The 54,250-nt window shown below is 49.7% G+C and carries 71 protein-coding genes (1 of these 71 cut by a window edge); 61 read left to right on the top strand and 10 right to left on the bottom strand.

What is annotated here, in order from left to right; genetic code table 11:
- Positions 1-1,177, bottom strand: partial view of a PBP1A family penicillin-binding protein gene (locus tag BZG78_RS02750; RefSeq protein WP_077660322.1) — the start only. It extends 1,322 nt beyond the left edge of the window; 1,177 of the gene's 2,499 nt are visible here — the first part of the coding sequence; it begins with the start codon at positions 1,175-1,177; its stop codon lies beyond the left edge, outside the window.
- A 141-nt stretch (positions 1,178-1,318) separates the two neighbouring features.
- Here BZG78_RS02750 and pilM point away from each other — a divergent pair, with 141 nt between their 5' ends.
- The 9 genes from pilM to BZG78_RS02710 all read left to right on the top strand — a co-directional run bounded on the left by pilM (position 1,319) and on the right by BZG78_RS02710 (position 9,964).
- Positions 1,319-2,233 (top strand): pilus assembly protein PilM, encoded by a 915-nt coding sequence (gene pilM, locus BZG78_RS15265; RefSeq protein WP_108743348.1) that lies wholly within the window; start codon positions 1,319-1,321, stop codon positions 2,231-2,233.
- On the top strand, positions 2,230-2,808 hold the full coding sequence (locus tag BZG78_RS02745) for a PilN domain-containing protein (RefSeq protein ID WP_158011779.1): 579 nt from the start codon (positions 2,230-2,232) through the stop codon (positions 2,806-2,808). Before pilM ends, BZG78_RS02745 begins: the two co-directional genes overlap by 4 nt.
- The gene (gene pilO, locus BZG78_RS02740; protein WP_077660320.1) at positions 2,808-3,413 is read left to right on the top strand and encodes a type 4a pilus biogenesis protein PilO; all 606 of its coding nucleotides are present in this window, start codon (positions 2,808-2,810) and stop codon (positions 3,411-3,413) included. Before BZG78_RS02745 ends, pilO begins: the two co-directional genes overlap by 1 nt.
- Positions 3,414-3,487: 74 nt before the next feature.
- Complete coding sequence (locus BZG78_RS02735; RefSeq protein WP_158011778.1) at positions 3,488-3,934, top strand: pilus assembly protein PilP; 447 nt, start codon at positions 3,488-3,490, stop codon at positions 3,932-3,934.
- A gap of 12 nt (positions 3,935-3,946) precedes the next feature.
- A complete protein-coding gene (gene pilQ, locus BZG78_RS02730) occupies positions 3,947-5,692 on the top strand; it encodes a type IV pilus secretin PilQ (protein WP_077660318.1) in 1,746 nt (581 codons plus the stop codon).
- Positions 5,693-5,836: 144 nt separating this feature from the next.
- Positions 5,837-6,355, top strand: coding sequence for a shikimate kinase AroK (gene aroK / locus BZG78_RS02725; RefSeq protein WP_025739049.1), 519 nt, complete (start codon positions 5,837-5,839; stop codon positions 6,353-6,355).
- Between the two features lie 19 nt (positions 6,356-6,374).
- Positions 6,375-7,454: a 3-dehydroquinate synthase gene (aroB, locus tag BZG78_RS02720; RefSeq protein WP_077660317.1), complete on the top strand. Its 1,080-nt coding sequence runs from the start codon at positions 6,375-6,377 to the stop codon at positions 7,452-7,454.
- Between the two features lie 11 nt (positions 7,455-7,465).
- The gene (locus tag BZG78_RS02715; RefSeq protein ID WP_077660316.1) at positions 7,466-9,061 is read left to right on the top strand and encodes an AAA family ATPase; all 1,596 of its coding nucleotides are present in this window, start codon (positions 7,466-7,468) and stop codon (positions 9,059-9,061) included.
- A gap of 72 nt (positions 9,062-9,133) precedes the next feature.
- Positions 9,134-9,964: a Dam family site-specific DNA-(adenine-N6)-methyltransferase gene (locus BZG78_RS02710; RefSeq protein ID WP_077461556.1), complete on the top strand. Its 831-nt coding sequence runs from the start codon at positions 9,134-9,136 to the stop codon at positions 9,962-9,964.
- A gap of 20 nt (positions 9,965-9,984) precedes the next feature.
- Here BZG78_RS02710 and BZG78_RS02705 read toward each other — a convergent pair whose 3' ends face one another.
- Positions 9,985-10,173: a DUF2970 domain-containing protein gene (locus tag BZG78_RS02705; protein ID WP_077461557.1), complete on the bottom strand. Its 189-nt coding sequence runs from the start codon at positions 10,171-10,173 to the stop codon at positions 9,985-9,987.
- Between the two features lie 150 nt (positions 10,174-10,323).
- Here BZG78_RS02705 and rpe point away from each other — a divergent pair, with 150 nt between their 5' ends.
- The 9 genes from rpe (at position 10,324) to BZG78_RS02660 (ending at position 20,966) form a co-directional block, all read left to right on the top strand.
- Entirely contained in the window at positions 10,324-10,998 is a 675-nt protein-coding gene (gene rpe, locus BZG78_RS02700; protein ID WP_025744259.1) for a ribulose-phosphate 3-epimerase, read from the top strand.
- Positions 10,999-11,007: 9 nt separating this feature from the next.
- A complete protein-coding gene (locus tag BZG78_RS02695) occupies positions 11,008-11,688 on the top strand; it encodes a phosphoglycolate phosphatase (protein ID WP_077660315.1) in 681 nt (226 codons plus the stop codon).
- A gap of 60 nt (positions 11,689-11,748) precedes the next feature.
- Positions 11,749-12,762: a tryptophan--tRNA ligase gene (trpS, locus tag BZG78_RS02690; protein WP_199877157.1), complete on the top strand. Its 1,014-nt coding sequence runs from the start codon at positions 11,749-11,751 to the stop codon at positions 12,760-12,762.
- A gap of 222 nt (positions 12,763-12,984) precedes the next feature.
- The gene (locus tag BZG78_RS02685) at positions 12,985-15,330 is read left to right on the top strand and encodes an ExeM/NucH family extracellular endonuclease (RefSeq protein WP_077660313.1); all 2,346 of its coding nucleotides are present in this window, start codon (positions 12,985-12,987) and stop codon (positions 15,328-15,330) included.
- A 96-nt stretch (positions 15,331-15,426) separates the two neighbouring features.
- Entirely contained in the window at positions 15,427-16,005 is a 579-nt protein-coding gene (locus BZG78_RS02680; RefSeq protein ID WP_077660312.1) for an aminodeoxychorismate/anthranilate synthase component II, read from the top strand.
- A 406-nt stretch (positions 16,006-16,411) separates the two neighbouring features.
- Complete coding sequence (locus tag BZG78_RS02675) at positions 16,412-17,629, top strand: aspartate aminotransferase family protein (RefSeq protein ID WP_077660311.1); 1,218 nt, start codon at positions 16,412-16,414, stop codon at positions 17,627-17,629.
- A 29-nt stretch (positions 17,630-17,658) separates the two neighbouring features.
- Positions 17,659-18,681: an arginine N-succinyltransferase gene (gene astA, locus BZG78_RS02670; protein ID WP_077461564.1), complete on the top strand. Its 1,023-nt coding sequence runs from the start codon at positions 17,659-17,661 to the stop codon at positions 18,679-18,681.
- A 1-nt stretch (position 18,682) separates the two neighbouring features.
- Entirely contained in the window at positions 18,683-20,164 is a 1,482-nt protein-coding gene (astD, locus tag BZG78_RS02665) for a succinylglutamate-semialdehyde dehydrogenase (protein WP_077646905.1), read from the top strand.
- Between the two features lie 10 nt (positions 20,165-20,174).
- Positions 20,175-20,966, top strand: coding sequence for a DUF1338 domain-containing protein (locus BZG78_RS02660; RefSeq protein ID WP_077646906.1), 792 nt, complete (start codon positions 20,175-20,177; stop codon positions 20,964-20,966).
- Positions 20,967-21,084: 118 nt separating this feature from the next.
- On the opposite strand, the gene crp is transcribed toward BZG78_RS02660, so the two are convergent.
- The 6 genes from crp to BZG78_RS02630 all read right to left on the bottom strand — a co-directional run bounded on the left by crp (position 21,085) and on the right by BZG78_RS02630 (position 26,627).
- A complete protein-coding gene (crp, locus tag BZG78_RS02655) occupies positions 21,085-21,717 on the bottom strand; it encodes a cAMP-activated global transcriptional regulator CRP (protein WP_025673251.1) in 633 nt (210 codons plus the stop codon).
- Positions 21,718-21,966: 249 nt separating this feature from the next.
- Positions 21,967-22,836, bottom strand: a complete 870-nt coding sequence (locus BZG78_RS02650; RefSeq protein WP_025744265.1) for a phosphoribulokinase — start codon at positions 22,834-22,836, stop codon at positions 21,967-21,969.
- 56 nt (positions 22,837-22,892) lie between these two features.
- Positions 22,893-23,111 carry a YheU family protein gene (locus BZG78_RS02645; RefSeq protein ID WP_025744266.1) on the bottom strand — a complete coding sequence of 73 codons (219 nt, stop codon included), beginning with the start codon at positions 23,109-23,111 and terminating at the stop codon, positions 22,893-22,895.
- A gap of 144 nt (positions 23,112-23,255) precedes the next feature.
- Complete coding sequence (locus BZG78_RS02640; RefSeq protein ID WP_101494534.1) at positions 23,256-24,224, bottom strand: hydrolase; 969 nt, start codon at positions 24,222-24,224, stop codon at positions 23,256-23,258.
- Positions 24,211-24,690 (bottom strand): TIGR02444 family protein, encoded by a 480-nt coding sequence (locus BZG78_RS02635; protein ID WP_108743347.1) that lies wholly within the window; start codon positions 24,688-24,690, stop codon positions 24,211-24,213. Before BZG78_RS02635 ends, BZG78_RS02640 begins: the two co-directional genes overlap by 14 nt.
- 8 nt (positions 24,691-24,698) lie before the next feature.
- Positions 24,699-26,627: an ABC transporter ATP-binding protein gene (locus tag BZG78_RS02630; RefSeq protein WP_077660308.1), complete on the bottom strand. Its 1,929-nt coding sequence runs from the start codon at positions 26,625-26,627 to the stop codon at positions 24,699-24,701.
- A 193-nt stretch (positions 26,628-26,820) separates the two neighbouring features.
- Between BZG78_RS02630 and kefG the strand changes: the two genes are divergently transcribed.
- The 4 genes from kefG to slyD are packed head-to-tail and all read left to right on the top strand — an operon-like array spanning position 26,821 to position 29,949.
- Positions 26,821-27,405, top strand: a complete 585-nt coding sequence (gene kefG / locus BZG78_RS02625; protein WP_077660307.1) for a glutathione-regulated potassium-efflux system ancillary protein KefG — start codon at positions 26,821-26,823, stop codon at positions 27,403-27,405.
- Positions 27,395-29,194 (top strand): glutathione-regulated potassium-efflux system protein KefB, encoded by a 1,800-nt coding sequence (gene kefB / locus BZG78_RS02620; RefSeq protein ID WP_077660306.1) that lies wholly within the window; start codon positions 27,395-27,397, stop codon positions 29,192-29,194. Before kefG ends, kefB begins: the two co-directional genes overlap by 11 nt.
- A gap of 9 nt (positions 29,195-29,203) precedes the next feature.
- Complete coding sequence (locus BZG78_RS02615) at positions 29,204-29,407, top strand: YheV family putative zinc ribbon protein (protein ID WP_025744269.1); 204 nt, start codon at positions 29,204-29,206, stop codon at positions 29,405-29,407.
- A gap of 50 nt (positions 29,408-29,457) precedes the next feature.
- A complete protein-coding gene (gene slyD, locus BZG78_RS02610; protein WP_077660305.1) occupies positions 29,458-29,949 on the top strand; it encodes a peptidylprolyl isomerase in 492 nt (163 codons plus the stop codon).
- 114 nt (positions 29,950-30,063) lie between these two features.
- Here the strand turns inward: slyD and BZG78_RS02605 are convergent, their stop codons facing one another.
- Both BZG78_RS02605 and BZG78_RS02600 read right to left on the bottom strand, forming a co-directional pair.
- Positions 30,064-30,285 carry a SlyX family protein gene (locus BZG78_RS02605; RefSeq protein ID WP_025744270.1) on the bottom strand — a complete coding sequence of 74 codons (222 nt, stop codon included), beginning with the start codon at positions 30,283-30,285 and terminating at the stop codon, positions 30,064-30,066.
- Between the two features lie 12 nt (positions 30,286-30,297).
- On the bottom strand, positions 30,298-31,281 hold the full coding sequence (locus BZG78_RS02600; RefSeq protein WP_077660411.1) for a hypothetical protein: 984 nt from the start codon (positions 31,279-31,281) through the stop codon (positions 30,298-30,300).
- Between the two features lie 126 nt (positions 31,282-31,407).
- On the opposite strand from BZG78_RS02600, the gene fkpA reads away from it, so the two are divergent.
- From fkpA to rplQ, 39 genes are all read left to right on the top strand, one after another.
- A complete protein-coding gene (gene fkpA, locus BZG78_RS02595) occupies positions 31,408-32,190 on the top strand; it encodes an FKBP-type peptidyl-prolyl cis-trans isomerase (protein WP_077660304.1) in 783 nt (260 codons plus the stop codon).
- Between the two features lie 129 nt (positions 32,191-32,319).
- Complete coding sequence (locus tag BZG78_RS02590; RefSeq protein ID WP_025744272.1) at positions 32,320-33,042, top strand: transcriptional regulator; 723 nt, start codon at positions 32,320-32,322, stop codon at positions 33,040-33,042.
- Positions 33,039-33,431: a sulfurtransferase complex subunit TusD gene (gene tusD, locus BZG78_RS02585; RefSeq protein ID WP_077660303.1), complete on the top strand. Its 393-nt coding sequence runs from the start codon at positions 33,039-33,041 to the stop codon at positions 33,429-33,431. Before BZG78_RS02590 ends, tusD begins: the two co-directional genes overlap by 4 nt.
- A gap of 9 nt (positions 33,432-33,440) precedes the next feature.
- Positions 33,441-33,794, top strand: a complete 354-nt coding sequence (gene tusC / locus BZG78_RS02580; RefSeq protein ID WP_077660302.1) for a sulfurtransferase complex subunit TusC — start codon at positions 33,441-33,443, stop codon at positions 33,792-33,794.
- Positions 33,795-33,803: 9 nt separating this feature from the next.
- Positions 33,804-34,094 (top strand): sulfurtransferase complex subunit TusB, encoded by a 291-nt coding sequence (gene tusB, locus BZG78_RS02575; RefSeq protein ID WP_025744275.1) that lies wholly within the window; start codon positions 33,804-33,806, stop codon positions 34,092-34,094.
- A 177-nt stretch (positions 34,095-34,271) separates the two neighbouring features.
- Positions 34,272-34,646: a 30S ribosomal protein S12 gene (rpsL, locus tag BZG78_RS02570; protein WP_025673238.1), complete on the top strand. Its 375-nt coding sequence runs from the start codon at positions 34,272-34,274 to the stop codon at positions 34,644-34,646.
- A 97-nt stretch (positions 34,647-34,743) separates the two neighbouring features.
- Positions 34,744-35,214, top strand: a complete 471-nt coding sequence (gene rpsG / locus BZG78_RS02565) for a 30S ribosomal protein S7 (RefSeq protein ID WP_025673237.1) — start codon at positions 34,744-34,746, stop codon at positions 35,212-35,214.
- A gap of 75 nt (positions 35,215-35,289) precedes the next feature.
- Positions 35,290-37,386 carry an elongation factor G gene (gene fusA, locus BZG78_RS02560; protein ID WP_025744278.1) on the top strand — a complete coding sequence of 699 codons (2,097 nt, stop codon included), beginning with the start codon at positions 35,290-35,292 and terminating at the stop codon, positions 37,384-37,386.
- Between the two features lie 100 nt (positions 37,387-37,486).
- Positions 37,487-38,671, top strand: coding sequence for an elongation factor Tu (gene tuf, locus BZG78_RS02555; RefSeq protein WP_021024460.1), 1,185 nt, complete (start codon positions 37,487-37,489; stop codon positions 38,669-38,671).
- A 185-nt stretch (positions 38,672-38,856) separates the two neighbouring features.
- Positions 38,857-39,048 (top strand): bacterioferritin-associated ferredoxin, encoded by a 192-nt coding sequence (bfd, locus tag BZG78_RS02550; RefSeq protein WP_021024461.1) that lies wholly within the window; start codon positions 38,857-38,859, stop codon positions 39,046-39,048.
- A 74-nt stretch (positions 39,049-39,122) separates the two neighbouring features.
- Positions 39,123-39,611, top strand: a complete 489-nt coding sequence (bfr, locus tag BZG78_RS02545; RefSeq protein WP_021024462.1) for a bacterioferritin — start codon at positions 39,123-39,125, stop codon at positions 39,609-39,611.
- 355 nt (positions 39,612-39,966) lie between these two features.
- Complete coding sequence (gene rpsJ / locus BZG78_RS02540) at positions 39,967-40,278, top strand: 30S ribosomal protein S10 (RefSeq protein ID WP_002541412.1); 312 nt, start codon at positions 39,967-39,969, stop codon at positions 40,276-40,278.
- Between the two features lie 13 nt (positions 40,279-40,291).
- Positions 40,292-40,921, top strand: coding sequence for a 50S ribosomal protein L3 (gene rplC / locus BZG78_RS02535; RefSeq protein WP_021024463.1), 630 nt, complete (start codon positions 40,292-40,294; stop codon positions 40,919-40,921).
- 16 nt (positions 40,922-40,937) lie between these two features.
- The gene (gene rplD / locus BZG78_RS02530; RefSeq protein ID WP_021024464.1) at positions 40,938-41,540 is read left to right on the top strand and encodes a 50S ribosomal protein L4; all 603 of its coding nucleotides are present in this window, start codon (positions 40,938-40,940) and stop codon (positions 41,538-41,540) included.
- The gene (gene rplW / locus BZG78_RS02525) at positions 41,537-41,839 is read left to right on the top strand and encodes a 50S ribosomal protein L23 (protein ID WP_021024465.1); all 303 of its coding nucleotides are present in this window, start codon (positions 41,537-41,539) and stop codon (positions 41,837-41,839) included. The genes rplD and rplW overlap by 4 nt, the downstream gene beginning before the upstream one ends.
- Before the next feature lie 19 nt (positions 41,840-41,858).
- The gene (rplB, locus tag BZG78_RS02520) at positions 41,859-42,683 is read left to right on the top strand and encodes a 50S ribosomal protein L2 (protein WP_021024466.1); all 825 of its coding nucleotides are present in this window, start codon (positions 41,859-41,861) and stop codon (positions 42,681-42,683) included.
- Positions 42,684-42,703: 20 nt separating this feature from the next.
- A complete protein-coding gene (rpsS, locus tag BZG78_RS02515) occupies positions 42,704-42,982 on the top strand; it encodes a 30S ribosomal protein S19 (protein WP_021024467.1) in 279 nt (92 codons plus the stop codon).
- 10 nt (positions 42,983-42,992) lie between these two features.
- Positions 42,993-43,325: a 50S ribosomal protein L22 gene (rplV, locus tag BZG78_RS02510; RefSeq protein ID WP_021024468.1), complete on the top strand. Its 333-nt coding sequence runs from the start codon at positions 42,993-42,995 to the stop codon at positions 43,323-43,325.
- Between the two features lie 19 nt (positions 43,326-43,344).
- The gene (gene rpsC, locus BZG78_RS02505) at positions 43,345-44,034 is read left to right on the top strand and encodes a 30S ribosomal protein S3 (protein WP_021024469.1); all 690 of its coding nucleotides are present in this window, start codon (positions 43,345-43,347) and stop codon (positions 44,032-44,034) included.
- An 11-nt stretch (positions 44,035-44,045) separates the two neighbouring features.
- Positions 44,046-44,456 carry a 50S ribosomal protein L16 gene (gene rplP / locus BZG78_RS02500; RefSeq protein WP_021024470.1) on the top strand — a complete coding sequence of 137 codons (411 nt, stop codon included), beginning with the start codon at positions 44,046-44,048 and terminating at the stop codon, positions 44,454-44,456.
- Positions 44,456-44,647: a 50S ribosomal protein L29 gene (gene rpmC, locus BZG78_RS02495; RefSeq protein WP_021024471.1), complete on the top strand. Its 192-nt coding sequence runs from the start codon at positions 44,456-44,458 to the stop codon at positions 44,645-44,647. Before rplP ends, rpmC begins: the two co-directional genes overlap by 1 nt.
- Positions 44,647-44,901 (top strand): 30S ribosomal protein S17, encoded by a 255-nt coding sequence (gene rpsQ, locus BZG78_RS02490; protein ID WP_021024472.1) that lies wholly within the window; start codon positions 44,647-44,649, stop codon positions 44,899-44,901. Before rpmC ends, rpsQ begins: the two co-directional genes overlap by 1 nt.
- Before the next feature lie 160 nt (positions 44,902-45,061).
- Positions 45,062-45,433: a 50S ribosomal protein L14 gene (gene rplN / locus BZG78_RS02485; protein ID WP_021024473.1), complete on the top strand. Its 372-nt coding sequence runs from the start codon at positions 45,062-45,064 to the stop codon at positions 45,431-45,433.
- 11 nt (positions 45,434-45,444) lie between these two features.
- Positions 45,445-45,759 carry a 50S ribosomal protein L24 gene (rplX, locus tag BZG78_RS02480; protein WP_021024474.1) on the top strand — a complete coding sequence of 105 codons (315 nt, stop codon included), beginning with the start codon at positions 45,445-45,447 and terminating at the stop codon, positions 45,757-45,759.
- 15 nt (positions 45,760-45,774) lie between these two features.
- The gene (gene rplE / locus BZG78_RS02475) at positions 45,775-46,314 is read left to right on the top strand and encodes a 50S ribosomal protein L5 (RefSeq protein ID WP_021024475.1); all 540 of its coding nucleotides are present in this window, start codon (positions 45,775-45,777) and stop codon (positions 46,312-46,314) included.
- A gap of 17 nt (positions 46,315-46,331) precedes the next feature.
- The gene (gene rpsN, locus BZG78_RS02470; protein WP_021024476.1) at positions 46,332-46,637 is read left to right on the top strand and encodes a 30S ribosomal protein S14; all 306 of its coding nucleotides are present in this window, start codon (positions 46,332-46,334) and stop codon (positions 46,635-46,637) included.
- A gap of 23 nt (positions 46,638-46,660) precedes the next feature.
- Positions 46,661-47,053 carry a 30S ribosomal protein S8 gene (gene rpsH / locus BZG78_RS02465; RefSeq protein WP_069362266.1) on the top strand — a complete coding sequence of 131 codons (393 nt, stop codon included), beginning with the start codon at positions 46,661-46,663 and terminating at the stop codon, positions 47,051-47,053.
- Positions 47,054-47,066: 13 nt separating this feature from the next.
- Entirely contained in the window at positions 47,067-47,600 is a 534-nt protein-coding gene (gene rplF / locus BZG78_RS02460; RefSeq protein ID WP_021024478.1) for a 50S ribosomal protein L6, read from the top strand.
- 9 nt (positions 47,601-47,609) lie between these two features.
- Positions 47,610-47,963 carry a 50S ribosomal protein L18 gene (gene rplR / locus BZG78_RS02455; protein WP_021024479.1) on the top strand — a complete coding sequence of 118 codons (354 nt, stop codon included), beginning with the start codon at positions 47,610-47,612 and terminating at the stop codon, positions 47,961-47,963.
- Between the two features lie 12 nt (positions 47,964-47,975).
- Positions 47,976-48,473, top strand: coding sequence for a 30S ribosomal protein S5 (gene rpsE / locus BZG78_RS02450; protein ID WP_021024480.1), 498 nt, complete (start codon positions 47,976-47,978; stop codon positions 48,471-48,473).
- Between the two features lie 5 nt (positions 48,474-48,478).
- Positions 48,479-48,658 carry a 50S ribosomal protein L30 gene (rpmD, locus tag BZG78_RS02445; RefSeq protein WP_021024481.1) on the top strand — a complete coding sequence of 60 codons (180 nt, stop codon included), beginning with the start codon at positions 48,479-48,481 and terminating at the stop codon, positions 48,656-48,658.
- Between the two features lie 4 nt (positions 48,659-48,662).
- Entirely contained in the window at positions 48,663-49,097 is a 435-nt protein-coding gene (gene rplO, locus BZG78_RS02440; RefSeq protein ID WP_077660301.1) for a 50S ribosomal protein L15, read from the top strand.
- Positions 49,098-49,119: 22 nt separating this feature from the next.
- Positions 49,120-50,445: a preprotein translocase subunit SecY gene (secY, locus tag BZG78_RS02435; protein WP_025674307.1), complete on the top strand. Its 1,326-nt coding sequence runs from the start codon at positions 49,120-49,122 to the stop codon at positions 50,443-50,445.
- Positions 50,446-50,472: 27 nt separating this feature from the next.
- Complete coding sequence (gene rpmJ, locus BZG78_RS02430; protein ID WP_021024484.1) at positions 50,473-50,586, top strand: 50S ribosomal protein L36; 114 nt, start codon at positions 50,473-50,475, stop codon at positions 50,584-50,586.
- A gap of 146 nt (positions 50,587-50,732) precedes the next feature.
- A complete protein-coding gene (gene rpsM / locus BZG78_RS02425) occupies positions 50,733-51,089 on the top strand; it encodes a 30S ribosomal protein S13 (RefSeq protein ID WP_021024485.1) in 357 nt (118 codons plus the stop codon).
- Positions 51,090-51,107: 18 nt separating this feature from the next.
- Positions 51,108-51,497 carry a 30S ribosomal protein S11 gene (gene rpsK / locus BZG78_RS02420; RefSeq protein WP_021024486.1) on the top strand — a complete coding sequence of 130 codons (390 nt, stop codon included), beginning with the start codon at positions 51,108-51,110 and terminating at the stop codon, positions 51,495-51,497.
- Positions 51,498-51,537: 40 nt separating this feature from the next.
- Positions 51,538-52,158 (top strand): 30S ribosomal protein S4, encoded by a 621-nt coding sequence (rpsD, locus tag BZG78_RS02415; RefSeq protein ID WP_021024487.1) that lies wholly within the window; start codon positions 51,538-51,540, stop codon positions 52,156-52,158.
- A 23-nt stretch (positions 52,159-52,181) separates the two neighbouring features.
- Complete coding sequence (rpoA, locus tag BZG78_RS02410) at positions 52,182-53,171, top strand: DNA-directed RNA polymerase subunit alpha (protein ID WP_077461926.1); 990 nt, start codon at positions 52,182-52,184, stop codon at positions 53,169-53,171.
- A gap of 35 nt (positions 53,172-53,206) precedes the next feature.
- A complete protein-coding gene (rplQ, locus tag BZG78_RS02405; protein ID WP_021024489.1) occupies positions 53,207-53,593 on the top strand; it encodes a 50S ribosomal protein L17 in 387 nt (128 codons plus the stop codon).
- Positions 53,594-54,250: the final 657 nt, after the last annotated feature.

The raw sequence follows: 54,250 nt of genomic DNA, 5'->3' as shown, positions 1-54,250 counted from the left end.
GCCCTTGACGGCTATCAGTAATGTATGGGCGCGCCCAGTCGAGTCCTTTCCAAGGCAGCTCGATATCACGACCATTAGGGCCGACAACCTGTGCCGATTGCGCTTGGACATCGATCACGACCGCAGGCTCCAAGGGGCCGTAACTGGGTTGCTTGGCAAGGTGATCAACAATACGTTGATGTTGCCAGCGTTCGCTAGGTGCTTGCCAAAGCGTGGCTACTGGGCCACGAAAACCATGGCGTCTGTCATAGGCGAGGATATTCTCTATGGCGGCGTTATTGGCCGCGCGCTGCATATCCGCATCCACACTGGTGAAAATACGTACCCCTGAGGTATAGGCGTCTTCGCCAAACTGCTCAATCGCCCAAGCCCTAGCCATTTCAGCAACATAGGGTGCTGAGAGTTCTATTTCGGCGCCATGGTAGCTGGCGACAATAGGCTCGTTTTTCGCTTGCTGGTATTCCGCATTAGAAATGTAGCCCTCATTCAACATCCGGCCGAGCACTACGTTCCGTCGCTCGGTTGAGCGTGAAAGCGAGTAAAGTGGGTTCATGGTGGAGGGCGCTTTGGGTAACCCTACGATCACGGCCATTTCGCTTAAGGTCAGTTGATCTAAGGTTTTGCCAAAATACACGTGCGCGGCTGCCCCTACGCCATAAGAGCGATACCCCAAGAAGACTTTGTTGAAATAGAGCTCAAGGATCTCTTCTTTACTGAGCAATTGTTCGATATGCACCGCGATAAAAATTTCTTTTATCTTGCGCATAATTCGCTTTTCGTTGGTCAGGAAGAAGTTTCGTGCTAGCTGTTGGGTGATGGTGCTGGCACCTTGCTTGGCACTGCCAGACATGGCGACAACCGCCGCGGCACGAACAATGCCAATAGGATCAATGCCTGGGTGTTGATAAAAGCGGCTATCTTCGGTGGCAATTAATGCATCAATCATAGGTTGAGGTATATCCTCGAGTTTGACTGGAATACGCCGTTTTTCACCGAATTGCGAGATTAACTCACCATCCGCGCTATAGACCTGCATCGGAGTTTGTAGCTTAACATCTTGCAATGTCGCCACATCGGGGAGGTCGGGTTTCACATAAAGGTAAAACCCAAAGATTGTTGTGACTCCAAGCACTGTGCAAACCAGTGCAAAGATAAGCAAACGCTTTATGAACTTCACCTGAGATTTCCCGTTTCGTTGCCGTTTAGCCGTTTAATAATCATACGTGAGTAGTATAAAGGCACCAGCATAAAAAATAACCCGTGATGAGGACAGTTTTGTAAATACTGACCTTACTCTGACGTTGGAGCCTAACACGAAATGATTCCAAGTTCGGCAGTTTTAGGTATCGCTTTGGGCCAAACGGAAAGCCACGCGATTGCGCTATGCCCGTCGTCTTCATCCCTCAAGGTTTCCGGGCATCATATCTTGACCGCTGGTGATGAAGACACCCTGACAACCATGATGAAAACGCTAAAAGACACACTATTGAGCCGAGTGTCCTGGTATCAACGTTTGTCACCGGGTGTGGTGGTAGGCGTTGAGGATGACACCGTGATCAGTAAGACCCTGATAGCAGCCGATGTGGATGATCCTCTCGAGCAGGAAGCCGTGGTCGGACAAGCATTGGGCATGGCGCTCAATATGGAAATTAGTGGTCTTTTCTTCGATTTCACCAAACAGCATGCGTTGAACCATCAGCCAGGACAGGCGCAGTACCAGGTAGTGGCCTGTCGCCAACAGACACTCACGCCAATACTTTCGGCGTTGAAAGACGTGGGATTAAAGGTAAGTGTTGTCGATACGCAGCAGCATGGGCTGCAAGCAGTTTATGATGCGTTGATAGGTCACTACCAACCACAGACTTCACCGCTATGGCTACATCTTGATGCCGGCAAGTTGACGGCGATGCGCGCGTTATCCGATGGCGGGCTGTACCAACAATCTTTGACCGTCGCAATGCCGTTAAGAGGAGCTGGCTCAGAAGGCGAGGCAACGGCGTCCTCTCGCGTTCTACAACAACATTTGGATCATGCCTATCAACGCGGGGAGAGCGAACACGCGGCGCCTATCTCAACCCTATGGCTAAGCGGTCACTGGCCCAGCGACATTCTCTGCCCCTCATCTGCCCAACGTGTGTTTATTCAACCTGGCGAACCCTTTGGCGCGCCCTCTCTAAGCCCTCATGCTTGCTCGGCGCTAGGGCTTGCGCTCCGAGGAGCGAGCGGTTCATGAGGATTAACTTACTCCCCTGGCGCGCGCAAGTGCAACGTCGACAGGCACGCCATTTTATCCTGCAAACCCTTGCGGTTGCGGGGAGCGCACTGATCATCGGAATGGGATTCATCCAGTGGCAGCATTATCAGATAGCGGGGCAGCAACACCGTAATCAACAACTTGAACAAGGCATCACGCAGTTTAAACAAACCTTAGTGCGCTTTGAGCAACAAGACACTAAACGTCGCGCTTTGCAATCACGGCTCGGGTTGGTCAATCAACTGCAAAGACAGCGTAATAATGTCACTGAGGTACTCAACTTTATACCGACGGTGATGCCTGCTGATGCCTATTTAACCCGGTTGGCACAACAAAAAGGCCATATCCGTTTAGAAGGGTGGGTGAATTCAAACGCAGAGCTCGCGCGTTTGCTGGCCGCGTTGGAAGCGCAGCAAGCGGTAGAGGCGCTCGATATCGATACCGTAGTGACGGGCGATCACACCGTCGGGCCCAATAAACGGTTTCGACTGAGCTTTTCACTGACACACTATGTTTCCCCCCAATTACCGGAGCGCGAGGAGGACGAACAGTGATGGATTCGATGGCATGGGAGTGGCGACGGCTACCGTTTGCGCCTTGGTCGGTAAAGCTGAGTTTATGGGGTGCTTTACTGACAGTGATGGGGTATGTCGGCTGGTTAGGCGCTGGACAACCAAATCAAGCGACCTTGCTTGATGCTCACCGGCAAGAGTCTCAACTGAAAGCACGTTATCGACAGTTAGCGCATGAGGTGGCTGCGTTACCCGATGTCCAGGCGCAAATAGAGACGCTTAATCAACGCTACGCAAGACTGATTCGGCAATTGCCTGAGGAAGAAGAGCTCGCGGGCCTGCTGGCTGGTGTGAACGAGGTGGGGATGCGTCACCAGTTGCAGTTTGAAACGCTCGCATGGCAGCCGAGAAAGCAAGGAAGCTGGCTAGACGCGATTCCAATCAACATTGTGCTTGAAGGCCAGTATCGAGATATTGGCGCGTTCAGTGCCGATATTGCCGCGATGACTCGCTTAGTGTCATTGCAGGACTTTGTCCTCGCGCGCGAGACCGAACAGCCGCCGTCTGCGGCGCCATTGCAATTTTCGGTGTCTGCGACGACGTATCGCTATACCGGCCGCCCCGCGCTCAATCAACCCACAAACTAGGACGCGTCATGTTAAGAGCCAGTGTATTTTTGTTGATCGTGCTCTTGAGTGGTTGTCAAAAAACGGATGATGACATGCATCAGTTTATGCGCCAGGTGCAAGCACAAGCGACGGTTACCGCGACACGCATGCCGCCGCCTAGTGTTTATCAACCTGTCCCCTTTGCAAAAGAAGCGCGCGATCCATTTGTTCTGTCGGTCTCATCGGACCCACAACGGATGTCTCCTGGTGATTGCTGGCAACCGGCCTTGCATTGGCGTGACAGTCCGCTTTCAACCTTACCTTTAGCACAACTTGAAATGAAAGGAAGCCTCACTAAAGGGGGGCAAAAACAGGCACTCATTGCTTTGCCGAATGGGATGGTCAAGCAAGTCGCACGTGGCGACCGGCTTGGTGAACACCACGGCCGAGTGATGGCGGTGACGCGTGATCATGTCGCGATAAACCAGGCACTACCTGATGGTTTAGGATGCTGGCAGCAACGGACCGTGACGCTTTCAATTGAACCTAACCTGTCGTAAAGGATAACTGTTATGATGATTTTCGCGGCGTATAACGCCCGATATACCCTTATACCGTGGTCGCTTGTGCGCGTGGCGCTGATCGTGGTGTGTTTTATGGGCGCGTCCGCTCAGGCTGCGGAGATGACAACCTTGAGCCAGTTGCAGTTAACCCGCTCTGCTCAGGGAGAGGCGCAACTGATTTTGGGCTTCGACAGCCCTGCGATCATGGCGGATTTTCGTCAGCCCAGCGCCGATCAACTCCATATCCGATTACCGCAGGTAACGATTAAACCGTCATTAATGAAGCGGATCGATACCCAAGACAGGGATTCGGCAATTACGGCGATCGATGTGTCACAATCCTCTGGACACGCAAAAATTTATCTGCAAGCGGCGCAAGCGATCGCCTTTGATTACCATCAACAAAAACAACAATTAGTGGTAACCATACAAGCCACCGAACCGACGACACCTGCATCCTTTGATCCGAATGCACCGATTTCGATCAACTTCCAAGACATTCCAGTTCGCGCTGTGCTCCAACTGATTGCTGAGCAAAATCAGTTTAATTTAGTCACCTCAGACAGTGTTCAGGGCAATATCACCATGCGGATTGACGGTGTGCCTTGGCAAGACGTGTTAGAGGTTATCTTAAGAGTGAAAGGGCTGGACAAGCGTCAACGTGGCGAGGTGATGCTTGTTGCCCCTCGTCGAGAGCTGATGGCGCAAGAAAAACAGGATTTGGAAATGGCACAGCAAGCAGAAACCTTGTTGCCGCTATCGTCGGCGGTTATCACGGTAAATTATGCCAAAGCCAGTGAGGTAGCCGCGTTAATTCGCGGTCAAACGCAAGGCGTGAGCTTGTTATCTCCAAGGGGGGCGGTGTCGCTGGATGAGCGGACCAATGCGATCATCATTCGCGATATTGACAAGAACATTGATCGTATCCGCACCTTGGTTCAGCACCTCGATGTGCCGGTTAAGCAGGTGGAAATCGAAGCGCGTATTGTCACGGTAGAGCAAGGCTCGGTCGACGAGCTTGGCGTACGTTGGGGGCTTTTGAATCGCAACGGCTCAACCACGGTGGGATCGTCGGTCGAAGGGAATATCATGTGGGATAGCGATTTGGCGCAGCAAGGCCCTGACAGCCTAAATGAAGCCGCCGGTGAGGGGAGCAGTATTGGTGATTTCCTCAATGTTAATTTAGCTGCAGTCAATCCTTCTGCCTCAAGCATGGCCTTTCAAGTGGCTAAGTTAGGCAACGATTTACTGCTCGATTTGGAGCTTTCTGCGCTCGAGAGCGAACGAAAAGCCGAAGTGGTCTCGAGCCCAAGATTAATCACTACCAATAAAAAAGCCGCCTATATTGAACAAGGGACGGAGTTGCCCTATTTAGAAGCTTCTTCCAGTGGGGCGGTGGCCGTCTCTTTTAAGAAAGCGGTGTTGAGTTTGTCGGTCACGCCTCAGATCACGCCGGATAATACGTTGGTGCTGGATTTAAAGCTGACCCAAGATATGCCGGAAAAGTCGGTCGTGGCCGGAAAAGGTGAGGCGATGTCGATCAGTACCAAACGGATCAATACCCAAGTCTTGGCGCGGAATGGCGAAACCGTGGTCTTAGGTGGCATTTTTCAGCACACGATGATCAACAAAGAAACCAAAGTGCCTCTCCTTGGGGATATTCCCTTGCTTGGAGGTTTGTTTCGACATCAGTTAAAAGACCATGCAAAACGCGAACTTCTGATCTTTGTGACCCCTAAAATCGTCACAGGGTAGGTTAGGTGTTGCCAAAGGGGTCACTGTCCTGAGATAATTTTTAATCTGATCACGAAATATCTGTGAGGAATTGGCGCCTCGGGCTTTTTACATTAAGCCTGCGGGCGGTGTTGTCTTATTTAACCGCGCGTAAAATTGCTTAAAATGGCTGAAAAACGAAACATCTTTTTGGTAGGCCCTATGGGGGCTGGTAAAAGCACAATTGGTCGTCATCTCGCTCAGCAACTTCACATGGAATTCTATGATTCTGATTCAGTGATTGAAGATCGTACTGGAGCAGACATTGCATGGGTCTTTGACGTTGAGGGTGAAGAAGGTTTCCGTAAACGCGAAGAAAACGTGATAAACGACCTCACTGAAGAGCAAGGTATCGTTCTCGCGACTGGCGGTGGCTCGATTATGAGCAAAGAAAGCCGTAATCGCCTTTCTGCTCGTGGGGTGGTGGTGTATTTGGAAACCACCATCGAAAAGCAGCTCGCACGTACCCAACGCGATAAGAAACGACCATTGTTGCAAACTGACCAACCACGTGAAGTGCTGGAGTCATTGGCAGAAGAACGTAATCCTTTGTATCAAGAAATTGCGGATTACGTTGTACGAACTGATGATCAAAGCGCTAAAGTGGTGGCAAATCAAATCATGGCGCTCTTAGAGCAGCAATAACCGACCACAGGACCCGACCATGGAACGGATAGACGTTAACTTAGGGGCACGTAGCTACCCTATCTCGATTGGTGAAGGGCTTTTAGCAGATGCGAGCCTGTTTGAGGGCGTCCATTCCCGTCGGGTTGCTGTTATTAGCAATGAGACAGTGATGCCGCTTTATGGCGCCACTCTGGTCTCAACCCTTCAGCGGGCAGGCGCAACTGACGTAGCCTGCCTTAGCTTGCCTGATGGTGAAGCGTATAAATCGCTCGAAACGTTTAACACCATCAACACCTTTCTTTTAGAAAATAATTATAACCGTGATGTCGTGCTCGTCGCCCTCGGGGGCGGCGTGATTGGCGATATTGTTGGATTTGCCAGTGCTTGTTACCAGCGCGGCGTTGATTTTATTCAAGTTCCCACGACATTACTGTCGCAAGTCGATTCGTCCGTCGGTGGGAAAACAGCAATTAATCATCCTCTTGGCAAAAACATGATTGGCGCATTTTATCAACCCAAAGCGGTGGTGATTGATACGCAGGTGCTAAGCACCTTGCCCGGTCGTGAGTTTGCTGCGGGGATGGCAGAAGTGATCAAGTATGGTGTGATTGCCGATGCCCCTTTCTTTGATTGGCTTGACAGTGAAATGGTGGCGCTGACCGCGCTCTCTCCTGATGCATTGATTTACGCGATAAGGCGTTGTTGTCAAATCAAAGCCGATGTGGTGGCCGAAGATGAAACCGAAACAGGCGTACGCGCGCTGTTGAATTTGGGGCACACGTTTGGTCATGCGATTGAAGCCGAAATGGGCTACGGCAATTGGCTTCATGGTGAAGCGGTCTCAGCTGGAACCGTGTTGGCGGCACAAGCGGCGTGCCAGCATGGCTTGATTGATGAAAAAACGGTTACTCGCATCACGGCCCTGTTACAAAGTGCACATCTTCCCGTGCAGGCTCCCCGTGAAATGGACTACGATGCTTTTATTAAGCACATGATGCGTGATAAAAAAGTGCTTTCAGGACAGTTGCGTCTGGTTTTACCAACAGCGATAGGCCAGGCTCAAGTGGTTGCAGATGTTCCACACCAGCTAATCGCTGATGTGATTGATGCCGGTTAACCATTGAATGCATGACAGACACGTTTGATACGCTAGCTCTGGATCTGGAAAGCCAAACCCAGCTCCTTTCTCGACTGCAATTTATCACTCGATTTAGCGCGAATCTGATCCAAGTCACCGGGCCTGATGGGGCGGGTAAAACCTGGTTAAGTGAGCGCTACATGGAGCAGTGGGCGGATGCCCATGTTCATGCCTTACTCGCGTGCCATACGGCACAAAGCGATGACCAACGTCGCGCTATCGTGCTACGACAAATTGTCAAAGACGGTGTTTTTAATCAAGCGGATCCGCTGCTAGATAGCTTGACGATGATGCTTGACGGGGCTGGGTGTGATGCACTCATTGTGATTGATGATGCGCATCGGCTGACTCCTGGATTACTGTCTGAGCTATGGGCGTTGGTGCAATATGCACAGCATCAAGCACACTGGCGTATCAATGTTGTACTCTTTGCCTTGCCAGGAAAGTTGAACAAGTGGCTACGTCAGGTGTCTTACGGGCACGACCAAAAGCCGCTGGAGCTCGAGATTTCGCCGCTTAATGACGGTGAAGAAGAGATGTTCATCGATGTGTTAGCCGTCACGCAACGTATTGATGCAGCGGGTAAAAAACAGTGGTTAGCCAAGCTTGCTAATCAAACCGTTTACCCCGGCACCATCATGGGAAAGGACAATCAGGAGATAGGCGCTGTGAGTAAAGACAATAAAAAGCCCGCGAAAAATAATAAACCCTTTTTAATGCTGCTGTTGGCCGTGGTGCTGATGATTGTGGGTGCCGGTGCGATCTGGTGGGCTTTTCCGAGTCAAGATGACGCCTCGTCGGCTGAGACAATGCTCCCTGACGGGTTAAAAAACTTGGATGATTTGCTCAACGAGCAGCAAGCGACCACTGACCCACAAACCCTTGATGGGCAAGTGACGGGCCAAGATAGCAACTCGGCAGTGGATCAAACCGACACCGTAGCGGGATCGAATGCAGCGGTGACCGATGATCAGGCGAATTTACCGCAGGAAGTCAACGGTGAGGGGTTAACCGTCGGTCGCAATGATGCGGGCCAGAGAGTGGTTTTACCTGATGATGTTGTCGACGCCATTATTAACGAACAAGATGCCGGTGGCGATGGCACCCAGGCGGTTGAGGAACCACTTGCTAGCGAGATTAACCAAGCGATTCCTGCGCCCGCGACACCGGATCAGCCCTCAGATCTGGCGCAATCGCAAAATACCGCCGCCTCGCCGTCTACAGAGGCAGCATCTACAGAGACAGCGTCGACAGCGGACGCGGCCAGTGATAATCGCTTATCTTTTGACGCGCAAGCTTTGCTTGATGTACCTGCCCAGCGTTATGCCCTGCAGCTCGCAGCGTTGCGTTCGCGTCAAGATGCGACAGACTTTATCGCTAACTACCAACTGAGTGATCGGGTTCAGGTGTATCAAACCCAACGCAACAATGCTGACTGGTACATGGTGTTACTGGGTGATTATGCCAGCGTCACGGATGCGCGTCGTGCGGAACTGACATTGGCGGATAATCTACGGGCGCTGCAGCCGTTTGTGAAGTCTTTTAGTCAGGTTCACCGTGAAATCAACCGCGCAAATGGGCAGTAAAATCCGCTGATTGATGAGCCAAAATAGGGTACAATCCGCCCCTTTTCACACCGCAGAGATAGATCAGGGGCAATGAGAAAGCATCGCGCGTTTCTAAAGTGGGCTGGTGGTAAATACTCGCTAGTCGATGACATTCGTCGTCATCTTCCCGAAGGGAACACGCTTATCGAGCCCTTCGTCGGTGCTGGATCGGTATTTCTAAACACCGATTACGAACATTACATTCTGGCTGACATCAACCCAGATCTTATCAATCTATACAATATTATTAAGCAAACGCCGTTGCGTTTTGTGGCGGATGCGCGCGTCTTCTTTTGCCAAGAGTACAACCAAAAAGAGCGCTATCTAGATGTCCGCCGGGAGTTTAACCTTACCACAGACCCTTATTTACGCTCGCTGTACTTTTTGTATATGAATCGTCACGGCTTTAATGGCTTGTGTCGGTACAATAAAAAAGGCGGTTTCAATGTCCCATTTGGGTCGTACAAAAAGCCATATTTTCCGGAAAAAGAGCTCGCGATCTTTGCAGAAAAGGCCCAGCGTGCAGAATTTGTATGTGAAGGGTATGGGGAGAGTTTTGCTCGGGCGACGAAAGGAACAGTGATTTATTGCGACCCTCCTTACGCGCCTTTAACTGCTACGGCGAATTTTACCACCTACGCCACCAATGGTTTTACGCTGGATGATCAAGCCTTGCTGGCTGAGCATGCTGAGCAAGCGTCGTTGGCCCAAGGGGTGCCGGTATTAATCTCCAATCACGATACGCCCTATACACGCCGTTTATATCGTGGCGCGAGTTTTAATGTGGTGAAAGTTAAGCGTACCATCAGCCGTAATGGCAATGGTCGTAATAAGGTTGATGAGCTATTGGCACTTTTTTCCCCTCAGCCATCCACGCCTTAAGCGCTGTTGCCCCAAAGCGCTCACGTCAACCAGCTCACGATCACCAGCAGCGCGCCAATGACGAGTCCGATCATGATAACGCCGGTAATGATATAAATTGCCGGTGAATCATAGCCGAAATCTCGCTCGCGATTGCGTTGTGATTGCACCCCAAACAAAGCAGCGACGACACTTGTCACTACCTGTTTTAGTCTAGGTTTTTCGCCCATCCTGCCTCCATTCTCAGCCTCTGTTTTTACTCTAGTTAATTCTCTGGCACTTGCCAGTGTTCGCTAAGATTAAGCATGGTTAAGGTAAGACTTCATGGCCGATATCGGGTAGAATTACGGCGACTTTTTGGCAATTGAGGCGACCGCACTATGAAAGATTTTTTGATTGCGCCATCGATTTTATCTGCAGACTTTGCCCGATTGGGTGAAGAAGTTGAAAACGTATTGGCGGCGGGTGCAGATGTGATTCACTTTGATGTGATGGATAACCATTACGTTCCGAACCTGACATTTGGTGCCCCGGTTTGTCAGGCTTTACGTGACTATGGGATCACCGCACCGATTGATGTTCACTTGATGGTTAAGCCGGTCGACCGCATTATTCCTGATTTTGCTAAAGCGGGCGCGAACATGGTGACGTTTCATGCTGAAGCCAGTGAGCATATTGACCGCACGTTGCAGTTGATCAAAGAGCACGGCATGCAAGCGGGTTTGGTCTTTAACCCGGCAACGCCGCTCCACCACTTAGATTATGTGATGGATAAGCTCGATATGATCCTGCTGATGTCGGTCAATCCTGGGTTTGGCGGCCAGTCTTTTATTCCCACCACCTTAGATAAACTGCGTGAGGTCCGTCAGCGTATTGATGCCAGCGGGCGAGATATTCGTCTGGAAATTGACGGCGGTGTAAAGGCCAATAACATTGCAGACGTTGCCCAAGCGGGCGCGGATATGTTTGTCGCAGGGTCGGCCATTTTTGGTCAACCGGATTATAAAACCGCAATTGAAGAAATGCGTGCCGAACTGGCAAAAGTAGAAAGGTAATGAAGTCGTATGAGCCTGCGTTATATTGCATTTGATTTAGATGGCACCTTGGTTGATAGCGTGCCCGATTTGACCCAAGCGCTGCAGATGATGCTGGCGGATTTGGACCGGCCAACAGTGAGTGTAGCCGAGGTGACCGGTTGGATAGGGAATGGTGCGGATATTATGATTCGTCGCGCATTGTCCCGTGCGCATGATCATGATCCAGCGCTTGACCCTGAGCTGGTCGCAACTGCACGCACGCGTTTTAATTACCATTATGAGCACAATGATCACGAAAAAACCGTGCTGTACCCTGGCGTGAAAGAGACCCTAACCGCATTGCACCAGCAGGGATATCAGCTGGGCGTCGTCACGAATAAACCGATCGCTTTCGTGCCCGCTATTTTAGAGGATTTAGGTTTAGCGCCCTTGTTCAGTGATGTGATTGGTGGTGATAGTCTGTCAACCAGCAAACCTGACCCAGAAGGCTTGCACCTGTTGCGCGATAAGCATGGGTTAACCAATGCCCAGATGTTGATGGTCGGTGACTCAAAAAATGATATCTTAGCAGCACACAATGCGGGAATGGCCTCCGTCGGCCTCACTTATGGCTACAACTACGGTGAGCCAATCAGTGACAGCCAACCTAGCTATGTACTGGACCATTTTAGCCAGCTAGAGGCAGTGGTGGCCAATTACTCCGCGTAACGCTTTTTACCAGCAAATAAGACCGCCCACACGGGCAACATGTAAAGGAACCGAATCATCATGAGTCAATCTTCGAAACCCATTGTATTGAGTGGTGTGCAGCCCTCAGGCGAGCTGAGTATTGGTAATTATCTGGGCGCGTTGCGTCAGTGGGAACAGATGCAAGATGATTATGATTGCCAGTACTGTGTGGTGGATTTGCATGCCATTACGGTTCACCAAGAGGCGGATGCCCTGCGCGAAGCGACTTTAGATGCGCTGGCGCTGTGTCTCGCGGTGGGAGTCAGCCCAGAAAAAAGCAACTTGTTTGTCCAGTCCCACGTGCCTGAGCATGCTCAACTCAGCTGGGTATTAAACTGCTACACCCAAATGGGTGAGTTGAATCGGATGACCCAGTTTAAAGATAAGTCGCAGCGCCATGCAGAGAACATTAACGCGGGATTGTTTAGTTATCCGGTATTGATGGCGGCAGACATTCTTTTGTATCAAACCAACCAAGTGCCGGTGGGTAACGATCAAAAGCAGCACCTTGAACTGGCGCGTGACGTGGCGACCCGTTTTAATAATCGCTATGGCGATGTGTTTGCTCTGCCTGAGCCTTACACACCCGATGTCAATGCGCGGGTCATGAGCCTGCAAGATCCGACCAAAAAAATGTCGAAATCTGACGATAACCGTAACAATGTGATCGGGCTGCTCGAAGATCCAAAAGCGATTGCGAAAAAAATCAAACGTGCGGTCACGGACTCAGAAGAGCCGCCGCGTGTCCGTTTTGATAGTGCACAAAAACCGGGTGTTTCCAACTTGCTTGGGTTATTGTCTGGGGCGACGGGTGAGTCAATTGATACGCTAGAAAAAGCGTATGAAGGCAAGATGTATGGCCACCTGAAAAAAGACACTGCAGACGCCGTCGTCGCGATGCTAGACCCGTTGCAAGCGCGGTATCATGCGTTTCGAGCTGATCGCGCAATGCTCGATAGTGTGATGCAAAAAGGGGCGGCGCATGCCTCTGCACGGGCACAAGACACCTTACGCAAAGTCTATGATGCGGTCGGTTTTGTGCCACGTGTGTAGCACGCGTTTGTAATAGTACAAACCTGGTATAATCACAAAATAAGTAAGCAGCGGGCCAGTCTCGCTGCTTTTTTGATCAAGGCTGAACCGGCCTCTCACTTCTAACGAATTCATCAATAATCGCTAGCCTCGATGCGATTCATATCACGTCATATTCTGTATCTATCATGAATAATGCACCCGATTTTCGAGTAAACACTCAATTTACGTGAAGGAACAGGTATGAAAAAGCCATTGATGTGGTCGCCCCTTGCTTTGGTGCTGGCCGGCGTTGCACTGCCCGCTGCGGCAAAAGCCCCACCCACTGAAACTTATCAATGTGGTGTGACAGCCCCAACCTCCATCTACGCGATTCAAGGTGACGGCGCGCGTAGCCCATTGGTTCCAGACGGGCAGTACCGCTCAGACAAAACTTATGCGGTACAAGGCGTAGTCACTGCCGTTACCCAAGGCTTGTATAAAGGAGTCTGGATACAAGATCCGCAAGGCGATGGTAATCGTGCCACTTCCGATGGCTTATTTGTTTACTTGCGAGGCGCTGATGACCTCAACTTGCAGCCCGGTGACACCTTATGTGCCAGTGGTTACATCAACGAGTATTACGGCCATACCCAACTGGGTGTTACCGATGAACAAGTGGCTAAGGGGGCACCTCAGGGGACGATTGCACCGACGGCACTCCGTGTTCAACCCGATGAGACTTTGCACGAGGCACTTGAGCGCTACGAAGGGATGTACGTCACCATGGACGCGGATAGCGATTTGGTGATCACGCGTAACTTTGGCTTTGACTACGATGCCTTCCGTAACAATATGGTGTTATCGCATCAATCCCCTTTATACAAACCTACGCAACAGTATCCCGGGTTAACGCCTGACGCTGAGGCATTAGCCGCGAAAAATAGCGATAACCAGCTATATATCGAGAGCGATCAAAAAGCGAAAGACGGCAAGATCCCGTATTTTCCAGGCTTAGATGCCGAGCAGGGATATCTACGTATTGGCGATCGGGTCGAGCGTTTGAGCGGTGTTATGGGTTATAGCTACGACCAATACCGACTTGTTGCAACAAACACCATCACTGCCGGTGATATTGTGCACCAAAATGATCGTCAACCGGCACCGAATAACGTGCCTGGCGCTGACATTAAGGTGGCGAGTTTTAACGTACTTAACTATTTCACCAGCGCCAGTGCGGTCGGTGGCCCACTCAACGTGACCTGTAATGATCGTGCCGATGCCGATGCGAATCGTGGCTGTAACCGTGGGGCGAAAACGGCGGCTGAGTTTGGGTTGCAACGCACTAAAATTGTCAATGCACTCACCGCGATGGACGCCGACATTGTCGGTTTGATGGAAATTGAGAATAATGGCTTTGAGGCTGGCAGCGCCATTGCTGATCTGGTGACCCATTTAAATGCGCAATTTGCCGACTCGCGTGATCATTACCAATTTGTCGAACCCAGTGACCAAGAGAAAAATCAGGGCGCCTATTTTGGCTCAGATGCGATTATGGTGGGCATGATTTATCGCCCCGCGAAGGTCAATCTCGCAGGTGAGGCGCAAGCGGTACCCATGCCAGAGCAGCATATCAGCGGCGAAAGTCCAGACGGAGAAACCAAGACACTCGACAAATACCAGCGCGATAGCCTAATTCAACGCTTTATGGTTAACGACCAGCCGCTCAGTGTGGTGGTGAATCACTTTAAATCGAAAGGCTCAGGCTGCTATGAAGACTGGATCGCGGGTGAGTTTGATACCGATACCGCGGATATGCAGGGACACTGCAATGCGTTTCGCGTGTCTGCCGCCGTTGCATTGCGTGACCATCTCAAAGCGGTCGACGGTGACGTATTAATTTTGGGTGATCTCAATGCTTATGCGCAAGAAGATCCGGTGCGGGTGCTGACTGATTATCAGCGTACTGAAGGTCAGCGCGATATTATCACCGCGGCGGGCACTGAAATTCGTGGTGTGCCTATGCATCCAACGCCAAGCGTCGTCGAGCAAGGTCTTGGTTATACCAATCTCGCAACGCAGTGGTTAGGGGATAAAGCCTACTCGTACTCATTTTCTGGGGAACTGGGCGCGTTAGATCATGCACTCGCCAATGCCAGTTTGGCGAGCAAAGTGGTCGGGGTGGAAGAGTGGCATATTAACTCGGTAGAGAGCACTCTGTTTGAGTACAGCCGACAATATAGCGGAGAATTGGTGAAATCGAGTAATCCATTCTCGTCATCCGATCACGATCCTGTGCTGATCTCACTCGATTATCCTGAGCCCGTGGTCCCCGTCTCGGTGACGATCAATAATCGCAGTTTCTTGCCTATTATCCCCTTACTTAATGGACAAAAAAGTCCGGATCATGCGTGGATGAAATGGCGCGCGACGCGCACCTTTGACCAGGCTAGCCCTTTAGTTCAATCCTTGGCGCTGCAGCCGGATGATTCGATAAGGGTATCCGTGAAAGCGCTAGGGCTGATCCCGGTTTACTGCGGCCGTGCACCTGCAGATAGCGCGATGACGGTTAAATACACCGGATTTCGCTGTCAGCTCACCCAGCCGTAATCTTATGGCGGGCAGCGAAGGTTGCTCGCACCTGGATGACGCCTATTCAGCACTGTGGTAGCATCATGCCGGTTTTCCATCGCATGGCGTAGCACAGTGCTTCTTATCATCGATAATTACGATTCCTTTACCTATAACCTTTATCAGTACTTTTGTGAGCTGGGCGCATCGGTCCATGTTGCGCGAAATGACGCCATTAGTGTGGCGGATATTGAGGTGATGGCTCCCTCGCACATCGTTATCTCCCCTGGCCCTTGTACCCCGGATGAAGCGGGGATTTCCTTAGCGGTGATTGCACACTTTGCCGGGAAAATTCCAATTTTAGGGGTTTGTCTTGGCTATCAGGCGCTGGCACAAGTATTTGGCGCGAACGTCGTGAGAGCTCGTACGGTAATGCATGGCAAAACGTCCCAAGTTACCCATCAAGGAGAAGGGGTCTTCGCTGGCCTGCCTAGCCCTGTCACTGTCACGCGTTATCATTCTTTATTAGTTGAACCTCAAAGCCTACCTCACTGTTTGGCTATCACAGCGACCGCTATCGATAACGATGGCAGTGAGATTATAATGGGGCTCAAACATCGGCAGCTGGCGATTGAGGGGGTGCAATTTCATCCGGAAAGTATTCTGACGGAGCAGGGCCATGCCTTGTTAGCCAATTTTCTTCAACAATCTTAGGTAGCGGGGCGGGCAGGTTAATATGTTCGTCTTTTGACGCCCTATCTGTGGCGGCCTCTATCGTGCAGCCTTTACCGTATGTCTTCCTTTCTTGAGTCTTTTTTTTCAGCAATGGTTGCAAAAAATAGCGATCTTTATCACTAATTTTACATTTCGCTGTTTTTAATCACTTTGTCAACGGCTGCAACCTTATGCAACTGTCGGTCTCTAGTCCGTTAATCTTGCCTTATTAGCATCATAGCCTTACTCACTTTCATCTTCTCTTTGCTCACAGTTTATGCATAACTATCTCTTTAAACTGCATGAGCTTTGTTACCATGCTGAAAACAAAACATAATCTGCTATTGCTGCGGTTAAAATAATGTAAATACTATGCCTCATAGATAAAACATAGAAGGATTGAGTGATGACAATGGAGCACAAAGTAGAACGTAAACTCTTCGATGAAGTCATGGTGCCATGTTACAACCCAATGCCGATGATTCCTGATCACGGTAAAGGGTCGCGCATTTGGGACCAAGAAGGCCGAGAGTATATCGATTTTGCCGGTGGTATCGCGGTGAGCTGTTTAGGCCATTGTCATCCGGTCATGGTTGATGCGTTAACGGAGCAAGCCCAGAAGCTGTGGCATTTGAGTAATGTCATGACCAATGCGCCCGCGTTGCGTCTGGCTAAACGCCTCACCGAACTCTCATTTGCCGACCGCGTGTTTTACGCTAACTCGGGCGCTGAAGCGAACGAAGCGGCCCTGAAACTGGCACGTCGTTGGGCAAAAGAAGAACATGGTGAGCATAAAAGTGAAATCATTGCCTTTACCAAAGGCTTCCATGGTCGCACCTTCTTTACTGTCACCGTAGGTGGTCAGCCCGCGTATTCCGATGGCTTTGGGCCTAAACCCGGCGATGTGACACACCTTCCATACAATGACATTGCCGCATTGGCCGATCATATTTCGGACCGAACCTGTGCGGTGATGATGGAGCCTTTACAAGGTGAAGGTGGGATTGTGCCGCCAGAGCCAGGTTTTCTCCAAGCCGTGCGTGAACTGTGTGATAAACACAATGCGCTTTTAGTGTTTGATGAAGTGCAAACGGGGAACGGGCGCACCGGTACTTTTTATGCTTATCAAGAGTCTGGGGTAGAGCCCGATATTTTAGCCACCGCAAAATCACTCGGTGGCGGGATCCCAATTGGTGCCATGTTAACGACCGACGCCTTGGCTGCGCATATGAAGCCGGGGGTTCATGGCTCTACTTATGGCGGTAATCCACTGGCCTGTGCGGTGGCAGAAGCGGTGGTTAATGAAGTGACCAAACCCGACGTGCTTGCCGGTGTCATAGAGCGTGAGCAATGGTTCCGTGACGGGTTAGAAGCGATCAATGATAAATATGGCATCTTCAGTGAAGTGCGTGGCAAAGGCTTGTTACTCGGTGCGGCACTGAACCAAGACTGGGAAGGCCGAGCACGCGATATCTTGGTTGCGGCAGGCGAAGAAGGCTTATTGGTTCTCGTTGCCGGGCCTAATGTGGTGCGTTTAACTCCCTCACTGGTCATTACCAAAGCGGATATTGAAGAAGGAATGGCACGCCTAGAACGTGCGATTGCCAAGGTCGTCGCAGGATAAGCGACCTGACTCACTCGGAGGGATTTGAGATGTTAGTTATTCGGCCGATCCGTGCATCAGATTTTGATGCACTGATGTTGTGTGCGGAAGCGTCCGGGCATGGATTCACCTCCTTGCCGGTCGATGCCGATTTGCTACAGGGGCGGATTAATAATTCGCTTGAGAGTTTTGCCAAACAGGTGACAGAGCCGGGGCCAGAGGGATATCTGATGGTCGCCGAAGATTTAGAAACCGGTGAAATCGCAGGGACCACGGGCATCGAAGCCGCCATTGGTCTTGATAACCCGTTTTATAGTTACCATCTGACCAAGGTGGTTCATTCATCACGCAAACTGAACGTGCACAACATTGTTGAAGTGTTGACCTTTGGCAACAACTACACGGGGGCGACAGAAATCTGCACCCTGTTTATGCGTCCAGAGTTTCGTGGCGGGTTAAACGGTAAGTTATTGTCTAAATGCCGCTTCCTAATGCTGGCGCAATTTCCAGAGCGCTTCGCTGACGTGGTGTTTGCCGAAATGCGCGGTGTGTCGGATGACGAGGGCAACTCGCCGTTTTGGCAGTGGCTAAAAGACAACTTTTTTAACATTGACTTTACCTTGGCGGATTATCTCACCGGGATTGGTGCCAAAGGGTTTATTGCCGACTTAATGCCTAAATTGCCGATTTATGTGAGCCTACTGAGTGAGGAAGCTCGTGCAGTTATCGGTCAAGTGCACCCGAATACCCGTCCAGCATTACGCTTGTTGGAAAAAGAGGGCTTTTCTTGCCGTGGTTATGTCGACATCTTTGATGCGGGCCCAACGGTAGAATGCTTACGCCCCAATATTGAGTCTGTACGTCACTCTTTCACCGCCTCAGCGCGCGTACGAGAGCACAGTAGCGCGCAGGATTATTTAATATCGAATACCGATTTTGCTGGCTTCCGTGCCACCGCGGCGAAAGCTGCGATCGATCACGAAACCAATCAAGTTGTGATTAGCCCAGCGGTTGCCGATGCATTGAATGTAAAAAACGGCGATCAACTGCGTTTGATTGCCATGGGGGGATAAAATGACAAAGCAATCAGCAGGCCATTTGATTCATGGCGAGTGGGTAAAAGGCGAGGGCGAGATCATGACCTCGCAAAACCCCTTTGATAGTCAATGTATTTGGCAAGGTGCAGAAGCGAGTCGTTCGCAAGTGGAGCAAGCGGTCAGCGCCGCACGCGACGCGTTTTTGCGTTGGCGTAATACCGATTTTTCTGAGCGCCAAGCGCTGGTGGAACGCTTTGCCGAGATAGTGAAAGCTAATACCGATGAACTGGCTCGGGTCATTGCCGAAGAAACGGGCAAACCCTTGTGGGAAACCAAAACCGAAGTCGGGGCCATGGTAGGCAAAGTGGCGATCTCCTTGCGCGCGTACCACGAAAGAACAGGCTCACGTGAAAAAGACGTCAATGGCACCCAAGCGGTATTACGCCATCGTCCACTTGGCGTTATGGCGGTATTCGGGCCTTACAATTTCCCTGGGCATCTACCTAATGGCCACATTGTTCCAGCTTTATTGGCGGGCAACAGCGTAGTATTTAAACCCTCTGAGCTGACGCCAAAAGTCGCGGAGAAGACCTTGGGCTATTGGCTCGAAGCGGGATTACCGCAAGGACTGATCAGCCTGGTACAAGGTGGGCGCAATACCGGCGAGGCGCTGGCCCAAGCTCGCGGTATTGACGGTTTATTGTTTACCGGTAGCGCCAATACGGGGCATATTCTTCATCGTCAGTTTGCTGGCCAGCCCGATAAAATGCTGGCGCTGGAAATGGGGGGCAATAACCCCTTGGTGGTGAGTGATCAGTTCGGTGATTTAGACGCCACGGTATACACCATTATTCAATCGGCCTACCTCAGTGCCGGTCAGCGGTGTACGTGTGCACGCCGCCTGCTGCTGCCTGAGGGAGAAGTGGGTGACAAGATCTTGACTCGCCTAGCACAATGGACCAAAACCGTGCGAGTGGGTGGCCAGTTTGATGATCCCGCACCTTTCATGGGCGCTCAAATTTCAATGGCTGCCGCCGAGGGGATTTTGGCCACACAACAAAAATTGATCGATCTGGGAGCTACCCCCGTCATAGAGTGCGAGCATTTACACGATGCGGTGATTTCTCCAGGGATTTTAGATGTGAGTGGCATTCAAGCGTTACCCGACGAAGAGTATTTCGGTCCGCTACTACAAGTGCAGCGCTATCAGGATATGGCTGATGCGATCACGAAGGCGAATGATACCCGCTATGGTTTGTCGGCAGGCCTTATCAGTGAAGACGAGGGCGAATGGCAATACTTCCTCGATCATATTCGCGCAGGGATTGTGAATCGTAATCGTCAGTTGACAGGGGCAAGCGGTGATGCGCCATTTGGCGGGCCAGGTGCGTCGGGTAATTTACGTCCAAGCGCTTACTATGCCGCCGATTATTGCGCTTATCCCATGGCATCAATGGAAGGGGATCAGGTGGTACTGCCTGAGACGTTCGCCCCCGGTATTCCGACTCAACAAGATTAAGGAGACCAACATGGACAGTGGCCAAGCGTTATTCGATAAATTATGGCAAGACTATATTAACCGTCTTTGCCCATCGGCACATCAGGTACATGCCTTGCTCGAAGAAGGGCAGCCTTTAATCAATGATCATATTGCCTTGCGGACATTTGGTTTGCCCAAGGTTGGGCTTGAGGTCTTGGCGCGCCCCTTCCTGGCGCTAGGCTATCAGCAAAAAGGGGACTATACCTTTGAAGCGAAAAAGCTCAATGCCTGCCATTTCGAGCACCCCGATCCTTTGATGCCGAAAGTGTTTATCAGTGAATTGATGGTCGAGCAATGCTCGCCTGCGCTGCAAGCCATTGTTCACAAGCTGGTGGCACAAGTCGATGCGTCGTCACTAACAGGGAGCGATTTTCTTCATCAGGGGCGGCTTTGGGACATCGATAGCGCCACCTATCAAGCGCTTGCTGAGGAGAGTGAATACGCGTCCTGGGTAGCCGCGCACGGTTATGGCGCGAATCATTTCACAGTGAGTGTCAATCAGTTAAAGGCTCATGATCATTGCCAATCGGTTAATCAAAAGCTGCGAGACAATGGCTTTGCAATTAACGAAGCGGGTGGGGAAGTAAAAGGGGACGCATCCGTTTATCTGGAGCAATCCTCCACCATGGCTGACCGTGTCCCTGTTGTTTTCTCTGATGGCACGCAAACCATTCCAGGTGGGTTTTATGAGTTTGCTAAGCGTTATGTGTTGCCCAACGGTGAGTTGTACCAGGGGTTTGTTGCCGCTTCAGCGGATAAAATTTTTGAGAGCACGCACTAACAAATAGTGGATATAACGAGGCCTAAACGGTTAAGGAAGAGTTCGCTCTTCCTTTTTTTTGTTTTAAAAAGAAAAACCGACGCCAGGGCGTCGGTTGGGAATACAGAGAGCGCTGTGATTAGCGGGTACCGTATACCACGATGGTTTTACCATGGGCTGAAATAAGATTTTGCTCTTCCAGCATTTTAAGAATACGTCCCACGGTTTCACGCGAGCAGCCAACGATTTGGCCAATTTCTTGACGTGTGATCTTAATTTGCATGCCATCAGGGTGCGTCATGGCATCGGGTTGCTTCGCTAAATTCAACAAGGTTTGCGCAATACGGCCCGTGACGTCCAGGAAGGCAAGATCCCCCACTTTTTGGCTGGTCACTTGCAAACGGCGCGCCATTTGTGAGGACAAACGCATCAATATATCGGGGTTAACCTGGATCAGTTGGCGGAACTTTTTGAATGAGATTTCTGCCACTTCACAAGGAGACTTAGCCCGAACCCAAGCGGTACGCTCCTGATCATCTTCGAAAAGGCCTAGCTCACCGATGAAATCACCTTGGTTAAGATAAGACAGGATCATTTCCTTGCCTTCTTCATCTTTGATTAGAACGGCGACAGACCCTTTCACGATGTAATACAAGGTCTCCGCTTTTTCGCCTGCATGAATCAGCGTGCTTTTAGACGGATACTTGTGGATGTGACAATGTGAAAGGAACCACTCGAGTGTAGGGTCTGTTTGAGGTTTTCCTGGAACCATATAACTTATTTCCTCTGCATGTGTTGCCCGGCAACAACGTCCTATCTTTGTCTGAGGGGTAACCCACCAGATCTATGCACAGAATACGAAGTCTGGGCGCGGGCTACAAGCTCACTGTATGTTAACAAGAGTGTATCTTTTTTTGTTAGCAATTTCTTGATTTTGATCTAGGCCAACCGCCTAAAAATCTGGCAAAAACGTGGCTAAGATCACGGCTTGAGAAGTAATACACGATAGATGCGCTACGCCCTAGCCAATCTTGCCTTTTTCGATTAGCTGCTGAATCAATGGACGGATGATAAGTTCCATCGCAAAGCCCATCTTACCGCCTGGCACGACGAGTGTATTATGCCGTGACATAAAAGACCCCGTGATCATTTGCAGCAGATAAGGGAAGTCGACGTTTTTCATCCCTCGAAAGCGGATCACCACAAAGCTCTCATCCAACGAAGGAATGCCTTTGGCGTTCAGTGGGTTGGAGGTATCGACCGTCGGCACCCGTTGAAAGTTAATGTGAGTGCGTGAGAATTGCGGCGTAATATAATGCAAATAATCGTCCATCGACCGCACAATCGAGTCGGTGACCGCTTCGCGTGAGTGGCCCCTATCGCGGGTATCGCGGACAAACTTCTGAATCCACTCAAGGTTGACGATTGGGACCATACCAATCAATAGGTCGACATGTTGGGCGACATTGACCTCACCATCAACCACACCGCCGTGCAAGCCTTCGTAAAATAGTACGTTGGTATTGTCGGGTAAATCCTGCCATGGTGTGAAGGTCCCTGGCATTTGATTGTAGGGCACCGCTTCATCAAAGGTATGCAAGTAGCGGCGATATTTGCCTGTGCCGAGTTCACCGTACTCACGGAAAAACTGCTCTAATCGCGGAAAATCATTGGCGGTGGGGCCAAAGTAACTAATGTGCCGTCCTTGCTCACGTGCTTTACGGATCTCGACGTCCATTTCCGGTCGCGTAAAGCGATGGAAACTGTCCCCTTCTAGCCACGCCGCTTTGATGTTCATCATCTGGAACATCTTACGGAATGCTTCGGACGTGGTGGTGGTCCCTGCTCCTGAAGAGCCGGTGACCGCGATGATTGGATGTTTAGCCGACATGACGCGCCCTGTCATTCAGTCTGAATGTGTATCGCTGTTTATTGCGTACAGCGATGCTAAGATCTGAGTGCTTCTTTACGACGAATATCCACTGTCTCGTGCAACTCAGAATACACAATCACGGCGTCGCCGGATTGCAGTTGTTGGCGAACATCCGCCACTTTTTGTGCAAAGCTGACTTCCTGCTCACCATAATCGGTTCCTTCCCGTAACACAAAGTGCTCGATTAAACGAGTCAGTGTTTCCTCAGGGACCGATTGCCAAGGAACCATCATACTACATCACCTTTTGTTGATTTATGGCTGAGACGTTAGGGTGCTTGATGCTGATATTGTGAATCAGCTCGCATTTTACCCAATCATTCAACACAATGCAGTAGATCAATGTGCGTCGGTCTTTTTTGCTTTGCTCGTCCCTTTTTAACGGGACGAGCAAAGGCGTGAGGCTAACCAGTGAGGCACCGACTGCTCCAGCCAGAACTGTGGCTGGCGCCAACTGCCGGTAACAAAACCAACATGCCCACCATGCTCGCTCAGTTGATAGTCAATATTCGCGGGCAGAGGCGAGGTTGGGATTACTGCGTCGGTCATAAAGGGATCGTCTTTCGCATGGATAATCGCAAGTGGGACCGTAATAGCGTCAAGGACAGATAAACCACTACAGCTTTGATAGTAGTGTTGAGCATCGTCAAAGCCATGCAGCGGTGCGGTGACCGTTTGATCAAACTCGAACAGAGTTTTAATCTTTGGCCGCTCCCCAGCATGCCACCGGCCCACTTTTTGGTGTCGGGTAAGTTTTTCCGATAAGGTTTGTCGCATCGACCGTAGCAAATACGCTTGATAAACACGGGAAAACCCTTGTTGAATACGGGTCGAGCACGCCGCTAAATCGAGCGGGGGAGAAATAGCACAACCACAACTGACAATCGGATCATGCTGATAGTCGGCCAGGTAGCGCACCAACATGTTTCCTCCCAAAGAGACTCCCACAGCGGCAATCTCATTGTTCGGGTAGGTCTGGCGTAAATAGGTCAAAAATGCCCGAGCGTCCTCCGTTTCGCCGGAATGATAAGTCCGCGGCGCGCGATTAAGACGGCCACTGCAACCGCGAAAATGCATCACCACACCGCACCAGCCTTGCTGTTTAAAAGCGGCCAATAATCCATTGGCATAAGGGCTATCAAAGCTTCCTGCCAGGCCATGAAACAAGACAATAATAGGCTGTCCTACCTCGGGATGATGCGTCCATGCAAGATCGACAAAGTCACCGTCAGGCAGATCAAACGCTTGCCAAATAGGCGCAAAAAGCGGTTGCCGGCGCAGCAGGCGTGGCAGTAAGGTTTGCAGATGCGCATTACGGGCAGTTGGAATGGGATTAAAGGGTGTCATCATCGCATGCTCCATCCTCTTTTGCAGGCCGGTCTACCCGTAGTGGTGTATAGAGATTACGGGCAGAGGGGGATAGCTGGCGGCAATAATAGGCCAAGGGAGACGCGGCTTGTGTGAGCCAGGATTGACGATTAAGCACTTCAATCAAGTCTTGTTGCTGGAACTTTTCTAAACTGAGTTCAAAGTTGAGCATTTTTTTATATTGGCCGGTTCCCACGCGTGGCTTGAGATCGCGCCTTAGATGGCGATAAGCGATCAGCAAATGTTCAGACCGGCTCAAGGCGTGTTTAAGCTGGGTGAGGCTCTCGGGGCTAAGCCCGTAACCGTGGCTTTCAATCCAAGCGAGCAACAAAGCAAGGTTCACATTGCCTTGGTGCTCGTCTTGTAATTTAAGGCAGGCTTGTTTGACCTCTTGCTTAGCATAGTGGTGCAAACAAAACTGCCAAAGATCGGCGGCGTTTGCCATCCCAGGCGTTAGTGTTGGTTGAATGTCGCCTCCAGGGCTTCTAGCGCTTCTTGTTGCTCCATCCATTCTTGTTCCACCTCTTCGAGCGTCGACTTTGCATCGGCTTGGCGTTGCAATTGCTCCGTTAAACGGGCTTTGTTGTCACTCTGGTAAATAGCGGGATCCGCTAATTGGTTTTCTGCTTCTGCGATAATGGCAGAAAGTTGTTCGATCTTTGTGTCTAAACGGTCAATTTTTTTTCGTAGTGGCGCCGTTTGTTTTCGGCATTCGGCTTCACGACGCTTTTGTGCTTTTCGATCTAACTGCGTTTGCTGTGGGGCAAGTTTTTCGTCTGCGGCTTGCTTTTTGTTTTCCGCACGATCAGCGCGTTGTTGTTCGGTCAGCCAGCGGTGATAGTCGTCTAAGTCGCCATCAAAGGGCAGCACTGCGCCATTGTCCACCAAATACAAGTCATCGGCTGTCGCACGCAATAAAAAGCGATCGTGGCTGACGATCACCATCGCGCCATCATAGGATTGCAATGCGAGCGTTAACGCTTGGCGCATGTCGAGATCCAAATGGTTAGTCGGTTCATCTAACAGTAACAAGTTCGGTTTTTGCCAAACTAACAATGCAAGGACTAAACGTGCTTTTTCACCGCCAGAGAAAGGGCCAATGTTTTCCAACGCTTTGTCACCTTGAAAGCCAAACCGTCCGAGGAAATCACGCAGGGTTTGCTCGGCAGTGGTCGGTGCTAAGCGATTTAGATGCTGGAGCGGCGTTTCATCGATGCGTAAGGTATCGAGTTGATGCTGGGCAAAATAACCTATTTTCACCCCTTGAGAGTAGCTTAGCTCGCCAGCCATCGCCGGCAAATCGCCCGACAATAACTTGATCAGCGTTGATTTGCCTGCGCCGTTACGCCCTAACAGGCCAATGCGTGCCCCAGGCACTAAGTTAAGGCGAATGTTCTCGATAATTGGCGTTTTGTTATAGCCAGCGGCCACCTTATCCATCATAAGAATAGGAGTGGGCAATGCATCAGGGGGTAAAAAGGTAAAGCTAAACGGATTATCGTATTGAGCCGGTAGCACCTTTTCCATGCGTTCCAGCGCTTTTATCCGACTTTGCGCTTGGCGGGCTTTGCTGGCTTTGTATCGGAAACGGTCAATGTAGGATTGCATGTGAGCAACTTGCTTTTTTTGTTTCTCATATTGCGCTTGCTGTTGTGCTAACTTTTGCGCGCGCATGCCTTCAAAATCCGAGTAGTTACCGGTGTATTCATTCAGCTTGGCGTGCTCAATATGAATGATACGATTGACCACAGGATCAAGAAAATCACGGTCGTGTGAGATTAAGACCAAGGTTCCCGGGTACTGCTGCAACCATTTTTCTAGCCACATCACTGCGTCCAAATCGAGGTGGTTGGTGGGCTCGTCGAGTAGCAGTAAATCTGAGCGACATAACAAAGCTTGTGCCAAGTTAAGTCGCATGCGCCAGCCCCCAGAGAACTGCGTTAATGACCAATGGATTTGCGTCTGACTGAACCCCAAGCCATCCAGCAAGCTTGCGGCGCGCGCTTCTATGGTATAGCCGCCAATCGCATCGAGCTTATCGTGTAACAACGCCACTGCATTGCCATCATCGTTGGCTTCGGCGTTACGCAGCGCGTCTTGCAGCTCACGGTATTCGGTATCGCCATCAATCACATATTCCAGCGCACTTTTATCCAATGCGGGGGTTTCTTGTGCGACCCAAGCCACTTGCCATTGACTGGGGTAATCATAGTGCCCTGTATCAAGCGAAAGTTGGTGGCGTAGCAAGGCAAACAGGCTGGACTTGCCACAGCCATTTTTACCCACCAAGCCGACTTTGTCGCCGGGTGCGATGATGGCAGAGGTGTGGTCAAGCAGGGGCTTACCACCACGAAGCAATTGAATGTCGGAGAAGCGAATCATGATTACTCAGTCTGTCTTGGGTTGATGGATGCACGTTGCGCGGTCGTTATACCAGCTTGATGCGGAGATTGCCAAATTCCACCCCGTGGCGCGAGTGGTTAGACAGGGGGGTGGCCTTTTTGTATGTTAAAGTTAAAAACATGGCATAAAGAACAGATTGCGTGCTTGGCCAATCATAACGACAAGGAAGCGTATGCCTCAAGATAAGAAGGACAACCCACGCCCTCCCAAGGTGCTTGTTATTGTGGCGCATCCTGATCCGGATGAATCGGTCGCCAATCGCCGATTACTCGAATCGATACGCCCGCTGGCGAATGTCACTGTGCATGATATTTACGCCGCTTATCCGGATTTTGTGGTGGATGTCCATCACGAGCGTGCGTTGGTGACTGACGCCGATGTGTTGGTGTTTCAACACCCCCTACAGATGTACTCATGCCCGGCGTTATTGAAAGAGTGGATTGATGTGGTGCTCGGAAAAGGCTTTGCTCATGGGCAAGGGGGAGATGCGTTAGCGGGAAAAACATGTCGTTTTGTGGTCACCACAGGTGGAGCAGCAGAAGCGTTCAGTAAAATCGGCTACAACAAATATTCCATGGAGGAGTTATTGCAACCTTTTGAACTGACGGCGGCGTTATGCCGCATGCACTGGGTCTCACCTTTAGTTCTTCACTGGGCGCGCCGCGTCACCGATGCTGATCGCAATGCCTTTGCTGAACTCTATGCGGACTGGTTGGCTAACCCTTTAGCGAAGCAGGAGGCACATCGTGGATCATAGCTTTCTGCTCATTGCGTTTATCTTTTTATTGGCAGCCGTGATTGCGGTGCCTTTGGCGCAGCGTTTGGGTATGGGCTCGGTGCTTGGCTACTTGGTAGCAGGCATTGTGATTGGCCCTTGGGGGCTGGGTTTAATCGATGATGTCGACTCAACCCTGCATTTTGCCGAATTTGGTGTGGTGCTGCTGCTGTTTTTGATTGGCTTGGAGCTTAACCCTAAAAAGCTATTGAATATGTGGCGCCCCATTATCGGCCTTGGTGGTAGTCAAGTGGTGCTGACCGGGGTCGTGATAGGGGCATTAAGTGTCTTCGCTGGGCTCACGTTGCCACAAGGCGTGGTGATCGGGGCGGGGCTGGCACTTTCTTCTACCGCGATTGCGATGAAAATCATCGAAGACCAACGCTTAATGCGCAGCGAAACCGGACAATCTGGATTTGCCGTTTTATTATTTCAAGATATCGCCGTGATCCCGATACTGGCTGTGATCCCAGCGTTGGCCGGTGGCAGTGCAGGCAGTTGGTTTGATGTCCTCTGGATGTTTTTAGGCATTGGCGCTCTCTTGGCCGGCGGTCACTTTTTCTTGCGCCCTATTTTTCGTCTGATCGCGATGAGTGGCGTCACCGAGTTGTTTAATGTCACCGCGCTTGCCTTGGTCATCGGGATTGCATTGGCCATGCAAAGCCTTGGTCTATCGATGGCGCTGGGGGCGTTTTTAGCCGGGGTGTTGTTGGCTGAGAGTGAATACCGCCATGAGCTTGAGACGGCAATTGAGCCCTTTAAGGGTTTATTACTCGGGCTGTTTTTTATAGCGGTCGGGATGACGGTCGACTTAGGGCTTTTACTGGAATATCCCTGGGCGATCATCGGTGCCGTGGCTGCGTTAGTCGGTGGTAAAGCCTGCTTACTGTATGGACTGGCGCGTGCGTTTGGTGTCGCGCCCAAGGCGCGCAGTCAAATGGCGGTATTGCTCAGTCAGGGGGGAGAGTTTGCCTTTGTGATTTTCACTGCCGCGCGTAGCCAAGGGCTACTGGATAAAGAATTAAATGCCTTTTTGCTTGTGGTCGTGAGCTTGTCGATGATGACTACGCCGTTAATTCTCTCGCTCCAGCAGCGTTGGTTTGCGCGTACTTTTAACGAGCCTGAATCCTTGCCTCCGCAAGCGCCATTCACTGAGACTGACTCGCGAGTCATCATTGCCGGATTTGGTCGGTTTGGTCAGGTAGTCGGTCGATTGATGTTCGCCAATAAAATTGGGGTGACCATCCTGGAACGTGATCCGACTCAAATCAAGTTACTACGCCGCTATGGATACGAAGTGTATTATGGTGATGCTACGCAGCTCGATTTATTACGTGCCGCTGGTGCAAAGACGGCTGAAGCGATCGTGATTTGTACCGATTCGCCAGACGAAGTGATGGAGATTGTTGATCTTTGTGCCCATCACTTCCCTAATCTAAAAGTAATGGCGCGTGCGCGTAGTCGTGTCGAGGCGTATCAGTTGATGGCGCACGGTGTCGAGCAGTTTTCTCGGGAAACCTTTTTGGGCGCGCTGGATCTTGGGCGGCAAACGTTAGAGTCCCTAGGCATGCACCCGTACAAAGCGAAACGCGCAGAAATATTGTTCCGTAAACTCGACATGCGGGTGCTGGAAGATTTATTGCCTCAGCACAGTCAAGATGTCGCGACTGCATCACGAGTTAAAGAAGCGCGCAAAGAGCTGGAAGAAATTTTTGACCGAGAAATGCGCGGTGATAGTGAGCGGCATCAAAGTTGGAATCGAGACGAATAAGGTGTTGATGTGAAAAAACGTTTTATCGCAGGCGCTGCCTGTCCGTCGTGCCAACAACGCGATACATTGCGAGTGTGGCGTGAGAATAACATTGACAAAGTGGAATGTGTCAGCTGCGATTACCATGATAGTCGGTTACCGGAATCGGCACAACAGTCACACTCTGGCGCCGAGTCGGCAGAGAATGTCATTGGGATCTTTAAACCGGAGTAGGGGATCCGTTATCATCGGCAGTCCATTTACCTTCCGGTCTCGGAGCGAGCATGAAAATTGCAAAAGATGTGGTAGTCAGCCTGGCTTACCAAGTAAAAAATGAAGACGGTGCACTTGTTGATGAATCAACAGCACAAGAGCCTCTCCAATACCTACACGGTCATCGTAACTTGATCGTCGGACTTGAGAGCGCGCTGGAAGGCCGTGAAAAAGGCGAGAACTTTGAAGTGACTGTGGGCCCAGACGAAGCTTACGGTGATTACCAAGAAGCCATGGTACAACGTGTACCGGCTAACGTGTTCCAAGGCGTCGATCAAGTTGAAGTTGGTATGCGTTTTATGGCTGAAACCGACCAAGGCCAGATCCCAGTCGAAGTGACTGAGGTTGAAGGTGATGAAGTTGTTGTTGATGCCAACCACATGCTTGCAGGCCAAACCCTGTCCTTCTCAGTGGAAATCGTTGATGTGCGTGAAGCCACTGAAGACGAGCTTTCACACGGGCACATTCACCAAGACGGTGAAGAATGTGGCCACGACCACTAATCACGACGACAGATAAGTGGTAATGAGTACCATCGAATAAAAGGCGCCGTTTGGCGCCTTTTTTTTATTTGGCCGTCGTGACCGCGCGCTAATCGTCACGCATACGGTGTGGTTTCAATAATGCGGGGGGGGGGTTTCTTCAGCTTGGCTAGCAATATTCTCTGGCTCAACATGTTGGAGCTTGCTGACAAGGTACTGGATTTGGACCGTCATGCGCTCAATATCACCTTGTTGTCGCGTCAATGCGGTATTGAGCTGGTCGATCGTGTCTTCTTGAAACGCCACTTTGTACTCAAGATCATCAATTTGCTGTTGTAACTTATCTATCTCGCTCATATTGCTCTCTCGTTATTGCGCGTCGGTTAACCAAGCTTGGGCAATCCCGGCCGAGGTACCTGAAATAACACGTCCAGTTGGATCAATCGCTACATCATACACCACTGCGCTGGGTGGGCGAGTATCCGGCTGGGCCAATGCTTGCCAACGACCTATATTTTCACCCGTTTTCACATCCCACAATTCGACCCGTTGTGACGGTGAGCCGGTGGCTAGCAAGGTACCATCATCGGAAAACCGGGCACTGACATAAATGGCTTGGCGGGCAAAGATATCCAACTCACTGACTTTCTCGCCACTGGGTAGGGCCCAAATCACAGCGCGGTTGCCACCGTCAGAGACAAATGCGTACTTCCCCTCACGGTGCAAGGCGACTTGTTTCACTCGCCGGTCATAAGCAAAGTCATTGATGATCTGGCCAGACTGGGTATCCCAGAAGTAGGCATGATGGTCATTGCCACCTGAGAGCACATAGGCGCCGTTGGGGGAAATCGAGACTGCATTGATTTTATCGCGGTGGGCGAGGAACTCTAAGCGCCTTCCCGTGCCTAAGTCGATAAATAGTGCTTTTCCATTCGACAACGCTAGTACCAATTTTTCACCGTTATTACTGATCGCGGCATCGCGTATGATGCCTTCAGAAATGGACCATAACCCTTGAGCTTGGCTCCAGGCGAGGTCCCAGACGGCAAAGTTTTGTGCTGTTGTGGTAATGGCATAGCGCTTATTATCGGAAATATGACTAACAACGACCGGATTGGCGTCCGGATCTTGCGCACCGAGTTCGGCCAGTTGCTGATTAGTGACAAGATCCCACAGGACAATATCCGTTTCTTCAGACGCGATCAGGGCAAAACGGCCGTCACGACTGAGGCTAAAACTGGTCGCCCCTTCCGGATGGATTGACCAGCGCTGGGCTTCTTTGCCAGACTGCCAACAACCGGTTAAGCTGTTAATAACTATAAAAATGCAAATAATGTGGCGGATTTTGGGCATCATGCTTGAGTTCCAGTGTTTGCAGCCATATAACCACGAGTATATTGATAGAATCAGGCTTTCGCATTGTTGATGCGTCAGTAACAACCATACGAGGATTTATCCTTGTCATCAACGGAGTACCCAATGAAATCAGTAATGAAGATGTCGCTACTCGCGGCAACCGTTGCCTTTGCCGTCGGCTGTCAGCAAGACGACGCTAAAGTAGAGCAAACCAATCAAGCTGCCGAACAAGCGGAAGCAGCGTTTGCCAACGATGACGACAAAGCAGCCTACGCGATCGGTGCGTCTTTAGCCCAATACCTCAACGCTAACTTAGAGCAACAAGCAGACATCGGCTTAGAGCTTGATAAAGAGGTGGTACTTCAAGGGGTGCAAGATGTCTTTCAAGGGGAATCAAAACTGACCGATGAGCAAGCGCAAGCGGCATTGCAATCGCTTGATCAGCGCGTGACTAAACTGGCGCAACAGCAAGCCAAAGAGAAAGCAGAAGCCGCGATTTCGGAAGGTGAAAAATACCGTGCTGACTTTGCCCAGCAAGACGGCGTTAAAGAAACGGACTCTGGCTTACTTTACAAAGTGGATAGCATGGGTGAGGGCGATAAGCCAGCCGCAGAAGATACCGTGGTTGTTCACTACAAAGGCACCTTGACTGACGGTACCCAGTTCGATAGCTCCTACGATCGTGGTGAGCCAGCTACCTTCCCGCTTAACCGCGTGATTCCAGGCTGGACTGAAGGTGTGCAGCTAATGCCTGTTGGCTCTAAATTTACTTTTGTTGTGCCACCTGAGTTGGCTTACGGTGATCAAGATACCGCATCAATTCCTGCCAACTCAACCCTGGTGTTTGATGTTGAACTGCTTGAAATAAAAGACGATACCAAAAAAGACGCGGCGAGCGAAGGCTAAACGACAGCCTCGTCTGACTGTGTAATATCCGCCCCGGCATCGCCGGGGCTTTTTGCATTTTTAGGCTTAAATTCTGTTAAACTGTGCGCAGAGATATTTAGATTGACGGTCGAATAAGGATAGGCGTACGTGGTACCGACAGAAGGCTTTGGCGCGAACGTGATGACGGAAAATGAGCTCATTGAGTCTAATCCATTGAATCAACAAGACAGTGTTATTCTGCGGTCTTATGCGGCGGTAGTGGATGGGCTTGCGGCGCTGATCGGTGAACATTGTGAAATCGTGCTGCACGCATTAGACGATTTAAATAAATCAGCGATCAAGATCGCGAATGGTGAAAACACGGGTAGAAAAGTGGGATCGCCAATCACCGATCTTGCGCTGCGGATGTTGCGCGATATTGAAGGCTCAGAGCGTAATTTTTCACGGGCTTATTTTACCCGAGCGAAAAGTGGCACCTTGATGAAGTCGATCACGGTAGCGATTCGCAATGGGGATAATCGTATCATCGGGCTATTGTGTATCAACATTAATTTAGATGCGCCTTTTTCACAGGTACTACAAGCCTTCATTCCGGATGATCTCGCCAAACAAGCGGCCTCGTCGGTAAACTTTGCCAGTGACGTGGAAGAGCTGGTGGATCAAACCGTTGAACGGACAGTTGAAGAAGTCAATGCTGACAAAACGGTGTCTAATAACACTAAAAACCGTCAGATAGTCATGGCGCTCTATGACAAAGGGATTTTTGATATTAAAGATGCCATTCATCGTGTGGCATCTCGTCTCAATATCTCGAAACATACGGTCTATCTTTACGTTAGACAGCGCAAAACAGAAGAGATCGAATCATGAGTCTGCGTTATGTGTTAGTCGTGACTGAGCCAGCGTATGGATCACAGTTGGCACGTACCGCCTATCAGTTTGCCTGTGCAGCAATAAAGGCGGGGCACCAGGTGAGTAAAGTCTTCTTCTATCAAGAAGGTGTACTGAATGGCGTCGCAACCACAGTGCCTGCAAATGATGAATTTGATTTGGTGGAAGCGTGGCAGCGGTTGGCGCATGATCACGGTGTTGCGCTGGAAACTTGTGTTGCCGCGGCATTACGACGCGGGATTATCAGTGAGCAAGAAGCGACGCAGCATCAATTATCGACGGCGACCTTGGCAGAAGGATTCTCTCAGGCAGGCTTAGGCGCATTGGCTGACGCTTTGTTAACCGCTGACCGAGTGATGCAATTTTAAGAGGGATTCATGCAAATAGGGTTTGTATTTTCTACATCGCCCCACGGGTCGGCGAGCGGTCGAGAAGGGCTAGATGCGTTACTCGCTACCTCGGCGTTTTGCGATACCTTATCGGTTTTTTTTATTGGTGATGGGGTTCTACAACTTATAGCGGATCAGCAACCGCAACAGATCCTGAGCCGCGATTACATTGCCAGTTTTAAAATGCTACCGCTGTGTGACGTTGAGAACATCTATGTGTGCCGCGCTTCATTGGCATCTCGTGGGCTGGAGCACGCCGAGACCGTCTTACCCACTCAAGTTCTGGCACTTGAACAAGTCAAAAAGCGGTTGTCAGAGTGCGACCGTATACTACATTTTTAAGGAGTCGACGTGCTTCATATCGTGAAATCGTCTCCCTATCGTGACCAAGCGCTAACGTTGTGCTTAAACTACATCGATCAGGACAGTGTGATTGTACTAATCAGTGATGCGGTACTGGCGGGAGTAGATAACAGCGAGTGGGCGACGCGCTTATTTACCGGGAATCATGTTGTTTATTTGCTCAGTGATGATGTTCACGCTCGAGGACTCGGCGATAAGCTTCATCCCAGCGCGGTGATGATTGAGATGAACAAATTAGTGAGCTTGAGCGTCGAGCATGTCACGCAAATGACATGGTAATACCCTAGCCTGTATAGCGTGAAAACGCCCCCTGCGCGCTGCTTGAAAAACAAACAATGCAAAGATCTCTGTATAAATCTTGACACCCTATACCCCGACGCCTAAAATTTCGCGTCCCTGTTGTATTGGGGCTAGATTTTTCACACTTATACGTTAAGTAATATCAGGAGCTATTTAATGGCAACTATTAACCAGCTGGTCCGCAAACCACGCTTGAAGCAAGTTGCGAAAAGCAACGTGCCTGCGCTGGAAGCGTGTCCACAAAAACGTGGTGTATGTACTCGTGTTTACACTACTACTCCAAAGAAACCAAACTCCGCACTGCGTAAAGTATGCCGTGTACGTTTGACTAATGGCTTTGAAGTCACCTCATACATTGGTGGTGAAGGCCACAACCTGCAAGAGCACAGTGTTGTTCTGATCCGCGGCGGTCGTGTTAAAGACTTGCCGGGTGTGCGTTACCACACTGTTCGTGGCGCACTTGACTGTGCAGGCGTTAACGGCCGTAAACAAGGTCGTTCTAAGTACGGTGTGAAGCGTCCTAAGTCTTAATGGATTCCGTTAAGTAAGGCCAAACACTCAAACAATTGAATTTTGAAAAAACTGAAAAGTTTTGGATAAAACCTGAAGAAGACAACGGAGATAATCCATGCCACGTCGTCGCGTAATTGGTCAGCGTAAAATTCTTCCAGATCCTAAGTTCGGATCCGAATTGCTGGCAAAATTTGTAAACATCCTGATGGTTGACGGTAAGAAGTCAACTGCTGAAAAAATCGTTTATGGTGCTCTAGACATCATGGCTGAGCGTTCTGGTAAAGAGCACTTGGCTGTATTTGAACAAGCTCTTGAAAACGTACGCCCAGCGGTCGAGGTGAAATCTCGCCGTGTAGGTGGTTCAACTTACCAAGTGCCAGTAGAAGTACGTCCAGTGCGTCGTAATGCCCTGGCTATGCGTTGGTTGGTTGAAGCCGCTCGTAAGCGTGGTGAAAAATCTATGGCTCAGCGCCTAGCAAGCGAGATGCTAGACGCATCAGAAAACAAAGGTACTGCTGTTAAGAAACGTGAAGACGTTCACCGTATGGCAGACGCGAACAAAGCGTTCGCACATTACCGCTGGTAATGCCTTCATGGCGTGTTCCGTTCGGAGCACGCCAAACCCATTTTCTAAGGTTAACCTTAGCAAGAGGATACTATTGTGGCTCGTAAAACCCCTATCGAGCACTACCGTAACATCGGTATTTGTGCTCACGTAGACGCCGGTAAAACCACGACTACCGAGCGGATCCTGTTTTACACAGGTCTGTCACACAAAATCGGTGAAGTACACGACGGTGCCGCGACCATGGATTGGATGTCGCAAGAACAAGAGCGTGGTATCACTATTACCTCTGCGGCGACCACCACTTTCTGGGCCGGTTCTGATCAGCAGTTTAAACAGCACCGTGTAAACATCATCGACACCCCTGGACACGTTGACTTCACCATCGAAGTTGAGCGTTCGTTGCGTGTGCTGGATGGTGCTGTGGTTGTATTCTGTGGTTCATCAGGTGTTGAGCCTCAGTCTGAGACCGTATGGCGTCAGGCTGACAAGTACGAAGTACCGCGTATGGTATTCGTCAACAAGATGGACCGTGCGGGCGCTGACTTCCTGCGCGTTGTTGATCAAATCAAAAACCGCCTTGGTGCACACCCTGTGCCAATTCACTTGAACATCGGTGCAGAAGACCAGTTCAAGGGCGTTATCGATCTGATCAAAATGAAAGCGATCAACTGGAATGAAGAAGACATGGGTATGACGTATACCTATGAAGAAATTCCAGACGATCTGAAAGAGCAAGCAGAAGAGTGGCACAACTTCCTGGTTGAGTCTGCTGCTGAAGCGTCTGAAGAACTGATGGACAAATACCTTGAAGAAGGCGAATTGTCCGAAGAAGAAATCAAGAAAGCGCTACGTCAGCGCACCCTTGATAACGAGATTGTTCTAGCTACCTGTGGTTCGGCGTTTAAAAACAAAGGCGTTCAGGCGGTACTGGATGCGGTTATCGAATACTTGCCTTCACCGATCGACGTTAAAGCGATCAAAGGTGAAGACGAAGACGGTAATCCAATTGAGCGTCATGCAGACGATAAAGAACCGTTCTCTGCGTTGGCATTCAAAATTGCAACTGACCCATTCGTAGGTACGCTGACCTTTATGCGTGTTTACTCTGGTGTAGTGAACTCTGGTGACAGTGTATACAACTCAGTGAAGCAAAAGCGTGAGCGCTTGGGCCGTATCGTACAGATGCACTCGAACAAGCGTGAAGAGATCAAAGAAATCCGCGCCGGTGATATCGCTGCAGGTGTTGGTCTCAAAGACGTGACCACGGGTGATACGCTGTGTGCGATGGATTCAAAAGTTATCCTTGAGCGCATGGAGTTCCCAGATCCTGTTATCCAGATCGCGGTTGAGCCTAAGTCTAAAGCAGACCAAGAGAAAATGGGTATCGCGCTGGGTAAACTAGCGGCAGAAGATCCGTCTTTCCGCGTTGAGTCTGACGAAGAGTCTGGCCAGACCCTGATCTCGGGTATGGGTGAGCTTCACCTAGACATCATCGTTGACCGTATGCGTCGCGAATTTAACGTTGAGTGTAACGTTGGTAAGCCTCAGGTTGCTTATCGCGAAACCATCCGTGGTAGCACCAAAGTTGAAGGTAAATTCGTGAAGCAGTCTGGTGGTCGTGGTCAATTCGGTCACGTATGGCTGAAGATCGAACCTTCAGAGCCAAACGAAGGCTTCGTCTTTGTTGACGAAATCGTCGGTGGTGTGGTTCCACGCGAATACATCGGTGCGGTATCAAAAGGTATCGAAGAGCAAATGAAAAACGGTGTACTCGCCGGTTATCCAGTGCTCGACGTTAAAGCGACCTTGTTCGATGGTTCTTACCACGATGTTGACTCCAACGAAATGGCGTTTAAGATCGCTGCATCAATGGCATTCAAGAAAGGTGCACACGACGCGCAACCTGTTATGCTTGAACCAATGATGAAGGTTGAAGTAACCACGCCAGAAGAGTGGATGGGTGACGTTGTCGGTGACTTGAACCGTCGTCGTGGCCTGATTGGCGGTATGGACGAAGGCCCAGCGGGTCTGAAGATCGTACGTGCCCAAGTGCCACTGTCTGAAATGTTCGGTTACGCTACAGACCTACGTAGTGCAACACAAGGCCGTGCGTCATACTCGATGGAATTCAGCGAGTATGGTGAAGTGCCGAAGAACATTGCTGATGCTCTAATTGCTGAGCGTAGCTAATTATTTTGGTCCTGATGCCGGTGCGATCACCGGCATCAAACACTGACTTCTGAGTTATTAGGCAAAGCCCCTTAACTCACAACTAGGAAGGAAGACGATCGTGTCTAAAGAAAAATTTGAACGTACGAAAACGCACGTTAACGTTGGTACTATCGGCCACGTTGACCATGGTAAAACTACGCTGACTGCAGCTATCTGTACTGTACTTGCAAAAGTATACGGCGGTGCTGCGCGTGATTTCGCGTCAATCGATAATGCGCCAGAAGAGCGTGATCGTGGTATCACCATCGCAACGTCTCACGTTGAGTACGATACGCCAAACCGTCACTACGCACACGTTGACTGCCCAGGACACGCTGACTATGTGAAAAACATGATCACCGGTGCGGCGCAAATGGACGGTGGTATCCTGGTTGTTGCGGCAACTGATGGCCCAATGCCACAGACCCGTGAGCACATCCTACTAGGTCGTCAGGTTGGTATTCCAAACATCATCGTGTTCATGAACAAATGTGACATGGTTGATGACGAAGAGCTGCTTGAGCTGGTTGAAATGGAAGTTCGTGAGCTACTTTCAGAGTATGACTTCCCAGGTGACGACTGCCCAGTGATTCAAGGTTCTGCACTTGGTGCATTGAACGGTGAAGAGCAGTGGGAGCAGAAGATTGTTGAACTTGCTGAAGCCCTGGATTCTTACATCCCTGAGCCAGAGCGTGCGATCGACAAGCCGTTCATCCTGCCAATCGAAGACGTATTCTCAATCCAAGGCCGTGGTACTGTTGTAACCGGTCGTGTTGAGCAAGGCATCATCACCGTAGGTGACGACGTTGAAATCGTAGGCATGAAAGACACCACCAAGACCACTTGTACTGGTGTTGAAATGTTCCGTAAGCTTCTAGACGAAGGCCGTGCGGGTGAGAACGTTGGTGTTCTTCTGCGTGGTACTAAGCGTGACGAAGTTGAGCGTGGTCAAGTACTGGCGAAGCCTGGTTCAATCACTCCGCACACCAAGTTCGAATCAGAAGTATACGTACTAGGTAAAGACGAAGGCGGCCGTCATACGCCGTTCTTCAAAGGTTATCGTCCACAGTTCTACTTCCGTACAACTGACGTGACCGGTACTATCGAACTGCCAGAAGGCGTTGAGATGGTTATGCCTGGTGACAACATCAAGATGGTTGTTGAGCTGATCGCACCTATCGCGATGGACGAAGGTCTACGCTTCGCTATCCGTGAAGGTGGCCGTACTGTAGGTGCGGGTGTTGTTGCTAACATCATCGCTTAATTTGATAGACATCTAGTCTTATCAATAGAAGGGAGCGCATTGCGCTCCTTTTTTTTTCCTCTTTAATCGCCCGATACAGATATAAATAAGTCTTTCATCAATAACCAAGCGTTATATAAAAACCCTTTACCTTAAACGCAATGCAAACTATTCTCGTTATAGTTCATTTTTTTGAGATGACTGAGATGTTAGTTTGTATTTGTCACAGCGTATCAGATAAAACCATTAAGCATTGGGTGCGCCAGCAAGGCGTCACCAGTATTCGCGAACTTCGTCAACTGACGCCTCTTGGATCTCAATGTGGTAAATGTGTGCGCCACGCTAAAGAGGTTATATACAACGAGAGTCAGCTGATCACATTGCAAAAAGCGAGCTAATAAGCGGTCAATATTTGACAGCCTCCTTATGGGTTCTACATTTGTAAAGTAGAACCCATAAGGAGGCTATTGCCATGAAAGGCGATCCAAAATCTATAGCGTTTCTCAACACGGTACTTGGCAATGAACTTGTTGCTATTAATCAGTACTTTCTTCATGCGCGCATGCTTAAAGACTGGGGGTTAAAAGTCATCGCGGATAAAGAGTATGAAGAGTCGATCGATGAGATGAAGCATGCCGACAAGCTGATTGAAAGAATATTATTTCTTGAGGGCACCCCGAACCTCCAAGATCTTGGCAAACTGAGAATTGGCGAAGATACGCAAGAAATCTTTGAATGTGATTTGGCGATTGAAATGCAAGCCCATGAGGATTTAAAAGAGGCCATTGCTTACACAGAGAGCATCAGAGATTTTGTCTCTCGTGATCTGTTTCAATACATTCTTGATGACGAAGAAGAGCATATCGATTGGTTAGAGACCCAGATTGGCTTAATTGATAAGGTCGGCATCGCCAACTATAATCAAGCTCAGATCATCGAAGATGCCAGCGAAAAAGGTTAGGTTAAAACAGTCATCCCGCCTTGATGATGAAAAACGTGCCAGAGAGGCGCGTTTTTTTATGGCGTGTTTTTGACCAACGCTTGCAAAGCCATTGCGTATCGGTATAATGCCCGTCACTGCTTAAGTCATTGCGACTTCCGACGCAGTTGTGAACCAATGAGCATCGAGGAATGGAACAGTAAACTGTTCGTTTAATGTATACTCCGCTTATGTTCGCAGTCATAGAATAATGGCTGACAATGTGCCTAATTTTGGCACTACGGTTTCACATAAATTAATCGGCATTCCCTCGCCTTAGTGAGAAGGAATGGCGATATTGTTTGTGTAAATATTTTAGAATTTGGAGCTCTGTCTCATGCAGAACCAACGTATCCGTATCCGCCTGAAGGCGTTCGATCATCGTTTGATCGATCAGTCTACAGCGGAAATCGTTGAAACCGCTAAGCGCACTGGCGCACAGGTTAAGGGACCTATTCCTTTGCCTACTCGTAAAGAGCGCTTCACCGTTCTTATTTCTCCGCACGTAAACAAAGACGCACGTGACCAGTACGAAATTCGTACTCACAAACGTCTGATCGACATCGTTGAGCCAACAGACAAAACTGTTGACGCTTTGATGCGTCTTGACCTTGCTGCGGGCGTTGATGTTCAAATCAGCCTGGGTTAAGGGGGAGTAGATAATGATTGGTCTAGTCGGTCGTAAAGTCGGTATGACTCGTATCTTCAACGAAGATGGCGTTTCTATCCCGGTTACCGTAGTTGAAGTTGAAGCAAACCGTGTTGCTCAGGTACGTAAACCTGAAGTTGACGGGTATGCAGCAATTCAAATCACTACAGGCGAGAAGAAAGCAAGCCGTGTAAACAAGGCACAAGCTGGTCACTTTGCGAAAGCAGGTGTTGAAGCAGGCCGCGGTTTGTGGGAATTCCGTTTGGAAAATGATGAACAGTACGAAGTTGGCGCTGAGCTAAACGTAGAACTGTTTAACGAAATCAAAAAAGTAGACGTTACTGGCACGTCGAAGGGTAAGGGCTTCCAAGGCGGCGTTAAGCGTTGGAACTTCCGTACTCAAGATATGAGCCACGGTAACTCTTTGTCTCACCGTGCTCCTGGTTCTATCGGTCAATGTCAGACTCCAGGTCGCGTATTCAAAGGCAAAAAAATGGCAGGTCATATGGGTGCTGAGCGTGTAACGACTCAAAACCTAGAGATCGTACGTGTTGACGCTGAGCGCAATCTGCTTCTTATTAAAGGTGCAGTCCCAGGTGCGACAGGTGGCAACGTGATCGTTAAACCAGCCGTTAAAGCGTAACGTCGAGGAGATAGTAATGGAATTGGTAGTCAAAGGCGCCGACGCGCTAACTGTTTCCGAAACTACCTTCGGGCGTGAATTCAACGAATCCCTGGTACACCAGGTAGTCGTTGCATACGCAGCTGGTGCCCGTCAAGGTACTCGCGCTCAGAAAACTCGTTCAGACGTATCTGGTGGCGGTGCTAAGCCATGGCGTCAGAAGGGTACTGGTCGCGCCCGTGCAGGTACAATCCGCAGCCCAATTTGGCGCAGCGGTGGTGTCACTTTCGCAGCTCGTCCTCAGGACCATAGCCAGAAAGTAAACAAAAAGATGTACCGCGGTGCTCTTAAGAGCATCCTATCAGAGCTAGTTCGTCAAGAGCGTTTAATCGTGGTTGATAACTTCTCTGTTGAAGCACCAAAAACTAAAGAGCTTGTCGCTAAGCTGAAAGAGCTTGAGCTAAGCGACGTTCTGATCGTCACTGCCGAAGTTGATGAGAACCTGTTCCTTGCGGCACGTAACCTGTATAAGGTTGACGTACGCGATGCAGATACCATCGACCCAGTTAGCTTGATCGCTTTCGACAAAGTCGTGATGACTGCAGATGCAGTTAAACAAGTTGAGGAGATGCTGGCATGATCACTGAAGAGCGTATCCTAAAAGTTCTGCGTGCTCCGCACATCTCTGAAAAAGCGACGATGGCCGCTGAAAACAACAACACTGTTGTGTTTAAAGTAGCTAAAGAAGCAACGAAAAAAGAGATCAAAGCGGCAGTTGAAAAACTGTTCGAAGTTGAAGTGAAGTCTGTTCGTACCCTTCTCGTTAAGGGTAAGACCAAACGTCAAGGTATGCGTGAAGGCCGTCGTAGCGACTGGAAAAAAGCGTATGTTGCCTTGAAAGAAGGTCAGGACATCGACTTCGTTGGCGGCGCTGAGTAAGACGGAGGAGTAAAAGCAAATGGCTATTATGAAATGTAAGCCGACTTCACCGGGTCGTCGTCACCTTGTTAAAGTGGTTAACCATGATCTTTATAAAGGTAAACCATATGCACCACTGCTAGAGAAAAACTCTAAGTCAGGCGGTCGCAATAACAACGGTCGAATCACAGTGCGTCACATCGGTGGTGGTCATAAGCATCATTACCGTGTAATTGACTTCAAACGTACTAAAGACGGTATCCCAGCGAAAGTTGAGCGTCTAGAGTATGATCCAAACCGTAGTGCAAACATCGCGCTTGTACTGTATACGGATGGTGAACGTCGTTACATCATCGCACCGAAAGGCCTAAAAGCCGGTGATCAGATTCAATCTGGTGCAGATGCAGCAATCAAGGTAGGTAACAGCCTGCCAATGCGTAACATCCCAGTGGGTTCTACTATCCACAACATCGAGTTGAAACCTGGTAAAGGGGCTCAACTTGCTCGTTCTGCGGGTGCTTATGCACAGATCGTTGCTCGTGACGGCGCGTACGTCACACTCCGCCTGCGCAGCGGTGAAATGCGCAAGGTTCTTGCTGAAGGTCGTGCGACCCTTGGTGAAGTGGGTAATTCAGAGCACATGCTACGCGAACTGGGTAAAGCCGGTGCCGCGCGCTGGAAAGGCGCACGTCCAAGCGTACGTGGTGTTGCAATGAACCCGGTTGATCACCCACATGGTGGTGGTGAAGGTCGTACCTCAGGTGGCCGTCATCCAGTAACACCTTGGGGTATGCCAACGAAAGGCTTCAAAACCCGTAAGAACAAACGTACCGACAAGTACATTGTACGTCGTCGTAACAAGTAATTATTATCAGAGGATAAGCCATGCCACGTTCTCTCAAGAAAGGTCCTTTTATTGACCTGCACTTGCTGAAGAAGGTAGAGAAAGCGGTGGAAAGCGGTGACAAGAAGCCTTTAAAGACTTGGTCCCGTCGTTCAATGATCATCCCACAGATGATCGGATTGACCATCGCTGTCCATAATGGTCGTCAGCACGTACCCGTTTTCGTTTCTGAAGAAATGATCGGTCACAAGCTCGGCGAGTTTGCACCAACACGTACTTATCGCGGCCACGCTGCTGATAAGAAAGCTAAGAAGCGTTAAGGGGTAAGAAATGGAAGCTATTGCTAAACATCGCTTTGCTCGTATCTCGCCTCAAAAAGCACGTTTGGTTGCGGATCAGGTGCGCGGTAAAGACGTAGCACAGGCACTGGAACTACTGACTTTCAGCGACAAAAAAGCTGCTGACTTGGTTAAGAAAGTGTTGGAATCTGCTATTGCAAACGCCGAGCATAACGAAGGTGCGGATATCGACGATTTAAGCGTCGCCAAAGTCTTCGTTGATGAAGGCCCAATCATGAAGCGTATTATGCCTCGTGCAAAAGGCCGTGCCGATCGCATCTTGAAGCGTTCTAGCCACATCACTGTTGTTGTAGCAGACCGCTAAGAGACGAGGAGATAAAGCAATGGGTCAAAAAGTACATCCTAATGGTATTCGTCTGGGCATTGTAAAGCCTTGGAATTCCACTTGGTTTGCTAATAACCAAGATTTCGCTGACAACCTAGACGGCGACTTTAAGGTACGTCAGTTCCTAACTAGTGAACTGAAAAAAGCGTCAGTATCTCGCATCGTTATCGAGCGTCCAGCTAAGAGTGTTCGTGTGACTATTCACACTGCGCGCCCTGGTGTGGTGATTGGTAAAAAAGGTGAAGATGTTGAGAAACTGCGCGCTCACGTTGCAAAACTGGCCGGTGTACCAGCGCAAATTAATATCGCTGAAGTACGTAAACCTGAGCTAGATGCGCAACTTGTTGGCGACAGCATCGCATCACAGCTAGAGCGTCGTGTTATGTTCCGTCGTGCCATGAAGCGCGCGGTACAAAACGCTATGCGCCTAGGTGCCAAAGGTATCAAAGTGGAAGTAAGCGGTCGTCTTGGCGGCGCTGAAATCGCTCGTACCGAGTGGTACCGTGAAGGACGTGTGCCATTGCACACGCTTCGTGCTGACATTGATTACGCAACTTCTTCTGCTCACACCCAGTACGGTGTTATCGGCATTAAAACCTGGATCTTCAAAGGCGAAGTCCTAGGTGGAATGGCTGAAGTAGAGCAAAAGGCTGACAAGCCGAAGAAGCAGCGTAAAGGCCGTAAGTAAGGAGTCTATCGATGCTTCAACCAAAACGTACTAAGTTCCGCAAGACTTTTAAAGGTCGTAACCGCGGTCTGGCGCACGGTACTGACGTAAGCTTCGGTACCTATGGCCTAAAAGCTGTTGGTCGCGGTCGTATCACTGCGCGTCAAATTGAGGCGGCTCGTCGTGCGATGACTCGTCACATTAAACGTCAAGGCCAAATCTGGATTCGTGTCTTCCCCGACAAACCAATTACTGGTAAGCCGTTGGAAGTTCGTATGGGTAAGGGTAAAGGTTCAGTTGATTACTGGGTTGCCCAAATCCAACCAGGCAAAGTCCTGTACGAAATGGATGGTGTTCCTGAATCACTGGCTCGCGAAGCGTTTGAATTAGCTTCACGTAAGCTACCGATCAAAACCACTTTCGTAACTAAGGCGGTGATGTGATGAAAGCACAAGAACTACGTGAAAAGACTGTTGAGCAGCTGAATGAAGAGCTTATGGGTCTGCTACGTGAGCAGTTTAACCTGCGCATGCAAGCGGCTACAGGCCAACTTCAGCAAACTCACACTCTGAAAGCTGTTCGTCGCGATATCGCACGTGTAAAAACCGTACTGACTGAGAAGGCTAACGCATAATGAGCGAGAACATCCGCACTCAGCAAGGTCGCGTCATCAGCGACAAAGGCGATAAAACTATCGTCGTTGCTATCGAGCGTTTTGTGAAACACCCAATCTACGGTAAGTACATCAAGCGCACGAGTAAGCTACATGTACACGATGAATCTAACCAGTGTAACCAAGGTGATACTGTTGAGGTTCGTGAGTGTCGTCCAATTTCTAAGCGTAAGTCTTGGACATTGGTTCGCGTTGTTGAAAAATCACGCATCTAAGCGATTTTTCAGACAATAATAAGTCAAACGGCTCTCATTCGGGGGGCCGTTTATTTTTTATCTACCCATCTGGTCAAAATAGTGTTATTATTCGCCGCCCTTGTAAAAAGGCAGCCCGACCCGAGATGGGTCTAGATGTAATAACAGCGGAGCACTAACAATGATCCAAATGCAAAGTATGCTGGACGCAGCCGACAACTCCGGCGCTCGCAGTGTAATGTGTATTAAGGTTCTGGGTGGCTCTCACCGTCGTTACGCCCACGTTGGCGACATCATCAAAGTTACCGTTAAGGATTCAATTCCTCGCGGTAAAGTGAAAAAAGGTGATGTGCTTAAGGCGGTGGTAGTTCGCACCCGTAAAGGCGTACGTCGTCCAGACGGCTCTGTCATTCGCTTCGACCGCAATGCTTGCGTGTTGTTGAACAACACGAACGAGCAACTAGTCGGCACACGTATCTTTGGCCCTGTGACACGTGAACTTCGTAACGAGAAGTTTATGAAAATTGTGTCTCTGGCGCCTGAAGTTCTGTAAGGAGCGATCTCATGGCAGCTAAAATCCGTCGTAACGACGAAGTTATCGTTCTTGCCGGTAAAGATAAAGGCAAGAAAGGTAAAGTATCTAAGGTTCTACCAACCGGTAAAGTTATCGTTGAAGGTATTAACCTCGTGAAGAAGCACCAGAAGCCGGTTCCGGCTCTGGGCACTCAAGGTGGCATTGTTGAACAAGAAGCCGCTATTGATGTTTCTAACGTGGCTATCTTTAACGCAGCAGCTGGTAAAGGTGACCGTGTAGGCTTCCGATTTGAAGACGGCAAAAAAGTGCGTTTTTTCAAGTCGAATGGCGAAACTATTAAGTAATTCTGGAGTAGTACAATGGCGAAACTGCATGATTACTACAAAGAGACAGTTGTAGCTGAGCTATCTAAGCAATTTGGTTACAAAAGCATCATGCAAGTCCCAGGGATCGAGAAGATCACCCTTAACATGGGTGTGGGCGAAGCTCTGAACGACAAAAAACTGCTTGAAAATGCAGCTGCTGATATGACCGCGATTTCTGGTCAAAAGCCGCTCATCACTAAAGCACGTAAGTCAGTCGCAGGCTTCAAGATCCGTGAGGGCTACCCAATTGGTTGTAAAGTAACCCTACGTGGCGAGCGTATGTGGGACTTCTTCGAGCGCTTAATCGCGATCGCAGTTCCTCGTATCCGTGATTTCCGTGGCCTGAACCCGAAAGCGTTCGATGGTCGTGGTAACTACAGCATGGGCGTTCGCGAGCAAATCATCTTCCCTGAGATTGACTATGACAAAGTCGATCGTATCCGTGGTCTTGATATTACTATCACTACTACTGCAGGTACAGATGAGGAAGGTCGAGCTCTGCTGGCTGCCTTTAACTTCCCATTCCGTAAGTAAGGTGAAGGGTTACTGTTATGGCTAAAAAATCGATGAAAGCACGTGATGTAAAACGTGCGAAGCTCGCAGCGCGCTACGCTGAAAAGCGTGCCAACCTGCGTGCGACCATTAAAAGTGTCAACACGTCAGACGAAGAGCGTTGGGACGCAGTCCTGAAGCTTCAGTCGCTACCGCGTGATTCTGCGAAGTCTCGTCAGCGTAACCGCTGTAACCAGACTGGTCGTCCACATGGCTACCTACGCAAATTCGGCCTAAGCCGAATCAAGGTTCGTGAAGCTTGCATGAAAGGCGAGATTCCGGGTCTGCGTAAGGCAAGCTGGTAATTGAATCACGGGAGTAAAGACTTATGAGCATGCAAGATCCGATTTCGGATATGCTGACCCGCTTACGCAACGGTCAGACAGCAAAGAAAGTTGCTGTTAAAATGCCTTCGTCAAAGCTAAAGGTGGCAATTGCTGAGCTACTAAAAGCAGAAGGTTACGTGGCTGATGTCGCAGTAAATAGCGACGCCAAGCCTGAACTGGAAGTGACGTTGAAATACTTCGAATCTAAACCAGTTATCGAGCAAATCCAACGAGTTAGCCGTCCGGGCCTGCGCATCTACAAAAAGAAAGATGAGTTGCCTTCAGTGATGGGTGGCCTTGGTATTGCGGTTGTATCAACTTCGAAAGGTTTGATGACCGATCGCGCAGCTCGCAAAGCGGGTCTGGGCGGTGAAATCATCTGCTACGTAGCGTAATAAGGAGTAGGAAATGTCTCGTGTTGCAAAAGCACCTGTCGTAGTTCCTGCCGGCGTAGAGGTGAAACTTGACGGTCAGGACATCACTGTAAAAGGAAGCAAAGGCGAACTTAGCCGCACGCTTCACGATATGGTGGCAGTAAACCAAGAAGAAAACACCATTACCTTCGCACCAAGTGTGGAACACGCTAAAGCATGGGCTCATGCTGGTACAGCGCGCGCACTGGTCAACAGCATGGTTGTTGGTGTAACAGAAGGCTTTACCAAGAAACTGATCCTGAAAGGTGTTGGTTATCGTGCAAACATTGCCGGTAACAAACTTAACCTGACACTTGGTTTCTCTCACCCGGTAGAACACGTTCTGCCTGAGGGTGTAAAAGCAGAGTGCCCAAGCCAAACTGAAATTGTTATCAGCGGTGCTGATAAACAAGCAGTTGGCCAGGTTGCTGCTGAAATCCGCGCATACCGCAAGCCAGAGCCTTACAAAGGTAAAGGTGTTCGTTACGCTGACGAAGCTGTGCGTACTAAAGAAGCTAAGAAGAAGTAAGGTAACACTATGGATAAGAAAGCATCTCGTATCCGTCGTGCGACCAAAGCACGACGCAAGATCGCGGAAATGGGTGCGACTCGCCTGGTGGTACACCGTACTCCACGTCATGTGTACGCACAGGTTATCGCTGGTAATGGCGCGGAAGTTATCGCCGCCGCTTCTACCGTAGAAAAAGCGATCCGTGAACAAGTTAAGAGCACCGGGAACAAAGACGCCGCTGCAGCCGTGGGTAAGATCATTGCTGAGCGAGCGAAGGAAAAAGGCATCGAAGCTGTTGCTTTTGACCGTTCCGGTTTCCAATACCACGGCCGTGTGGCTGCACTGGCAGATGCTGCCCGTGAAGCTGGTCTGAAATTCTAAGGTAGGTGGAAGATGGCTAACGATAAACAACAAAGTGATTTGCATGAGAAGCTGATCGCTGTAAACCGTGTATCTAAGACGGTTAAAGGTGGTCGCATCTTTACCTTCACCGCACTAACAGTGGTAGGTGATGGTAACGGTCGCGTTGGTTTCGGTTACGGTAAAGCCCGTGAAGTACCAGCAGCGATCCAGAAATCAATGGAAAAGGCGCGTCGTAACATGATTACTATCGCGCTGAATGACGGTACCCTGCACCATGCTGTAAAAGGCCGCCACACTGGTTCTAAAGTGTATATGCAGCCAGCATCAGATGGTACAGGTATCATCGCAGGTGGTGCGATGCGTGCCGTGCTTGAAGTAGCAGGCGTCCAAAACGTTCTGGCGAAAGCATACGGTTCGACCAACCCAATCAACATCGTTCGTGCAACGATCGATGGCCTGGGTGGTACGAAGTCTCCAGAAATGGTAGCTGCTAAACGTGGCATGCCTGTTAACGAAATTCTGGGGTAATCGACATGGCTAAGACAATTAAAGTAACTCAGACTCGTAGCGTTATCGGCCGTTTGCCGAAACACAAAGCGACCCTGCGTGGCTTGGGCCTACGTCGCATCAACCACACTGTTGAACTTGAAGATACACCGTGTATTCGCGGTATGATCAACAAAGTCAACTACATGGTTAAAGTGGAGGAGTAATCACATGCGTTTGAATACTCTATCTCCGGCTGCAGGCTCAAAGCCTTCTGCGAAGCGTGTAGGCCGTGGTATTGGTTCAGGCCTGGGTAAAACCGGTGGCCGTGGTCACAAAGGTCAGAAATCACGTTCAGGTGGTTCAGTACGCCCAGGTTTCGAAGGCGGTCAAATGCCTTTGAAACAGCGTCTGCCAAAATTCGGTTTTACTTCGCGTAAAGGCCTGACTTCAGCTGAGGTTCGTTTAGGCGAGCTGGCTAAAGTTGATGGTGACGTCGTAACCCTTGAGTCGCTAAAAGCGGCAAACGTTGTTGCACAAGACACTCGTACGGCGAAAATCGTACTGTCTGGCGAAATCGCTCGTGCAGTAACCGTTAAAGGTGTTCGTGTCACTAAAGGCGCTAAAGCGGCAATCGAAGCTGCAGGCGGTAAAATCGAGGAATAATTAGCTCGAGGACGAGGTACAGATGGCAAAACAACCAGGACAAAACTTCAGTAGTGCAAAAGGCGGAGTTGCGGAGCTGAAAAGTCGCCTACTTTTTGTAGCAATGGCATTATTGGTATTCCGTGCCGGCTCTTTTGTGCCCATTCCTGGTATTGACGCTGCTGTACTTGCCGATCTGTTCGAACAGCAACAAGGGACCATCATTGACTTGGTTAACATGTTCTCTGGTGGTGCCCTTGAGCGTGCCTCGATACTGGCACTGGGCATTATGCCGTATATTTCGGCGTCGATTATTGTTCAGTTATTGTCAGTCGTTCATCCCGCATTAGCGGAATTGAAAAAAGAGGGTGAGTCTGGTCGTCGTAAGATAAACCAGTACACTCGCTACGGCACGTTGGTGTTGGCAACGTTCCAAGCAATTGGAATCGCGACCGGGTTACCAAGTATGATGCCGGGTCTGGTGATTAATCCAGGTCCTGCGTTTTACTTTACCGCGGTAGTTAGTTTGGTGACCGGTACCATGTTTTTGATGTGGTTAGGTGAACAAATTACCGAGCGCGGCATTGGTAACGGTATTTCGTTGATTATTTTCACCGGGATCGTCGCGGGTCTGCCACCCGCAATTGGACAGACAATAGAGCAAGCGCGTCAAGGCGACATGTCTCCGCTTCTCTTGCTAGGTATCGCAGTTATCGTATTGGCTGTCGTCTACTTTGTGGTCTTCATGGAGCGTGGTCAACGTCGTATCGTTGTTAACTACGCTAAGCGGCAACAAGGTCGTCGTGTTTTTGCAGCGCAAAGCACGCATCTGCCTCTTAAGATCAACATGGCAGGCGTTATTCCTGCGATTTTTGCATCAAGTATTATTCTGTTCCCTGGCACGCTTGCTAACTGGTTTGGTAAGGGTGATCAGACAAGCTGGCTGACCGATGTGTCTTTGGCACTGAGTCCGGGACAACCAGCGTATGTGATACTTTATGCGGCAGCGATTATCTTCTTCTGCTTTTTCTATACGGCGTTGGTATTTAACCCGCGAGAAACTGCAGATAACTTGAAGAAGTCAGGGGCGTTCGTACCTGGTATTCGCCCGGGTGAGCAGACTGCTAGATACATTGATAAAGTAATGACACGTTTGACCCTAGCGGGCGCCATGTATATTACCTTTATCTGTCTGATCCCCGAGTTCATGATGATTGCGTGGGATGTCCACTTTTACTTTGGTGGTACATCACTACTTATCGTAGTAGTCGTAATCATGGACTTTATGGCTCAAGTTCAGACTCATTTGATGTCTCAACAATATGAGTCCGTGTTGAAAAAAGCCAACCTAAAAGGCTACGGCCGCTAATAGGTTGTCTATTTACGGAGTTTAGCAATGAAAGTTCGTGCTTCCGTTAAGAAAATCTGCCGTAACTGTAAAGTGATCAAACGTAACGGTACCGTTCGTGTGATCTGCAGTGAGCCAAAGCACAAGCAACGCCAAGGCTAATAGCAGAATATTTTTCTTGCAAAATGAGGTCAGGCTGGCTACATTAGCCAGCCCACCTTTTGTATGTGCAAAAGAAGTGGCTATGCCGCTGCGTATCCTCGACGGGCTCTGCAGCGGTTCTACTTGAAAAGTACTAGGAGTGAATAGTGGCCCGTATAGCAGGCATTAACATTCCTGATCAAAAGCACGCTGTAATCGCATTGACTGCGATTTACGGTGTCGGCAAAACCACCTCTCAAGCTATTCTAGCTGATGTCGGTATTGCTGAGAGCACTAAGATCAGTGAACTATCAGAAGAACAGATCGACCAATTGCGTGACGGTGTGGCTAAATACACCGTAGAAGGCGATCTACGTCGTGAAATTTCCATGAACATCAAGCGTCTTATGGACCTTGGTTGTTACCGCGGTTTGCGTCATCGTCGCAGCTTGCCACTTCGTGGCCAGCGTACGAAGACCAACGCTCGTACCCGTAAGGGTCCGCGCAAACCGATCAAGAAATAATCGGGGTAGGTGAGTACTATGGCTAAACAAGCAACTCGTGCACGCAAACGCGTACGCAAGCAAGTCGCTGATGGCGTCGCGCACATTCATGCGTCTTTCAATAACACAATCGTGACGATTTCTGACCGTCAAGGCAATGCTCTAGCATGGGCAACTGCCGGTGGTTCAGGCTTCCGTGGCTCTCGTAAGTCAACTCCATACGCTGCGCAGGTTGCTGCTGAGCGTTGTGGTGAAATGGCTAAAGAGTACGGCCTGAAAAACCTCGAAGTGATGGTTAAAGGTCCAGGTCCAGGCCGCGAGTCTACTATTCGTGCCCTGAACGCTGCGGGCTTCCGCATCACTAACATTGTCGATGCGACGCCAATCCCGCATAACGGTTGTCGTCCACCTAAGAAACGCCGCGTTTAATACGCACTAGCGCTGTTTCTTAGAATATTGGAGAAAGATCATGGCAAGATATTTGGGTCCTAAGCTGAAGCTTAGCCGTCGCGAAGGTACTGACTTGTTCCTTAAGTCAGGCGTACGCGCGATTGATACCAAGTGTAAAATCGATAACGTCCCAGGCGTTCACGGTCAGCGTCGCGGCCGTTTGTCTGACTATGGCGTTCAGCTTCGTGAGAAGCAAAAAGTTCGTCGTATGTACGGCGTAATGGAAAAGCAGTTCCGTAACTACTACAAAGACGCTGCCCGCATCAAGGGTAATACAGGTGAAAACCTGCTTCAGCTTCTTGAAGGTCGTCTGGATAACGTAGTTTACCGCATGGGCTTTGGTGCAACTCGCGCCGAATCACGTCAGCTGGTAAGCCACAAAGCGATCCTAGTTAACGGCAAAGTTGTTAACGTACCTTCTTTCAAGGTTTCGGCAAACGACGTGGTTAGCATTCGCGAGAAGGCGAAGAACCAGGCGCGCATCAAAGCAGCTCTAGAAGTTGCGGCACAGCGCGAACTGCCAACTTGGATCGAAGTAGACAGCAAGAAGATGGAAGGCACATTCAAACGCCTACCAGAGCGTTCTGATTTGTCTGCTGACATCAACGAACACCTGATCGTCGAGCTTTACTCTAAGTAAAGCTGAACTAAAGAGAGGACATAATGCAGGGTTCTGTAACAGAATTTCTTAAGCCGCGTCTGGTTGATATTGAACAAGTTAGCTCGACGCACGCAAAAGTAACTCTTGAACCTCTAGAGCGTGGTTTTGGCCATACTCTGGGGAATGCGCTACGTCGTATCCTACTTTCATCTATGCCAGGCTGTGCGGTGACGGAAGTAGAAATTGACGGCGTGTTGCACGAGTACAGCACCAAAGAAGGGGTTCAGGAAGACATCCTGGAAATCCTACTTAACCTTAAAGGCCTAGCCGTTAAGGTTGAGGGTAAAGATGAAGTTATCCTTACTCTGACCAAGTCTGGTGCAGGCCCTGTTGTTGCAGGCGACATCACCCATGATGGTGGTGTTGAGATTGCGAACCCAGAACACGTTATCTGCCACCTGACTGATGCAAACGCGGAAATTAGCATGCGTATCAAGGTAGAACGTGGTCGTGGCTATGTACCAGCGTCTGCGCGTATCGATAGCGAAGACGACGAGCGTCCCATTGGTCGCCTACTTGTCGATGCAACGTTTAGCCCAGTAGATCGTATTGCTTATAATGTTGAAGCAGCACGTGTTGAACAGCGTACCGACCTTGATAAGTTAGTCATCGATATGGAAACTAACGGTACACTGGATCCTGAGGAAGCGATTCGCCGTGCGGCAACCATCCTAGCTGAACAGTTGGATGCGTTTGTTGATTTACGCGACGTGCGTGTCCCTGAGGAGAAAGAAGAGAAGCCAGAGTTCGATCCGATCCTACTGCGTCCTGTAGACGATCTTGAACTAACTGTTCGCTCTGCAAACTGTTTGAAAGCAGAAGCGATTCACTATATCGGTGATCTGGTACAGCGTACTGAGGTTGAGCTTCTTAAAACACCAAACCTTGGTAAGAAGTCTTTGACAGAGATTAAAGACGTGCTGGCATCACGTGGTCTATCTCTAGGCATGCGCCTAGAAAACTGGCCGCCAGCATCAATCGCTGAAGATTAATCAGTTACTGATTATTTAGTTAGAAGGATTAGGTCATGCGCCATCGTAAGAGTGGTCGTCAACTCAATCGCAACAGCAGCCATCGTAAAGCGATGTTCAGCAACATGGCTAGCTCGCTGGTAACTCACGAAGTTATCAAAACAACTTTGCCTAAGGCAAAAGAGCTGCGTCGCGTTATTGAACCGTTGATTACCTTAGCTAAGAACGACAGTGTTGCTAACCGTCGTGTAGCGTTCGCTCGCACTCGTAACGACGAAGTAGTAGCGAAACTGTTTAATGAACTCGGCCCACGTTTTGCTTCACGTGCAGGCGGTTACACTCGCATTTTGAAATGCGGTGTTCGCTCAGGTGATAAAGCCCCTATGGCTTACATCGAGCTCGTAGATCGCCCAGAGCAAGACGCTGAGGAAGCTGCAGAATAAGTTATTTATTTTTGTAGTGCATTTAGAAAAGCCAGGCTTATGCCTGGCTTTTTCTTTATCTAAACTTATCTTTTTTACGCAAGCCGCGATATAGCATCAATGAGTAAAAATATTATTGGTGACGCTTTTCGTCACTCTCATCGCGCTAATAGATCTCGTCGGTGTTAAGAATAGTCGAACAGTTTTGAACGAAATACGCCCAATGTGGGGCTAAAGCCAGCAACAAGGTTTAATTTTGAACAAACAAAAAAGAAAATGAAATTTATTGTTGACGGTTGTCACGTTTTCTCTAAAATGCAGCCCTACTTAACGCGAACACAACGCGTTAGGGGAGTCAAAAAGAGGTTTTGTTTCGGCCCTAAGGGTTGAAAATAAAAAATAAAATTTCTTCTTGACTTTAACGGTAAGGCGCGTAAGATACGCAGCCCTGACCAAGCGAAGCGCAGCTTCGTACAGTCAACGCTCTTTAACAATTTGACCTATGCAATCTGTGTGGGCACTCGTTGAGAATAGACAAAAAGATTTATTCGATGAACTGAGTGACCAATTCATGTTGGTACAGCCTTGAGCTGTTTTGATTTCACTTTTTTAAAAGTGGATGCCAACAAGAGCACAGTCAATTCGTTTGTCTCGCAAGAGACGAACAAAACAGTATTT

The sequence above is a fragment of the Salinivibrio sp. MA351 genome (genome assembly GCF_001996065.1).
GTDB classification, from domain to species: domain Bacteria; phylum Pseudomonadota; class Gammaproteobacteria; order Enterobacterales; family Vibrionaceae; genus Salinivibrio; species Salinivibrio costicola.
Note: the sequence above shows the minus strand (reverse complement) of the source record. Positions and strands in the feature narration are given on the sequence as shown.

Bases quoted from the DNA above. Each gene is read 5' to 3' on its own strand.
- pilM (WP_108743348.1), top strand. From the start codon at position 1,319: ATGATTCCAAGTTCGGCAGTTTTAGGTATCGCTTTGGGCCAAACGGAA.
- BZG78_RS02745 (WP_158011779.1), top strand. From the start codon at position 2,230: ATGAGGATTAACTTACTCCCCTGGCGCGCGCAAGTGCAACGTCGACAG.
- pilO (WP_077660320.1), top strand. From the start codon at position 2,808: ATGGATTCGATGGCATGGGAGTGGCGACGGCTACCGTTTGCGCCTTGG.
- BZG78_RS02735 (WP_158011778.1), top strand. From the start codon at position 3,488: ATGCATCAGTTTATGCGCCAGGTGCAAGCACAAGCGACGGTTACCGCG.
- pilQ (WP_077660318.1), top strand. From the start codon at position 3,947: ATGATGATTTTCGCGGCGTATAACGCCCGATATACCCTTATACCGTGG.
- aroK (WP_025739049.1), top strand. From the start codon at position 5,837: ATGGCTGAAAAACGAAACATCTTTTTGGTAGGCCCTATGGGGGCTGGT.
- aroB (WP_077660317.1), top strand. From the start codon at position 6,375: ATGGAACGGATAGACGTTAACTTAGGGGCACGTAGCTACCCTATCTCG.
- BZG78_RS02715 (WP_077660316.1), top strand. From the start codon at position 7,466: ATGACAGACACGTTTGATACGCTAGCTCTGGATCTGGAAAGCCAAACC.
- BZG78_RS02710 (WP_077461556.1), top strand. From the start codon at position 9,134: ATGAGAAAGCATCGCGCGTTTCTAAAGTGGGCTGGTGGTAAATACTCG.
- BZG78_RS02705 (WP_077461557.1), bottom strand. From the start codon at position 10,173: ATGGGCGAAAAACCTAGACTAAAACAGGTAGTGACAAGTGTCGTCGCT.
- rpe (WP_025744259.1), top strand. From the start codon at position 10,324: ATGAAAGATTTTTTGATTGCGCCATCGATTTTATCTGCAGACTTTGCC.
- BZG78_RS02695 (WP_077660315.1), top strand. From the start codon at position 11,008: ATGAGCCTGCGTTATATTGCATTTGATTTAGATGGCACCTTGGTTGAT.
- trpS (WP_199877157.1), top strand. From the start codon at position 11,749: ATGAGTCAATCTTCGAAACCCATTGTATTGAGTGGTGTGCAGCCCTCA.
- BZG78_RS02685 (WP_077660313.1), top strand. From the start codon at position 12,985: ATGAAAAAGCCATTGATGTGGTCGCCCCTTGCTTTGGTGCTGGCCGGC.
- BZG78_RS02675 (WP_077660311.1), top strand. From the start codon at position 16,412: ATGACAATGGAGCACAAAGTAGAACGTAAACTCTTCGATGAAGTCATG.
- astA (WP_077461564.1), top strand. From the start codon at position 17,659: ATGTTAGTTATTCGGCCGATCCGTGCATCAGATTTTGATGCACTGATG.
- astD (WP_077646905.1), top strand. From the start codon at position 18,683: ATGACAAAGCAATCAGCAGGCCATTTGATTCATGGCGAGTGGGTAAAA.
- BZG78_RS02660 (WP_077646906.1), top strand. From the start codon at position 20,175: ATGGACAGTGGCCAAGCGTTATTCGATAAATTATGGCAAGACTATATT.
- crp (WP_025673251.1), bottom strand. From the start codon at position 21,717: ATGGTTCCAGGAAAACCTCAAACAGACCCTACACTCGAGTGGTTCCTT.
- BZG78_RS02650 (WP_025744265.1), bottom strand. From the start codon at position 22,836: ATGTCGGCTAAACATCCAATCATCGCGGTCACCGGCTCTTCAGGAGCA.
- BZG78_RS02645 (WP_025744266.1), bottom strand. From the start codon at position 23,111: ATGATGGTTCCTTGGCAATCGGTCCCTGAGGAAACACTGACTCGTTTA.
- BZG78_RS02640 (WP_101494534.1), bottom strand. From the start codon at position 24,224: ATGACACCCTTTAATCCCATTCCAACTGCCCGTAATGCGCATCTGCAA.
- BZG78_RS02635 (WP_108743347.1), bottom strand. From the start codon at position 24,690: ATGGCAAACGCCGCCGATCTTTGGCAGTTTTGTTTGCACCACTATGCT.
- BZG78_RS02630 (WP_077660308.1), bottom strand. From the start codon at position 26,627: ATGATTCGCTTCTCCGACATTCAATTGCTTCGTGGTGGTAAGCCCCTG.
- kefG (WP_077660307.1), top strand. From the start codon at position 26,821: ATGCCTCAAGATAAGAAGGACAACCCACGCCCTCCCAAGGTGCTTGTT.
- slyD (WP_077660305.1), top strand. From the start codon at position 29,458: ATGAAAATTGCAAAAGATGTGGTAGTCAGCCTGGCTTACCAAGTAAAA.
- BZG78_RS02605 (WP_025744270.1), bottom strand. From the start codon at position 30,285: ATGAGCGAGATAGATAAGTTACAACAGCAAATTGATGATCTTGAGTAC.
- BZG78_RS02600 (WP_077660411.1), bottom strand. From the start codon at position 31,281: ATGCCCAAAATCCGCCACATTATTTGCATTTTTATAGTTATTAACAGC.
- fkpA (WP_077660304.1), top strand. From the start codon at position 31,408: ATGAAATCAGTAATGAAGATGTCGCTACTCGCGGCAACCGTTGCCTTT.
- tusD (WP_077660303.1), top strand. From the start codon at position 33,039: ATGAGTCTGCGTTATGTGTTAGTCGTGACTGAGCCAGCGTATGGATCA.
- tusC (WP_077660302.1), top strand. From the start codon at position 33,441: ATGCAAATAGGGTTTGTATTTTCTACATCGCCCCACGGGTCGGCGAGC.
- rpsL (WP_025673238.1), top strand. From the start codon at position 34,272: ATGGCAACTATTAACCAGCTGGTCCGCAAACCACGCTTGAAGCAAGTT.
- rpsG (WP_025673237.1), top strand. From the start codon at position 34,744: ATGCCACGTCGTCGCGTAATTGGTCAGCGTAAAATTCTTCCAGATCCT.
- bfd (WP_021024461.1), top strand. From the start codon at position 38,857: ATGTTAGTTTGTATTTGTCACAGCGTATCAGATAAAACCATTAAGCAT.
- bfr (WP_021024462.1), top strand. From the start codon at position 39,123: ATGAAAGGCGATCCAAAATCTATAGCGTTTCTCAACACGGTACTTGGC.
- rpsJ (WP_002541412.1), top strand. From the start codon at position 39,967: ATGCAGAACCAACGTATCCGTATCCGCCTGAAGGCGTTCGATCATCGT.
- rplC (WP_021024463.1), top strand. From the start codon at position 40,292: ATGATTGGTCTAGTCGGTCGTAAAGTCGGTATGACTCGTATCTTCAAC.
- rplD (WP_021024464.1), top strand. From the start codon at position 40,938: ATGGAATTGGTAGTCAAAGGCGCCGACGCGCTAACTGTTTCCGAAACT.
- rplW (WP_021024465.1), top strand. From the start codon at position 41,537: ATGATCACTGAAGAGCGTATCCTAAAAGTTCTGCGTGCTCCGCACATC.
- rplB (WP_021024466.1), top strand. From the start codon at position 41,859: ATGGCTATTATGAAATGTAAGCCGACTTCACCGGGTCGTCGTCACCTT.
- rpsS (WP_021024467.1), top strand. From the start codon at position 42,704: ATGCCACGTTCTCTCAAGAAAGGTCCTTTTATTGACCTGCACTTGCTG.
- rplV (WP_021024468.1), top strand. From the start codon at position 42,993: ATGGAAGCTATTGCTAAACATCGCTTTGCTCGTATCTCGCCTCAAAAA.
- rpsC (WP_021024469.1), top strand. From the start codon at position 43,345: ATGGGTCAAAAAGTACATCCTAATGGTATTCGTCTGGGCATTGTAAAG.
- rplP (WP_021024470.1), top strand. From the start codon at position 44,046: ATGCTTCAACCAAAACGTACTAAGTTCCGCAAGACTTTTAAAGGTCGT.
- rpmC (WP_021024471.1), top strand. From the start codon at position 44,456: ATGAAAGCACAAGAACTACGTGAAAAGACTGTTGAGCAGCTGAATGAA.
- rpsQ (WP_021024472.1), top strand. From the start codon at position 44,647: ATGAGCGAGAACATCCGCACTCAGCAAGGTCGCGTCATCAGCGACAAA.
- rplN (WP_021024473.1), top strand. From the start codon at position 45,062: ATGATCCAAATGCAAAGTATGCTGGACGCAGCCGACAACTCCGGCGCT.
- rplX (WP_021024474.1), top strand. From the start codon at position 45,445: ATGGCAGCTAAAATCCGTCGTAACGACGAAGTTATCGTTCTTGCCGGT.
- rplE (WP_021024475.1), top strand. From the start codon at position 45,775: ATGGCGAAACTGCATGATTACTACAAAGAGACAGTTGTAGCTGAGCTA.
- rpsN (WP_021024476.1), top strand. From the start codon at position 46,332: ATGGCTAAAAAATCGATGAAAGCACGTGATGTAAAACGTGCGAAGCTC.
- rpsH (WP_069362266.1), top strand. From the start codon at position 46,661: ATGAGCATGCAAGATCCGATTTCGGATATGCTGACCCGCTTACGCAAC.
- rplF (WP_021024478.1), top strand. From the start codon at position 47,067: ATGTCTCGTGTTGCAAAAGCACCTGTCGTAGTTCCTGCCGGCGTAGAG.
- rplR (WP_021024479.1), top strand. From the start codon at position 47,610: ATGGATAAGAAAGCATCTCGTATCCGTCGTGCGACCAAAGCACGACGC.
- rpsE (WP_021024480.1), top strand. From the start codon at position 47,976: ATGGCTAACGATAAACAACAAAGTGATTTGCATGAGAAGCTGATCGCT.
- rpmD (WP_021024481.1), top strand. From the start codon at position 48,479: ATGGCTAAGACAATTAAAGTAACTCAGACTCGTAGCGTTATCGGCCGT.
- rplO (WP_077660301.1), top strand. From the start codon at position 48,663: ATGCGTTTGAATACTCTATCTCCGGCTGCAGGCTCAAAGCCTTCTGCG.
- secY (WP_025674307.1), top strand. From the start codon at position 49,120: ATGGCAAAACAACCAGGACAAAACTTCAGTAGTGCAAAAGGCGGAGTT.
- rpmJ (WP_021024484.1), top strand. From the start codon at position 50,473: ATGAAAGTTCGTGCTTCCGTTAAGAAAATCTGCCGTAACTGTAAAGTG.
- rpsK (WP_021024486.1), top strand. From the start codon at position 51,108: ATGGCTAAACAAGCAACTCGTGCACGCAAACGCGTACGCAAGCAAGTC.
- rpsD (WP_021024487.1), top strand. From the start codon at position 51,538: ATGGCAAGATATTTGGGTCCTAAGCTGAAGCTTAGCCGTCGCGAAGGT.
- rpoA (WP_077461926.1), top strand. From the start codon at position 52,182: ATGCAGGGTTCTGTAACAGAATTTCTTAAGCCGCGTCTGGTTGATATT.
- rplQ (WP_021024489.1), top strand. From the start codon at position 53,207: ATGCGCCATCGTAAGAGTGGTCGTCAACTCAATCGCAACAGCAGCCAT.